Below are 51,424 nucleotides of genomic sequence, written 5' to 3' on the forward strand. Positions count from 1 at the left end.
GTCGGGAGGCTCGCCCGGGTCGTTCTCGCCCGAGGTTCGGGTCTGGCCAGGTCATGGTCCGCGCGCGATATTCTCGGCCGACGACAACGAAAGCGTCGTGCTGACGCTTCAGGAATACAATGCTCTAGGTGACCTCGCCGCGATCGGTGAGCACTTCCGGTTGGGTGGCTTCAAACCGCCTGCGCTCTCCATCGTCCCGGGAAAGCCTGAGACCGATAGCTAACAGCGCCATCGGCACATCCTCCTGACCTAGCCCGATCCGCGTCCCGCACGCACCACCGTCCGCGTGAAGAACGCGGTCGGTGAGGGGCGCTCATCGCGCCCTGCCCGGCCGAAGGGCCGGGGAGGGGAGGAGGATTGAAGATCGGTGTCGAGGACATGGGGTCCAGCACGACATCAGGAGACACGTCATGAACATCGGTCAGATCAAGCAGAACGACGCGGGCATCTTCATGGGCCGCATTTCCACCCTCGCGGTCGCGATGACGATCGCGCTGAAGCCGGTCCAGTCGTCCAATCCGCGCGCCCCGCGCTACGAGATCCATGCGCTCACCCCGGGCCGGACGTGGGTGCAGGTCGGCGCGTTCTTTGAACTCACCTCCAACAACACCGGCGAGGCGTTCCTCAACGGCCGCATCGACGATCCGTCGCTCGCCGCGCCGCTCCAGGTCTCGGCCTTCCGCCAGGACGACGGCTCGTACAACGTCGTGTGGCAGCGCGCCCAGAAGCGCCGCGACGTCGGTGCCGCGCTCGGGGTCAAGGCGGACGATGGCGAACCCGCGCTGCCTTTCACCGCCGATGGCCGTGACGTGGCGACCTCGGGCGCAGGCGATGACACCGGAGACGGGCTGGGTGCCAGCACCGCGCCGGTCGACGAGAGGGTCTGACCGGCATCGGGCGGCGCTGACGCGTCGCCCGTATCGCCACCTCGACGGGGATCGCTTCATCGCCGAAGCGGTCCCTGTTGCCGTTAGTGCCTGTTGCAGCCGCGCGGTCCGTGGTGTACGGATTGTCTTCCGTTTTACGGAAGATACGGATTCCCATGTAACAGAAAGATGGCCGTTACAACATTGGCAGGACCAGATGAGGGTCCCATCCTGGAGGGACGCAGGGCTTAATCGATCCCCGGCCGCGTAACGAAAGATGAGGGAAACCATGACCCCTACAATCGAAAAGGCCAGATCGACCGACGTGTCGAAGCGGTTCGGCTTCTATTACGACGAGGCGATGACGCATCCGATCGCAATCGAGCGCAACGGCGCTGCCCGCGTGGTCATGCTACCCGCCTCCGAGTTCGAACGCTTGTCCCGCCTCGATCACCTCGCGCTCTCGCCGCAGGAGTTGAGCGATGAAGCCATCCACGCCATCAGGACCGCGACGCCCAGCGCCGGGTCCGTCCAGAACGATCAGTACGTCGATTGAACCGCAAGCCGGTGACCTGATCTGGTATTTCTACCTCTGGCGGCATGAACATAACCGGGGCGACGAGGACGGCTCGAAACTCCGCCCCTGCATGGTGGTTGGCAGCTATCGCTCAGCCGGAAGGCTCCGTGTCCTGATGGTGCCACTGACGACGCGCGATTATTCACCGGCTGCATCCATCCCTCTGCCGCCGCGATTCATTGAGGCCTTCGGCCTCGATGACCGATCACGCATCGTGTGGGACGACGTGAACGATTTCGCATGGGTCGGACCCGACGTTCGCGCCGGTAACGACGGTAGCACCATCATCGCCGAGGTGCCGAGCCGCATCGTACAACGTGTCGCGGCGCTGATCGTCGAGCATCGGATCACCCCCACCCGGCGAACCGAGTAGGCGATCGATCCTCGCCAACCCGAAGGGCGGCGCCCGCAGACACAGCCCGGTTCGCTGGCCGAGTGGAAAGATCATCACGATCGGCGATGATCCCGCAGCCGGGCGGCGCGTAAAGCCGTCGCTGTTCTGCCAGCGGGTATCGGCAGGCGTTTGCCCCCTATGGCGATGAGGACGCCCAGGTCCGATGCGGTTGCCGGCGATCGCCCTGGCGAGGGTCGGCCGTCGGGCGACCTTGCGGCATCCGGTCTCCTTGCCGGTGCGTCGTCGCCCGGGCGCGGCCGTCCTTGTCGAGCTTCGGAGCGGCACCACGTCGGTCAGCGAGCGACGCTGGCGGCACGCCTGCCTTCGCGCCGGGTCGTTCGGGGGTACGGGTCAGGCGACCGACATGAGCGGTTCACGAGGTTTGTCCATGGCAATGCCTGCGGGAACCTTGGGCTGATCGACGGCCCATCCGCCGTTTCGTGTCACCTGCGCCGCGCCCCGGGGCCTCGCAACCCCTTTGGCAGGGCCGTGTTGCCGCGCTTCGCGCGGCTGCCCGCACCACCCCTGCAAAAGGGGTTCCCCTCCGGTCGACCAGGCCCGCCGCCTGCGCGCCGGCCCAGCTCGCCCTCCGGTGCGACGCCCCGAACCGCGACGCCCTTCAGGTGACACCGGCGGACGGACCGCCGACCAACCCAAGGAGGCAATGCCATGAACAACGTGAACCTCGTCGGCCGCCTGACCCGCACCCCCGAACTGCGCGAAGTCAATCGCGCCACCAGCGTCGCGACCATCTTCGTGGCGACCGATCGCCCGAAGCTCAACAAGGACGGCCACACCTACAAAGGCGACGACGGCTTCACCGTCAAGGAGACCGAATACCACAAGGTCACCTGCTTCAACGGCCTCGCCAAGGCGATCGCCGGCAACCGCAAGAAGGGCGACCTCATCGCCATCGAGGGACGCCTGCACTACACCCGCTGGCAGGACAGCGACGGCAACGACCGCTACGGCTGCGAGATCATCGCCGATCGCGCCGAGTTCTACTGACCGGCCAGCGAACCGGGCGGCGCCTGCGGGCGTCGCCCTTCGCGCATGCTTCTTCATCGCCAGCTCGGACGCTTCGGCCACGTTGCTTCGCACCGCGGCCTTGCGCCCGCGCGCGCTCACCTGAAAGGTCCGGCACCATGACCGTCCAGCGCGACATGTTCGACGGCGACCCGTTCGCGCCCGAGCCGATACCTACGGCACCGGACCCGGTCGCTCGGGTCGACGAGCCGGCACCCGCCGGCGGCGACCACGACGGCAATGCCGTCGCGCTCGCCCCGCTGGCGGTGCCGTGCGGCTTCCGCAACCGTCGCAATGAACCCTGCCGGCGTCTCGCCGAGCGACCCATCCTGATGAACGGCCAGCCCTTCGTCCATCGTGGTCACCAGCTGCTCCAGTGTCCGCGTTCCTGCTGGCTAGACGATGACAGCGCGGTCGAGCCGGACATTGCTGACCGGATCGGTGAAGATATCCGGTTCGCAACCGAACCGGATATCCAGACCGACCCGCACGGCGAGGACCCCGATGCCAACCGCGATCCAGACGACCCGGGAATCCAGGAGATGCCGGATTACGATGCCGGGGATGACGGTGGCGAGTATGAATGGGACTGATCCTGCTGATCCTGCTGTGCTGGCTGTGGGACGGCCGTAGAGGGGCAGGGCGGGGCGTCCCGCCTTGTGGGCGGGACCGGGCTCTATTCGGCCCTGGCGGGCCTCACGGAGCCCCCTGGCGGGGTCTCCGCCCTGCGGGTGACGATCCCTATGCCGGCGCCGGGCGTCCTGCGCGCGGGCGGCGGCAGCTGGCTCGCCCTCCCGGGCTCACTGGCGCTGCCTTTGCGGCGCTGCGCCGTGCCGGCGCATCACCGCCGCCCGTGCTCGGTCCGACCCGGCGTGCCCACCACAACATAATATTTTCTCTCTCTGTGATGAGGAAGTCTGGCATGCGGGGTTGGCGGGCCGTCAAGGACGCGCGGTCCCCCCAATTTTCACGCACCCTTCCGTCTCCGCTTCGCTCCGCCTCCAGGGCACGAGAAAATCGGCTCCCCCGCGCGCGAGCGTTAACCGGGGTCCGCGACCCTGCGGGCCGCGGCTTCCCGGTTAACGTCCCTGACCGCCCTGACCGCCGCATGCCGGATGAGATTCCTCACCGAGAGAAGGTGAGATTTTCAACTCATGGAGGCTATCATGACCAAGTACAGCAACTTCAACGACATGGGCCGCGCGATCAACGAGCGCCGCGCCGACGAGCACACCACCGAGACCTATCAGGGGGCGTTCATCGAGGCGAGCGAGATGGCGAAGCTTTCCATCGTCAGCGAAGCCGAGAAGCTGGACATGCCCGACCCGGAGCAGGCCGCACACGCCGTCGAGCAGATGCTGGCGACGATGTTCGACGTGTTCCGCGACACTCGCATGGAGGAGTTCGCCGCCGACCTCGCATGGGGCTTCGTCAACAGCTTCCACATGGTGGCCAAGCGCATCGAGGGCCGTGAGGATGACGCCGCCAAGAAACTTGGCGACCTGGTGCGCAGCTACGACCCCTCGGAGATCTACGCGGTGGAGCTCGAAGAGACCCAGCTGCTCTGCCAGACCCTCGAGAATTGCGCCGAGGCGATGCGCTGCATGCGGGACCACGCCGGGAACGTGTATCGCGTCGAGACCGGACGGCCCTTCTCGACCGTCCGCGGCAGCAGGGTGTCGTCCAAGCTGACCGCCTCGATGATCGACGGTGCCGACTATCTGGCGGCACGCGCGGCAAAGCGTCGGGACGAGCACAACCCGAGCGGCCCGATTGTCGCCTTCTCGGGCGGCATGGAATGGCACGACCACGAGCAGCTCTTCGAACGCCTCGACCAGATCAAGCGTCGCATCCCGTCGATGGTCCTGATGACCACCGCCATGAACAAGGGTGCCGACGCCATCGCAGCGTCGTGGGCGGCCTCGCGCGAGGTCAAGCTGGTGCGCATGTTCCTCGACAAGCGCCACGGCAACCGGGGCGGGTTCCTCCGCAACGACCGCATCGCCTCGCTGCGTCCCGTCGAAGCGATCGTCTGCGAAGGATCGGGCGTCCAGATCGACTTCGCTCGCAAGTTGCGTACCGCCGGCGTACCGCTCCACGTCTTCCGCAAGGACGGACAGGCACCGGTGCAGCCGAGCCAGCGCAGCCGCCGCGCCTGACGCACCCACGGAAGGGCTCCGGGCAACCGGAGTCCTTCCCCTTTTTTACGTCGCCCTGGGCGGCGCTCCGGGGCATCGAGCCCCATCGCGCCGCGTGGGACTGACCTATCGGTCGATCACGCCACGTTGCCCGCTCGGCACGGCTCGCTCGCGGCAGGGCAATGCCGTCGCATTGCCACTGCCAGCTACGCCTCGCCGGTGCCGGGGTCGATACCGACACCCGTCGCATCGCCTCGCTCGCTTTGCGGTCATCGCTGAATGCGATGACCAGCGCGCTACGCCTCGGCCGATACGACTGGCGATCGTCGTTGAACACCAATCGGCACGCCTCGCTTGCTTCACGGCGATCCCTTCGGATCGCCGGTTCGCTACGCATCGCCGTGCCGATCGCGTTGGCTTATCGACCGCGCCGTCTCGCTCGCATCGCGGCCACGCCTGCGCGTGTCACGCTCGCTACGCATCGACCGGCGCGGTTCAACCGGCGTCACGCTTGCGGCATCAGCACGGCTCGCTGGCGGGCGCGGCGATGCCGTCGCATCGCCTGCACTGCCGCTGCGCATCGCGCCGTGCCGATCGCACCCATTGATCGGCCACGCCGTCTCGCTCGCATCGCGGCCACGCCTGCGCATGTCGCGCTCGCTACGCATCGACCGGCGCGTCTCACCCGGCATGTCGCTTGCCGCATCGGCACGGCTCGCTGGCGGGCGCGGCGATGCCGTCGCATCGCCTGCGCTGCCGCTGCGCATCGCACCGTGCCGATGCCATCGCGCAGGAGCTGACCGGCACGGCTCGCTCGCTTCACGGCGATCCCTTCGGATCGCCGGTTCGCTACGCCTCGCTCGTGCCGATCGCACCCGCTTATCGACCGCGCCCGTCTCGCTCGCATCGCGGCCACGCCTGCGCGTGTCGCGCTCGCTACGCATCGACCGGCGCAGTCCGACCGAAGCCCGGCTCGCTCGCGGTGCCGCAATGCCTGCGCATTGCGAGCACCAGCTACGCATCGCTCGGGCACCCGGTCCTGCGGACCGACCCATGACCCCGTGATCGGCCATGCCGATCCTGACGGATCGGAAGGGGAGGGGAACCGGAGATGATGGTTCCAATGGGAGACAGACCATGTCGATCACCTTCTTCCTCAGCGTCGATCGCAAAGCCGACGCCGCGCCCGCCGTCATCACCGCCCGCCAGCTTGCCGCGTTCCGCGCCTTCGCCCGCGAACGTGGCCAGCTGCTCGAAGACGAGGATGATGACCCGCTCGTGTCGTGCTCGTTCGAAGCTCGCGTCTGCCCCTGGTCGCTCGCGTCGATCTGCGCGATCTTCGATCACGATGTGGGTGTCATCGCCGTGGTCGAGGAAGCCCAGTTCCGTGGCCTCAACGTGCGCTTCTGGCACGATGACGCGACCCGCACGATCACGATGCGCGTCGCCAGCACCCCGGACGGCGCAGCGGAGATCAATCTCGCGAACGGCAACGCCTTCCACGTCCTCGACGCGCTACGACTTTCGGACGATAATTGCGGCAGCATGCCCATCGGGCAACTACGCGAAACACTCGGCCAGCCCTATGTTCGCCGCGACCTTGGTCGCCTCGATGGTCGTTACCTCGAACGCTTCGACACCCTCGCTGCTCAGGCCGACACCAGTGAAGGGATACGCATGGTCTGGGGATAGCCTCCCTCCAGTCGCCATCGCGTCGGGGAGCATCGGGCTTCGCCTCGATGCTCCCCATTCTTATGCCTGAATGGACCGAAGCTTCGCCAACTCGGCCCAAGCATTGAAAAGGGGAGCGCCTAACGGCAGCTCCCCTTCTATTTGCATGATGGGCTTGAGCCCGCTTTCGCGCTGACCCGCTTACGCGGTCAGGCGCTTCACGGTCTCGGCGATCCCGAGTTTCTTGATCGCTCCAATGATCGCGCTGAACTGGGCAGGATCGGCCTTCATCAACCCCGACCGTTCCACCTCCTTCAGCAGCTCCGAACGCTCACGATCGGCCAGTTGCTTGCGGCGTTCGTTGAGCCGCTGTTCGTCCGCCTCAAGCTGTGCCCGTTCCTGCTCGATACTCCGTGCCATATGACCTGCCTTTTCTGATCGTGGATCGGCCTCCATTTCCCACGATGCCAGCACCGCTCCACCGGCACAATAGCGACACTCATAATCGCTCGCTGGTCCGGCTTTACCGGACCAGCATGAGGCGACGGACACTGACCTTCGGCCAGGTCCGTCGTCGGGCGGGATTGCTCCGCCCAATACCCTTCGGTCCAGTCCGGTGGTCGCCTGCCTGCGGCGCTTACTCTCCCGGAACCCAGTCCAATGATCGGACATCCAGCCATGATGCCACCACCACCGCGACAGTCCCTAAGGATTTGCACACCGTACGCGGCACGCCGCAGGTTAAGTGTCTGTAATTGCCGGTGTTTGCAGGGGCAAACATGTTTGCCCCTGCAAACGCCTTGGTGGTTCTCCCCTAAGCGCTTGAGAACGCGCGAAAATCCCTGTTTGCAGGGTGAATGCGTTTTCACTCTATACCTCGGGACCAGGCTGTAGTATTTTCCACTCTCCGAAAACCCCACCAGCCACTTTCAAGTGGGTGGTGAATGTCTAACTCGACGATAGCTTTCAGACTTTCGTCTGAAGAGATTGCGGCACTTGATCGTGTAGCCGCGAAACGGTCGTGCTCCCGGTCTGAGGCCGCGCGCACTGCGCTTATGTTCGGTATCCGTTTCGCTGAGGCCGAGCATACTTTCAACATCACCCGTGCGGTCCTCGTTCTCGAGTACATGCAGGCGGCGATCGACGTGATTATCACACGCGATCACGGCGACGTCGTACCCCAGCTTCGCGAAGCCGCGAAGGAGCGCCTGGCGACGTTCCATGCGTAGCGGCGACATCCGGTTCAACGGTCAGGCGGCGACCGTAAAGCACCATTCCGCGCGGGGGCGGATCACCCGCAACTCGGGCAATTTCACCCGCGGTTCGCAGCTTCTCGCCAGTCAGTACAAGATGACCTGGGCGGGCCTCCAGGTGCCCATCTGGATATGGCTGGGGACGTTCATCGTCCTGTTCAATATCTTCGTCTGGCTGGGCCTCGCCGAGCATGAATTCCAGCTCGACCTGATGAAGCTCTATTCCGCCATCTGGACGTGGGTCGGCGGGGACAAATTCCACCTCATCAACCTGACCTTGCCAAACGGCATCGTGACCAAGGTTCCGATCGGCTACGTCCCCTACGAACCCCATGTCGTTCATGCCTGGGCGAAGACGGTCAAGATCTTCCTGACGACACTCGTCATGTCGGCCTTCATCGCAGCACCGATCATCATGTGGTTCATCATGTGGGCAAACAAGCGCGGCAGCGACATGCTCCAGGAACGCCACAACCGCGGCGCCCTGTTGGTCGAGCGTGACGTGCTCGTCAAAACTGTCAGCGGCCACAACCGACGCAAGTTCCGCACCGAGTGCGCCGAACACGATCCGCCGTACGTCCCCGAACTCGTCGCCAAGGCTCCGATCCTCGATCGGATCGACCGGGGCATCCACGTTCCATACACGATCGCCGGCATCCCCTATCCGTGGCGGCTCGAACAGAGCCATACCATGCTCATCGGCACCACCGGCACCGGCAAGACGACCCAGCTGCGCAGCCACGTCTCGCAGCTTCGCGCGCGCGGTCATCGCGCGGTCATCTTTGACCTGACCGGCGTGTTCGTGGAGACGTTCTACAACCCAGAAACCGACGTCATTCTCAACCCTATGGACGAGCGTTGCGCGCCGTGGACGCTGTTCGACGAATGCCGCAACTATGCCGACTTCGTTTCGGCCGCATCGGCCCTCATTCCCTCGCATCCCGACGACAAGGAACCGTTCTGGCAGAACGCCGCGCGGATGCTCTTCATCGAGATGTGCCTGAAGCTTCAAGAGATGGGTGAGGCGAACAACGCCGCGATCGCGCACCACCTGATGCAGGCCGATCTGAAGTCGATCAACGCCAAGCTCGATGACACCATCGCCGCCCCGCTGACGACCGAGAAAGCCGCCCGCATGGCGGAATCGATCCGCTCGGTTCTGAACGTCAACGGACAGGCGCTACGCTTCATGCCGGACCCTGTCCCGGGCGGCCCGCCCGCCTTCTCGATCCGCGACTGGATCGCGACCGACAATCGCGACGGCTCGATCATGTTCATCACCGGCTCGTACAACGACCTCGAGATGACCCGCGGTCTGTTCACGCTGTGGATCGATCTGGCCGTCAACAACCTCATGCGCCTGCCCAAGACCCGTGACCTGCGGACCTGGTATCTGTTTGACGAAGTCCATGCGCTTCACGCGCTTCCTGGTATCGAGCATGGCCTCCAGTCGGCCCGCAACTTCGGCGGTGCGTTCGTCCTTGGGATCCACTCGTTCGACAAGCTGGTCGCGACCTATGGCTTGCAGAACGCGACCGCGCTCACCGGACTTGCGCGCACCAAGCTGATCCTCGCCACCGCCGATCGAACCACAGCCGAAAAGTGCTCCGAGTTCATCGGCAGCCGCGAGGTCCGCCAGATGGATGAGGCCTACAGCTACGGCTACAACAACACCCGCGACGCCTCGACCCTCACGCCTCGCACGGCGATCGAGCCGCTGGTCATCCCCGACGACATCAACAACCTGCCGTCGCTCCACGGCTTCGTGAAGTTTCCCGATGGATTTCCCGCTGCGCGGATCGAACTCAAATACCGCTCCTATGCCGAGGTCGCGCCGGGGGCGGTGCCCCGCAAGAACTTCAAGCCTACCGAATACGTCTCGCCGGAAGACCGGCGTCGTCAGAACACCCGGAACAATGGCGCGGATGAGGGGGGTGAGGGTGGCCGCGAGCATACCCCCACACGGCCTGTGGGGGGCGTGGAGGCGAAGGAAAGGCAAGAGCCGGACCTGACCGCCTCGCAGCCCGAGAAGCCGCGTAGCGAGGCTGAAAAGGCGGCTGCGGCGATGGAGGTCACCGGGTCGCTGCCGGTGGTGATCGATCAGATAACCGGCAAGGGCGTCGCCAGCAGCCCGACCGGCGTCGATGCCGTCCGCGCGTCGGATGCCGCAACGAGGGTCGGGGGCGAACCTTCCAAGCCTGTGACGGGAGGTTCATCCAGTCTGGATGCCCAACTCGGCGGCATGGGCATGTCCCTGATCGAGAACCGTGCGGGTCCGCAGAGCGGGGTGGATCCGACGCGCGGCGAGGCGTCACGCCATGCCCCGGAAAGCCGGTCCGATCGCGGTGATGCCGATCGCCACGAGGACCAGGCGACCCGCGAATTGCGCGATGGGTTTGCGACGCAGCGCGACCCCGATCACCACCATCGTCATCACGGCCCGGATCATTCGCCGGAGATCGATGACGACATGGACATGGGGATGTAGCCGATGCTGTCGATCGCTTCCGTCAAGTCCGCCTCCGGCGCGGCGCAGTATTTCGCCAAGGACGATTACTACACCGCCGAGCATTCGTCCGAGGCGACCGCCTGGGGCGGGGTGGGCGCGGCCGACCTTGGCCTCAAGGGCGAGGTGACCAAGGAAGACTTCGAGAAGATCCTCAACGGCGAGATGCCCGATGGCGAAAAGGTCGGGCAGGTCGAGGGTCGCAGGCTCGGTGTCGACCTGACCTTCTCGATGCCGAAGTCCGCCAGCGTAATGGCCTATGTCGCTGGCGACACCCGTGTCCTCACCGCGCATATGAACGCCGTAAAGGCGACGATGGGATGGGTCGAGAAGACCTTCGCCGAAGGCCGCACCTACGATCAGTCCAGGTCAGGGGATGCGGTGCGAACCGGCAACCTCGTCTATGCGCTGTTCCAGCACGACACGAGTCGCGCGCTCGATCCACAGGGCCACATCCATGTCCTGATCGCCAACATGACCAAGATGGCGAACGGGGCATGGCAGGCGCTCCACAACCAGCAGCTGTGGAAGAACAACACGACCATCGGCGCGGCCTACCACGCGCAGTTTCGCGCCGAGCTGGCGAAGATCGGCTACGAGACCAGCGTCACCGGCAAGCACGGCCAGTTCGAGATCGCCGGCGTGCCCAAGCAGGTGATCGACACCTTCAGCCAGCGGCGCGCCGATATCCTGGCGAAAGCCGGCGAACTCGGTGTCACCTCCGCCGAGGCGTTGCGCAAGGTGACCAACAATACCCGCGACGCCAAGCTGAACGTCGAGGATCGCGATGCCCTGCGTCAGGAGTGGCGCGACCGGGCGGCCGCGCTCGGGTTCGACGGCAAGGCGCTGGTCGATGCCGCGCGCGAGCGTGCTGGCGCCAGCGGCCTCGATGCCCAGCCACGACCGATGGAGCGCCTCGGTGACGTCCTGGCCAATCTCCGCGAAAGCCTGGGCGAGTTATTCCGACCCGCCGATCCGCTCGTCGCCAGCGGCCTCGACCGGCTGCGCATCGCGCCGGTGGATCTGCGCGCCCAGCACGCCGTCGCCTCCGCGATCCGCATCCATGCCCAACGCGAAGCCGCGTTCGCGGTGCCGGACATCACCAGGACCGCGCTCGACCTCGGGCTGAAGGGTGTCACCGCCGCGCATGTCGACGCGCGCGTCTCCGAGCTCATCCGCAACGAGAAGCTGATTCCGGGCAAGGATGACCGGATCGACAGCGTCGTCACCCATGTCACGACGCCCGAGGCGCTCGCGACGGAGCGCGGCATCCTTGCAGAGATCGAGCGCGGCAAGGGGGAGGGGCGGGTGATCGTCTCCGCCGACACCGTCATCGAGCGGATCAACGCCGCATCGGGCGACAAGGAACTCAACGCAGGCCAGATGGCGGCCGCGACGATGGCGCTGACCTCCGCCGATCGTATCGTCGCGGTCCAAGGCGTCTCGGGCGCCGGCAAGTCGACCATGCTGGCGAGCGTCGCGCGCAACGTCGAGCAGGAGGGCGGCAAGGTGGTCGGCCTCGCGCTCATGAAGGCGACCGCCGATCGCCTCGGCGCGGAAGCCGGGATCGAGAGCCGCACCGTCTCCTCGTTCGTCCACAGCTATGCCCGCCACGCGCTCGCTGGGAAGGGAGCGGGCTATGACGGCGCGCGCGACGCGCTCGCCGGCACGACGCTGATCCTCGACGAAGCCTCGATGGTGGGTTCCGACCAGATGAAGCACCTGGTCGGCATCGCCAATGCGCTCGGCGTCGATCGCTTCCTGATGATCGGCGATCGCCAGCAGATCACCGCGGTCGACGCCGGCAAGGCGTTCGCGCTCGCGCAGGCCGGCGGGATCACGATGGCGCGGATGGACGAGAATCTGCGCCAGCGCACCGAGCAGCTGCGCACCGTCGCCGCGCTGACCAACCGCGGCGAGGTGCGCGAGGCGATGGCGATGCTCGGCGACAAGGTCACCGCCAACCCCGAGCATGTGAAGGCCGCGGCCGAACACTGGCTGGGCCTAACCCCCGAACAGCGCGAGACCACCGCGATGTTCTCGTCGGGCCGCGTCGCGCGCGCAGAGCTCAACGTGCGCATCCAGGACGGCCTCGCCGCGGAGGGCACGTTGAAAGGGGACGGCGTCGTCACCCCGGTCCTCGACAAGGTCAACGTCACGCGCGAGGAACTCCGCTACGCGCATACCTATAAGCCCGGCCAGGTGATCGACCTGCGCCATGCCATGCGCGAGCTCGGCCTCAGCCCCGGCACCTATGACGTGCTCGGCGTCGACGCGAAGGGCCGCGTTCAGGTCCAGATCGGCAACCGGGTACGGACCTTCGATCCGCAGAAGATATCGCCGGTCGACAAGACCGACGCGATGCAGCTCGCCCAGCGCGAGCAGATCAAGCTGCATGAGGGCGACAAGATCCGCTGGACCCAGAACGACAAGGACCGCGGCCTCAACAACAACGATATCGCCCGCGTCGTCTCGGCCGACCCGTCGGGGATCAAGGTGGAGGCGAGCGACGGCACCCTCCACGAGCTAAAGGCGGGCGATCCGATGATGGAGCGGATCAGCCTCGCCTACGCGCTCAACATGCACGCGGCGCAGGGCATCACCACCGACACCGCGATCGCGGTGATGAGCCACAGGGAATCGAACCTCTCCAACCAGCGGCTGTTCAACGTCACCGTCACGCGCGTCCGCGACGACATCCAGCTGTTCACCGACGACCGCGAGAAGCTGACCGCCGCGATCGAGCGCAACGAGGGCAACAAGACCTCGGCGCTCGAAACCACCGGCGCGCTGACGATCGATCCCGATCGCGGCGCTGCCGGCGCAGCCACGAAAGCCGGCGCGGGCGAGACCTTCAATCCGACCTTGCCGCCCGACCTCGATCGCGGACCGGAGAAAGTCGGAGGCGAGCCGAGCGCAGATACAGCCCGCCCCTCGACCGGCGGCAAGATCGACATCCGTACCGATCCCTCGCTCGACCTCTCCCGGTTCAGCGTCCCGGTCGAGCCCAAAGGGCCTGAACTTCCCTACCCCGAAAAGGACATCGGACTGGAGCTATGAGCATGACCACATCACCACCGACCTGGGACCAGGTGATCGCCACCAAGCACTGGCACGCCTGCGACCTCGACACTCATACGCTCACGCAATGCAGCCAGCTCGCGCGGCGCGACGATGCGCTCGACTGGGGCGGCGAAACGCTTGCGATGGCCGCGATTTTCGGCCTGACCTACGTCTTACTCCTGCCGCTCACCCGCGCGCTGCGTGCCCTCCGGGTCCGGTCCGAGCCAGCACGATGAGCCTCGCCGACCGCGACTATATGCACGGGCCTCCCCGCATCGGTCGGACCTCGCGGCTCGACACGCCGCCCTGCGACGCGATCGAGGGAACGGCCGAGTATGGCCATCAGGCCCGCAGGAAGCCCGTGGAGCCACGGTCAACCGCACCACGCATGATCGTCCCGCTGACGCGCCGGTTGCGTCAGGCGGGACTCCTGGCGGCCGCGGTGGCGGCTTTCACCTTCGCCTGGGCGGTCGGATGCGGAATCGTCAGCGCGTCGCTTCACACCGATGGTGGAATTTTCGTTCCGCCCGCAACCCAAGGTACGCCCGGTGGACGGTAGTTTCCCTTTTCGCTTCCGGCGCCAACCCGAGCCGACGCACGCGACCCTCACGATCGCCGAAACCGCGGATCTGACGGAAGCGGCGCTTGAAGCGGTCCGCGCCGGTGACGGGGGCCGGCTCGCGGTATTCGGCGATGGCGACGCGATCGCCGAACTCGCCGACCAGGTCCGCGACCAGCTGATCGACCCCGCGCGCGGCAACTGGGACTTCTTCGCAGACCATCCGAGCGACTATGCACGCTCGTCCGCGATCGAAGCGTTCCTTCCCGACGATCCTGACGTTTGCTCGGGCTACACCTGCGCTTCGCGCTATGTGCTGCTCCGCGCGATCCAGCATGCCGGCGATGAACCTGGTGCGACCCTTTCGGCCGTCCGCGATCTGATACGGGATCTCCCGCCGGAAGCCGTCGCAGAGGCGGCGGGACACGATTCTGGAAACGGTCACGCCCTGCGTTGGGGAATGACCGTGCTGGCCGGCGTGCGACGAGCGACCCACGCTTTCGCCGACCACGACCGGCTGATGCCCAGGATCTCCATCGCGCGCTGGCTGGCAGGATCGGCGTCGACCATCCTGTTCGTACGACGCGAACCTGGACTGACTTCGAGCGAGGTTGTCGCCGTCGAGGCCTCGCTGCGCGATCACGCGATGCTGTCCAGAATGGACGTGTTTCCCCTGGCTCTCCCCTCGCAGTCGATGGAGGTGGTCGATGGGCATCGATGATCGCGACTATATGCGCGATCGCTACCGCAAGCGGCAGGGGCTCGATCCCGGTGCGACGCAATGGAACGATCGCAAGGCACGGGTCGAGCTGAACCGCTTCGGGTTCAGGAAATCGGTGCCGCTGGGGAGCGCGAGCTGGATATCTGGCGGATCGAAAGGGTCGTGGTTCGAAGCCAGGAACAGGGGCCACGATTATCAGCGCGGTCGATGGCGGCCCCGCCCGCGCTTCACGCCGGCCCCTTACTGGCAGGCGCTGGGCGTCGGTGTTGCCATCGCACTGGTCCTTGCGGCCTGGGCCGGGCAGGGCCAGATCAAGCGCGCAACCTCCAGCCTGTTCGCGTCAATCGTGGGGACGAACACCGGTTTTCCGGAATCGGGAACGGTCGCCGTCTCCTCCAGCGTCGACCTGCGAACCGTCAGAAGCCACCTGACCATTCAGGGTGCGGCAGACAATAGCATCGTCCAGCTGCTCGATCCGGCGACGGCGAAGAACCGGCTGTCGGTCTATGTCCGCGCCTTCGAGCGTGTCACCGTGCCAGCCCCGCTCGGCCAATATCGCGTCCGCTTCATCCACGGCCGCGAATGGGCAGATTCTCGGACCTTCTTCGGCAAGGGCACGCTGCACGACGAGGTTGCCGGCGTGATGCTGTTCACGCGACGGGTCGGGCACACGCTCGATCTTCGTCTGGGGGCCGACAGCAATCTCGTGGTCCGGCGCATCGCCGCCAAACCGGCCTCGATCCAGTGACACTGTCCTTCATCCACGCGCGGGGATTTCGCATCGCACCGCCAGGACCGGCCCCCGCGCGCCGGCACGGCGATCAACCGGGACAGGAGACATGAGCAACTGGGATTTCGAGGAAATGGGCGAGTTCGGCTCGGATGCCGACGCAGACCGCTGGGCGAAGCGCAACAACATCGCCCCGCAGGATGTCCGCATTCGCCGCAAGGGGGACGGGGTTGAGCTGGAGGTCCGGCGCTCGGCGCTGGGCGACAGCAGCGCCCGCCACGATGACCGTCGCGACGGCCGACGCAACGGTTTCTTCTGAAAACGGCCAGGGAAGGAGTACACACGATGAAACTGAAGATGATCGCCGCGCTGGGGCTTGCCGCCCTCTCCGTGGCCTTGCCGTCGGCCGCCAGCGCGCAGTCGTCGGCGCCGGTCCTGCTCGCGATGGCGAGCTTCGCCGGAAGTCATGCCGGCACCGATGCCGCGCGCGAGGTCGAGGCGAAGAAGGCGCGCTATCGCGCGCACGCGCTTCACAACGGCAAATGCAAGGACTGCGCGGACTGTCCCGACTGCAAGGACTGTGACGAAGCCGCGAAGAAAGTTGCGGCGGACGAGGAGCGTGCCGGGATCTGCGATCCCGCAGCGCATGCGAAGAAGGCGGGCGCCGGTGCTTGATCGCACCCGCATGCTCGTCGTGACGGCCGCGCTCGCGGCCGTCACACCTTCAATGGCCCACGCCCAGAAGCTGGGGCAGGGCGGCACCGGCGTCGACGAGACGACCGCCGTGCCGCAATGCCAGGTGCCGCTCGGCGTTGCCGCGCTGGTTGAGGAGAAGGCCGCCAACCCGGCCGATGGCCTGTCGCCGCAACTGCAGGCGCTCATGCGCATGGCGGAGATGCAGAACGGCGGTTCGACCGCGCGCGTCGACGCGCTGCCACTGGTCAAGCTGATGATCGCGCGATCCAATTGCTTCCGCGTCGCCGATCGCGGCGAGGCGTTCAGCGCGCTCGAACGCGAACGCGCGATCAATGGCGGGACTGCCACAACCCGGCCTGTCACCAAGGCGGATTATCTGATCGAGGTGAAGGTGGTCTATTCCGACGCCAAGTCGCGTGAGAGCGGGGGCGGGGTCGGCGGTGTGTTCGGCGGGGCGGTCGGGCTCAAGTCGAAGACACTCGAAAGCCAGGTGCTGATGACGCTGGTCGACGTGAACACCGGCATCCAGGAAGCGGTCGCCAGCGGGTCGGCGCGCAAGAAGGATATCGGCGTCGTGGGCGGTGGGCTGTTGCTCGGCCTTGGCGTGGGTGCGCTCGGTGGAAGCTACGCCTCGACCGACATCGGCAAGATCACCACGCTGGCGACGCTCGATGCGTTCCGCAAGCTGATCGAGGATGCACGGCCACGGCTCGAGGCGAGGCTGGTGCCGGCCAAGCCGCCCGCAATGGTGCCTCCCGCCTCCGCGCCGCTACCGGCGCAGGCGGTTCAACCGCTGCCGCAGCCAAATCCGGGAACGCCGAAACGATGATCCGCAAGAAATCGACCCGCGCGGCCGAGATCGCATTTGCCGACGAAGTGATGGCGTCCGACGAGTTCGCGGCTCTCCCCGAGCGCGTGCGATCGACGGTGCGGAACCATCGCCAGGGGATGCGGGGCGAGCGCGAGACCGCCTATATGCTCGATCACCAATTCGGGCCTGACAACGACCGCAACCTGCTTATCCACGATCTGCGCCTGCCGGACGGGCAGGGCGGGTTCGCGCAGTTCGATCATATCCTGCTGTCGCGGGCGTCGCGCACCGCCTCGATCTTCGAATCCAAGAACTACTCTGGCCGGATCTCGAAGAACGAGCATGGCGAATGGATGGTCTGGTATCGCTCGCAACGTCAGCCGCAGAACATCCCCAATCCGGTCGAACAGGCCAAACGACAACGCAAGGTGCTGCAGGCGTGGCTGAAGCGAAAAGGGCATGACAGGGCGTTCGCGGAGGTCGGCGTATTCGTGTCCGTTCCGCCCACCGCGATGATCGACCGTTCCAAAATCGGCAGCGACGAGCCGATCTACAAATGCGACAACCTTTACAAAGCCTGGGTGCCGTTCGGCGGGTCATCGCCCCTGGGACGAATGTTTTCGACCGGCGTCACCGCCGCGCAGATGGTCGAGATCGCCGACCAGCTCATCGCCGACCATGTCCAGGAGGGCGATATCTATACCCGCCTCGGCATCGTTCCTGACAGCACGGACGCCGCCGATACGTCTCATACCGGCGACCCGTCTGGGCCGATCAACATGCCCATCGTCCAGGCCGCGTCTGTGCCGGAATTGCCGCCGTACGTCGAGGCAGAGCCTGTCACTGTTCATCCGGCGCAAAGTCCCTCCACATCGGTAGCGGTTGAATGCACCGTTTTGGAGGTATCGCCCCCTGCCAAGGCGGTTCCCGTCAAGGCGGGCGCACCTATCGAGGTATGCGCCGGGATCGTCGAGCGGACACTGCCAGATGGCCGCATCGCATTCAGGGCCGCGCGCGACGATGAGATCGGCAGGGAGGTTCTTTCCGCGTTGTGCAAGGGCAAGGCGATCTGGAACCCGAGATTCTCCAACTGGATCTGCGTGCCCGACGTCGCCGACGTGATCCGGGCTGCACTTCCCGATGCGATCAGGGTCGGCCACGTCGCATGAATATGATCAGCCTGCCCCGGCCCGAATGCCCGTATTGCCATGAGGCGATGCGCCGCTGGCCGCTGGGGCAGCACATGCTGGTCTGCGACACCTGCCGCCGTCCGATCGTGCGCTACCTCGCTGCGCCCTCGCGTCGGATCTTTCGGCTGCGCCCGCTCTACAGCGTCATCAACGCCATCGCGCTGTTCATTCTGGTCGCGACCTTTCTCGCCATCGTGATCGCCCGCGCCGACATCCGGCATATCATGCTGGCCGTCGCGATCCCCATCGCGATGTTCGGCGCGAGCGATATCGGCGATGGCTGGCTGTCCTGGCGTACCTCGCTCGATCGAGGGTGGAACCACCTTCGCAAGGGTCGCAAGGCGCGGCTGATCGGGCTGGCACGCGCAGCGTTCGGCATCGCCGGCTGTGCTGTCGCCATCTTCGGGCTACTTGCCTACGGCGACATGACCACTCCACGAAAACCGCTTGCCCATCAGGCTGGTCGGCCATGATTCCCTTCTGCCTGATCCTGGGCGACAGCACCGCGGTCGGCACGGCGCAGGCATTGGCAGCACAGGGCATACGCTGCGAGGTTCATGCGCGCGTGGGTGCCGGTTCGGCCGAGATCGAGCGGCGGGTGAGGGGCGCTTCGGCCGCCACCGTCGCCCTCATCGCACTCGGGTCGAACGATGCCGCCAGTCCGGCGCTCCCAACCAACCTTCTTGCGCTCAGGCGGCGAACCACCGCCGTCAAGGTGGCCTGGCTTGCCCCCTACGACCTGCGCGCGTCATCCATTGTCACGTCGATCGCGGCACGTTTCGGCGACACCGTCATCCCGCTGCGGGCGCAACCGAGCCGGGATGGCATCCATCCGGTCAGCTATCGCCCCGTCGCCAAGTCGCTGCGGTGGGGGGCGGTCGCCCCCTTCAGAGCCGGCGTAGCGCCGGCGCCGATCGCGCGCGCGACCGTGCTGGTGATGAGCAGCCCACTCGGGTCGTGATCGCCATCTTCATGCCGCGAGCATCGGTCGCCGGAACCGAACGGCTCGACTCAATCCCGCTGGAACAAATCCGGCCCATATGACAGGCTGAACGTCATGGACCATCGCATCACCCACACCTGCGGCCATGAGCAAACCCATTTCATTGCCGGGTTCGCGTCGCAGCAGGAGCGCAAGGCCACCTGGCTGCGCACGACGGTCTGCGGCGCGTGCTACCGCAAGCAGCGCCAGGAAGAGAACGAGCGCGACGCCGCGGCCTCGCAACAAGCCGTTGCCCATCTGTCGCTGGCGCCGCTCAACGGCTCGGAACGACAGGTCAGCTGGGCAACGACCATTCGCGCGAAACGGATCGCCTTGCTGCGCAAGGATCAACCTCTCGATAGCGTCGAAACCGGCGCGGCGCTGCTCGGCATCGCGGACGCCAAATGGTGGATCGACAACCGCGACGCGACCGACGCGCAGTTGCTCGCCTCGGCAGGGGTGGCTCAGGCTCCCGGCTGAACCGGCGTCGTCACCGCATTCTTCAGCGGCGCGGGCTTCTTGCCGTCAGGCAGCGTCCTGCGGAGGTGCTCGTGGACGATCGCAGCCGAGAAGGGCTTCGGGATGAACGTCGCCTTCTCGGGCATGTCACCCGGATTGGGACGGATATTGCCGCTGGCGATCACGATCTCGATCCAGGGCCAGTGCTGTGCGACATGACGCGCCAGCGCAAAGCCGTTGATCGATCCCGGCATCTCGACATCGGAGAACAGCAGGATGGTGTTGTCGGCCTGCTCCTCCAGCAGCACGATCGCGGTATCGCCGTCCATCGCCTCATGACAGCGAAAGCCGGCGTCCTCCAGGATCAGCGTCATGTCCATCAGGATGATCGGGACGTCATCGACCGCGAGCGCGAAAGGTACGGTCGAAGTGTTCATCACCTCTACAACCGCCTGTATCTGTAGGCGCTTGCAATCGTAACTGGCGCAGTAGATGTCGATCATCGCGGACATCATCCTGGCCAACTCGCGTGTGGTCGGCGCATTTTCCCACCGGCTCATCGTTGGTTGGCTGGCCAGCCCCGCGCCCGATCCCGGCAGCTTGCCCAGCGCCAGGCGGAAGCCCGGATCGTCACGCAGAGCGTCGAGATCATCGGCGTCCTCGTAGCCGCACGCGATCGCGAACACGCGGGCACGCAGTATGTCATCAAGGCGATGGATCACCCGCGCAGGATCGCGCGGATCGGCAATGCAAGCCGCAAGCCGCCGGCAAAGCCCCATCGCGCGCTCGGCCTGTGCCAGCAGCAGAACACCGCCATCCGAGGTGAGCCGACCTCCGTCGAACGCGGCTGTGATCTTCTTGCGCCCGATCGCTGGAAACGAAAATCCCGGCGCGCTATCATCGCTCCCGGCGGGTGTGGTCCGTGGCATAAATTGCCTCGCTGCAGGAATGGCCTAGACACCCATTTTCCTACATCAAAGCAATCGCTTAAACCACTCCCGCCAACCCTTCTGACCGAACCCGATGAATAAGCCGGGCTAGAGGCGGCCGAGTGATGAAACGGCATCGCTCCACCTTTCGCCGTCAATGGTCGTGGCCGATCGCCCTCGCGGCGCTGACCCTGTTCGGCTTGCTCTCGGCGCTGTTCGGCGAAGGCGGCATCTGGTGGTGCCTGTCGTGGGCGGCGCTGGCGATCCCGCTGCTGGTGATCGCGCGCCACGTCCTGCGACCGACAGGGAGGCCGCAACATGCTCGCCACCATGCGCCCTGACGGCGACGACGCGCGCCAGGCGCGCGACGATGCCGAAACGCTGCCGATCGTGCTGCCGCTCCCGGTCGAGCGGCATCCCTATGCCCCGCCGCCCGAACACAAGATATTCGGCTTTCTCGGCACATGCCTGGTCTTTGCCGTGGCCTTCGCCGGCCTGCTCCTGACGTTCGAGCATCATTTCAACCCGCCGCCGCCCTCGGCGCCGCTGGTGGTGAGCCTGCTTCCGCTCGCCTCGCCGCCCGAGACGCCGCCCAAACCGAAAGAGGCGCCCAAGCCGGTCGAGAAGCACCAGCGCCAGCCCACGCCGCAAAAGGTCGTGCCGGTCGAGCGTCCGATCATCCCGGTCCCGACGATCGCGCCGCCCCCACCCGCGCCAGCGGTGAAGCCCGTCGATCCGACGCCCCCGCAACCGGAAACCGCCGCGCCCAAGACGGCGCCGGCGCCCCCCGCGCCGCAGGTATCGAGCAACGCGCCCGATACGTGGGAGGGCCGCGTTCTCGCCCGCTTGCAGAAATACCAGCGCTATCCCGGCGCGGCGAAGAGCGCCCGCCAGCAAGGCGTCGCCTATATCCGGTTCCGGATGAACCGCGACGGCCATGTGCTATCCTCGTCGCTGGTGCGGAGTTCCGGCTTCCCGGCGCTCGATCAGGCCGCGCTCGACACGCTGCGCCGCGCTGATCCGCTCCCCAAGATTCCGCCCGAACGGCCCGACGAAATCGAGCTGGTAGTGCCTGTGGAGTTCCTATTACGTTGAGCGCGCCCTTCTCCCCGATCGCGCTGCGTCGCCGCCCCGCGCTCGAACGCCGCGCCCTCGCCATGCTGCGCGGCGACGAACAGCATTTCCATGCCGATGAAGATGCCCGCGCCTCGGAGCCGTCGCGCCAGGCCGCGAAGTCGCAAGCGCTGTTCTTCGCCGAGCTGCGCCGCGTGGCGGCCCGCCACGGCATCACCGTGCTGCCGCCCGGTTCCCGCCTCGTCGGCGAGGGCGAAATGCTGCTGCTGACGTGGCTCGCGCAGGAACAGCGTATCACCAGCCACGGCCGCGCCATCCCGGCCGATCCGCTGCTGATCGCGGCCGTCGCCCGCTGCGCAGGCCTGCTCGATGCGCTCGGCATCCATCTCGGCCCGAATACCCTCTATGGGGCGCGGCTGCGCGGAAATCACGCGAGCGGGGCCGGGTCCGCCCTATAGCGGCCGATAGGCGACGCCGATCCGGTTCTCGGCCGAGTTGCGCCGGCGCAAGGTCGCGGCGATATGGCGCTCGGCCGCCTCGCGATCGGCGAAGGCGTGGGAACGGGCCTGACCGCGCGCGCCGATCCGGCCCCAGCGGGTTTCCACCAAGATCATGCCGAACAGGTCGAGGCTCGCGGTGATGCTGTAGCCGCGCCGGACGTTGCGGGCCGGGTCAAGCGCCACCAGCTCGATCGGATCACAAAGCGGGAGAGCTGCGCCATTCATGGCGCAAAGCCTACAAAATCAGGCCCGCGAAGTCCGGCGACATTCCTGAATCAGTGCGGGGGCGGTGATTCACAAAAGCGATCAGCGCGCCCGTGGTGCAGATTTCGATACACCGTGTTCAGCCGTTGAACACCGCCCGATCGGCTTGCCCATGACCGAGATGGCGAAGCCTGCTAGAAGATCGATGAAGCTGCGCGAACGGAGGGCGGCACATGGTTCAGGGCATCGTCATCGTCGCCATCCTGGCCGGCGCCGTTTGGTTCCTGATCCGGCATTTCAAGCGCGGCTGCTGCGACTGAGGTTCGGCCTCGCTATTGGGCGGCCTTCAGCTCCGTCGTACAATACACCGGATTCTTGGCCTTGGCCGCCCTCCATTCGTCATCAGCGCAACTGGCTGTCCTTGCTGCCCCGGCGATTGATGCCGGTGAAGGTGGGGCGCTTATCGCGTTCGCTTTGACAGGCGACACAGGTTCTTACGCCGGGTATGGCCGTGCGGCGTTTCGCGGGGATTTCGTCGCCGCACACCTCGCAGTCGGTGCTACCCTCGCCGGAAGGCAGACGCGATCGGGCGGCGAAAACCGCGTCCATGATCGTTGCATCAATCTGGTCCTGCACCGCACTATCGGGTGCCCATCCATTTGCCATCGCCGCAAGCTCCTCGATTTTGACCTTGGGGGTCAGATAGTCGGGGGCGCATGGGCCAAGCACGCGACTATCCAGCACAGCACCCGAATATAGGGTACTCCCTGCCAGTATCAAGGAGTGCGCAAATTTAGCTCAGGACGGATTTATGGGGTTCCAGTGGAGCGGGTAGATCTTCTTCGCCAAGCAGCGACAACATATCCCGCTCGATTGTCCGCTTCATCGCATAAAGCGGCAGACAGTTGGGCTCGACGCCGAACGGGTCTTCCAGCTCGTGTCCCAGCGCGTCGAGGCCGAAAAAGGTATAGGCGGTAAGGAGCACCGGCAGGAGCGTCCACCAGTCGAGTGATCCTGCGAGCGCGAAGGGAAGCATCACGCAAAAGATAATTGCGGTGCGATGAAGCAGCAGAGAATATGCGAACGGCACGGGCGTCGTGGATATCCGCTCGCAAGCGCCCTGAACCTTGCCGAAGGATCGCATGTCTTCTGCCACGACGGCATAGTGAATCGGCGTAATGACGCCAGTCTGCTTCAGGTGGAGCAGCCTACGCCCCATACGATCGAGCACGAGGTTGGTGACGTTCGGGCTCTTTGTCGCCGGGCCGATTTCGACCCACGGCGCAATAGCGGCGATTTCGTCCTCGCCGCGAAGGCGTGCGGTGAGGCCGCAGGCAAAGCCACATATGCTGTGGAGCAACGCTCGCCGATCCTCGTCAGGGAGAAGCGATGTCTCGCGCGCGAACGAACGGGCCGAGATAATCAGCTCGCCCCATAGCTGCCGCCCCTCCCACCATCGCGCATAGCAGGCATTGTTGCGAAAGCTCATGAAGATCGAGAGCGCGATGCCGATCAGGGTGAAAGGGATCGTCGAGATACGCGCGAAAATGCCGGGATGGGCTTGGGCGGCCAGGATGGCGATCACACTGACGATCGCTATCGCCGCCAGCCTCCGCGCGATGCGCGGCAAGATCGAGCCATGCACGGTGAAAATGATATCTTGGAAGCTCGGTTGCGATCGAACGATCATGGTCCGTGGAATGTCCTTCGCCTGTTTGCCGGCATTTCCCTCGGCAGCTCGTCGAAACGAGCTGCCGTCAGGGTTTGAGGATGAGGCGAATGACCTGCGCGACAGCCCCCAGCGCCAAAACGCTGGCCGCCCAGATTAAGACCATCCAGGCGAGCCGTCGACCGAGCGGTTTTTGCTCATCCATCAGTGATAGCCGTGGGCGCCGACCTTACCGCGGAACACCCAATAGGCCCACGCGGTATAGCCGAGAATGATCGGAATGATGATGGCCGCACCCGCCAGCATGAAGAGCTGGCTTTGCGGGGGAGCGGCTGCATCCCAGATCGTGACGGCGCGGGGAACGACATAGGGATAGATGCTGATCCCCAGCCCAACGAAACCGAGAAAGAACAGGCCAAGCGCCATAATGAAGGGCAGACGCTCCGCGCCGCGCTTCAGACTCCAGAAGAAGGTTGCAGCGCAGATTGCCACCAGCAGAGGAACCTGCGCGGTGAGAAGCACGCCGGGCATCGCAAACCAGCGTCGCCAATAGTCATAGGTCAGGAACGGCGTCGCCGCACTGACGGCGAAAAGCGCGAGTAGCGTCGCACCGCCGAGCCAAAATGCCAGTCGACGGGCGCGTTCCTGGCCCGGCCCTTCGGTTTTCCAGACCAGCCAGGCCGCGCCGAGAAGCGCATATCCGATTACGACTGCCGCGCCGGTCAAGAGGCTGAACGCGCTCAGCCAATCCAGCCATCCCCCGGCATAGGCATCGGCCTCGACCCGCACGCCTTGCAGGATCGCGCCCAGCGTGATCCCCTGCGAGAACGCCGCGAGAACGGACCCAAAGCTGAAGGCGACATCCCAGAAGGGACGATGGCGTGGATCTCGCCAACGAAACTCGAATGCCACCCCGCGGAACACGAGACCGAGCAACATCGCGATGATGAGCGGGTAGGTCGCGGGAAGGATGATGGCGTAGGCAAGGGGAAAGGCCGCGAAGAGACCGCCTCCGCCCAGCACCAGCCATGTTTCGTTGCCATCCCAGACCGGCGCGATCGAGTTCATCGCCTGATCGCGCTCCCCTCCGACCGAAAGGCTCGGGAAGAGGATGCCGATCCCCAGATCGAACCCGTCCATCACGACATAGGCGAAGACAGCAAAACCGATGATACCGGCCCAGATTATGGTGAGATCGAGGTGCTCCATGTTCATGCCTCCCGTCCGGTCGATGCCACGACGCCGCTCGCCGGCGTAATGCCCGCCGCGCGTTGCGGCACCTTGGACGGTTCCGGCTCACCGGCTGCGGGCGGCTTTGCCATCATCCGGAGCAGATAATAGGTGCCGGCCCCGAAGGCGCCGAAATAGACGAGGATGAAAGCGACGAGGGACGCCGCGACGGCGGGTGCGGCCAAGGGGGAATGGGACTCTGCGGTTCGCAGCAGGCCGTAAACGGTGAAGGGCTGTCGCCCAACCTCCGTCGTGACCCATCCTGCTATGACCGCGACGAAACCTGACGGACCAAGCGCGACAGCGGCGCGGTGAAGCCAGTGCCAGTCATAGAGCTTGCCGCGCCAGCGGGCGAGCAGGCTCCAAAGTCCCAGCCCCAGCATGGCGAGGCCCATCGCCACCATGATCCGAAACGACCAGAAGACGATCGGCGTGGGCGGCCAGCGATCGCGCGGGAAGTCGTTGAGGCCGGGGAGGGGCGCTTTGGGATCGTGCTTGAGGATAAGCGATCCCAGATAGGGGATTTCGACCTTGCCGTGGACCACCGCATCCTTGTTGCTCGGGAGGCCGAAAAGGATGAGCGAAGCGCCGTCGGGGCTGGCCTCATAATGACCTTCCATCGCGAGAACCTTCGCCGGCTGATGCTCCAGCGTGTTGAGGCCGTGCTGATCGCCCGCGAGAATCTGGATCGGAGCGACGAGCGCCGCCATCCACATCGCCATCGAGAACATCTTGCGCGCGCCGGGATTCGCGCGGTCGCGCAGAAGGTGCCATCCCCCGACCGCACCGACGACCATCGCCGTCGTCAGATAGGCCCCGATGACCGTGTGAACGAGGCGGTATGGAAAGCTCGCGTTGAAGATGATCGGAAGCCACGAACCTGCGGGCACGAACTGGCCCTTGGCATTGATCGCATAGCCTGCCGGCGTCTGCATCCAGCTATTCACGGAAATGATCCAGGTCGCCGAGATGAGCGTCCCGACGGCGACCATGCAGGTCGCGAAAAAGTGCGGCCCTTTGCCCACCTTGTTGATTCCGAACAGCATGACACCGAGGAAGCCCGCCTCAAGGAAGAACGCGGTGAGAACCTCATAGGCCATCAACGGGCCGATGACGGGGCCGGCTTTGGCCGAGAAGACCGACCAGTTCGTCCCAAACTGATAGGACATGACCACGCCCGAGACCACGCCCATGCCGAAGGCTACGGCGAAGATCTTGAGCCAATAGCGGTAGAGGTTGGCGTAAACGCCGCTCCCCGTTTTCAGCCACAACCCTTCAAGCACCATCAGGTAGCTTGCCGTGCCGATGGAGAAGGCCGGAAAAATGAAGTGGAAGGAGACCGTGAACGCGAATTGCGCGCGCGCCAGGATTACCGGATCGAGATTCGCAAGCACCAGATTTTCTCCCTGACTTTCGGCCTCCTCAACTGCGACCAGCGTTGTGGTGCTGCGGCGCGTGCTCGGCGAAAGGTGGAACAGCCTTGCGCACTTTAATATCATACTCCCCACCAGTATCAAGGGGGCAGGGAACCATAGATCAGCTCCTGATGTTTGGAGGGGGAAAGCGGGCCGTTGCAGCTATGAATCGGCAGAGGCCGTCGACGAGCCGCGACCCTTAATTCACAAGCGGCTTGAAACTCCCCCCCTGTATAGTATGTAGTGGTGATCTTTCAGGAAAGCGCGATGCCACATTCACCAGAGGACAAGAAGCGGGCCATCACACGCCTTCGCCGTATCAAAGGGCAGGCGGAAGCGCTGGAAAGGGCGATCGAGGCAGGTACGGACTGCGCACCCCTGCTCCAACAGATCGTGGCAATGCGGGGAGCGACCAACGGATTGATGGCGGAGGTGATGGAGAGCCATCTTAAAGAGACGTTCGGACCCTCAAGCAAGGCGATTGGGGGGCAGGACGGTGACTCTTACGATAATGACATGGAGGGGGTCATGAAGATATTGAGAACATATCTCAAATGAGCGCGGCCAAGATCATCCCGTATAGGTAATTATCTGGATATCTGATGCGTATGTATCGGTAATGTGGTGGTAATAATGAAGATACGACCAATCTTCGCTTGGTACGATTTGTGGGTTGGCGTTTTCATAGATCGTCCGAAGAGGCGGATATATATTTTTCCGGTTCCGTGTCTTGGATTGATGATTCAGCTTCAACACGCCGCCGCATCCTGACCGATCTATCTTCCAAGGGTCTCAGTGCAGGATTGCCGCCGCCATGCCCGAGCGAGTCGAGCGCAATTGCGAATTGTCGCTGCGCCGGATGCCGCAGGCAGATGGGATAGCATATGATCGTCAAGAATTTCGAATATCTCATAGCGCTCGATCGCGAGGGTCACTTCGGGCGGGCCGCCAAGAGCTGCAACGTGTCGCAGCCGACGCTTTCGGCGGGGATCAAGCAGCTAGAGGAAGATCTGGGCGTCGAGATCGTGCGGCATGGCCGGCGATATGACGGTCTCACATTGGAAGGCGGGACAGTGCTCGCCTGGGCCAAGAAGATCGAACGGGACTGTGACGGGCTGGAGAGTGACCTGTCGGCCCTCAAGCGAGGGCTGGAGGGCCTGTTCCGCTTGGGCATGGTATCAGGCACTTCGGCTGTCGGCGCGATCGTCAGCGCCGCTCTTGCGGATCAAATCCCCTTGCTGGGGCAAACCGTGACGGCGAGTGGCACTGCTTCGCTGTTGAGATCCTTGCTGGATCACGAAATGGACATGGCGCTGACCTATCTCGGCGAGGTTCCGAAGGACGAGTTCGAGACCCATCATCTCTACCGGGAACATACGACCCTGTTCCAGATGAGCAAAGAGCCGCAGCCCAAGCGAGTCGCGTGGGATCATGTCGTGAGCCTGCCGCTTTGCATTCTGGCAGGCGCGCTCCCCAGCGAGGCACAGTTGCAGCTCGCGCACTGCTCGGCCGCGACGATCAACACGGACACGATCGACATTCTGGCGGCGCATCTGGCCACAGGGCGTTACGCGGCAGTCTTGCCCCAATCGCTTGCGACCCGCCTCGCCCACATTCCAAACCTTCAGGCTTCAGCACTGACGGGTGCGGGCGCGCACGCAGATGTTGGATTCGTCAGCGTCAAGGGGGAGGCAAAGTCGCCGCCCTCGGCAGCCCTTCTTGAGCTGGTCCACACTCCCAAAGTCGTGTCTCCTTTGCAGGAAATCCTTGCATTGCATCGCCAATTTCAGCCTCGAAAGGGCTGAACCGGCAATGTTGCGGTGCGAAAAACGCTCATAGGAATTTCCTATCTCAAGATAGAAACTTCGAGTTTGCTGTCACATGCAGCCAAAGCCATTCTGCATGGACGATAATGAAGAGGTCTGGATCGCCAAAGGCGTATTGTGTTGATTTAATTCAGCGCAGCTCCTTTGGCGCGTCCGGTAGAAACTTCAACATTATTGAGGGGTGGCGGACGAGAGCTAGGAGATAATTCGATGGCTACCGGAAACAGGATCGTCACATTCGAGAAGCCGATGGAGATGAAGGTCAACACCTTCAAATTCCCGGAGCTGATTACGCCGCAGGGCAAGAAAGCCCCCCACGGCGCCATTCTCAAGATCGTCACCACCAACATCTGCGGCAGCGACCTTCACATCTACCGCGGTTCGTTCGAAGTCCCCAAGGGGATGACGATGGGCCACGAGATGACCGGCGAGGTGATCGAGGTCGGCTCCGACGTCGAATATATCAAGGTCGGCGATATCGTGTCCGTTCCCTTCAACGTCGGCTGCGGACGCTGCTACAACTGCAAGCACATGCGCTCGGACGTGTGCGAGCACACCAACCCCGAAGTCGATTGCGGCGCCTACGGCTTCAACCTGGGCGGATGGACCGGCGGTCAGGGGGATTACCTGTTCGTGCCCTATGCAGACTTCAATCTGCTGGCCTTCCCCGACAAGGACGCGGCCATGGCGAAGATCCGTGATCTGACGCTGCTTTCGGACGTGCTGCCGACCGCGTTCCACGGGTTCGCCGCGCCCGACTGGCCGGCGCAGCCTGCGTATATCGTCGGCGAGAACGTGCTGATCTTCGGCGCGGGGCCTGTCGGTCGCGCGGGCGCAGCCTGCGCGAAGCTCCTCGGTGCCGGCGCCATCATCGTCGCCGACTTCATTCAGGAGCGGCTCGATCTGCTCAAGCCGCACGGCGTCGAGACCATCAACCTGTCGGACGGCATTCCGATCGAGGATCATCTGGAACGGATCACCGGCAAGCGCGAGGCCGATCGCGTCATCGACTATGTGGGCCTCGACTGTCGCGGGTTCGGGGCGGAGTCCGACCAGATCGTCGAGAACGCCGTCACCAACGCGCTGCTGAAATATGTCCGCTTCGGTGGGATGACCAGCACGGTCGGCGTTTACTGCCCCAATCCGATCTCCAAGAATAGGGACAACAAGAAGGGCAGCATGGAAGTCGATTGGGCCAGTGGCTGGATCAAGTCGCCGCGGATGTCGGCAGGCCAGTCGCCGACGGCGAATTACAACCACGCCCTCATGCGGGCGATCCTGAACGATCGGATGCCCTATCTGACCCCGATGATGAACACGAAGATCATCAAGCTGGAGGATGCGCCGGCGGCCTACAAGGAGTTCGATGACGGATCGGCGTTCAAGTACGTCATCGATCCGCACGGCTCCGTAGCGGCCTGATCTTCTTCTAACCCGGAATATCCCCCGGTCATGACCGGGGGATATTCTGAGTCGTAGGGGGCGGACTGCTTTCCGCACGAACACCCCCTTCCGGCTTGTCGATCTAACTCCCCCCCGGATCGGCAAGCCGCCCCTTTCCGGAAACGCAGCATCAACGATCGCGCTGCGCTTTCCCAAGCCATGACGTCCTGTCAGGCGCCTCCATCCCTCAGTCGATATCCCTCTTGCATACTGGCTAGGAGTATATTAGACATACTCCCGCCAGTATGTGTTTGTCCGAGAGTCGCGCTTCGCCGGGCTTCACAACCGGCGGTCCGATTCAACCAACGAGGGAAATCAAAATGAAATCTCGCGCCGCCGTAGCCTTCGAGGCAGGCAAGCCGCTCGAAATCGTCGAGATCGATGTCGCACCGCCCCAGAAAGGCGAAGTGCTCATCAAGGTCACGCATACCGGGGTATGCCACACCGACGCTTTCACGCTGTCCGGCAACGATCCGGAGGGCATTTTCCCGGTCGTTCTCGGTCACGAGGGCGCGGGCATCGTCGTCGAGGTCGGCGAGGGCGTCACCAGCGTCAAGCCGGGCGATCACGTCATTCCGCTCTACACCGCCGAGTGCGGCAAGTGCGAGTTCTGTCTGTCCGGCAAGACCAACCTGTGCGTCGCGGTCCGCGAAACGCAGGGCAAGGGCCTGATGCCTGATGGCACCACGCGCTTCTCCTACAACGGCCAGCCCCTCTATCACTACATGGGCTGCTCGACGTTCAGCGAATACACCGTCGTCGCCGAAGTCTCGCTCGCCAAGATCAACCCGGAAGCGAACCCCGAGCATGTCTGCCTTCTGGGCTGCGGCGTCACCACCGGCATCGGCGCGGTCCACAACACCGCCAAGGTGCAGCCGGGTGACTCGGTTGCCGTGTTCGGTCTGGGCGGCATCGGTCTCGCCGCGATCCAGGGCGCGCGTCAGGCCAAGGCAGGCCGCATCATCGCGATCGACACCAACCCGACGAAGTTCGAGCTGGCACGTCAGTTCGGCGCGACCGACTGCATCAACCCCAAGGACTATGACAAGCCGATCCAGCAAGTGCTGATCGAGATGACCGGATGGGGCATCGACCACACGTTCGAGTGCATCGGCAACGTCCATGTCATGCGGGCCGCGCTGGAATCCGCGCATCGTGGCTGGGGCCAGTCGATCGTCATCGGCGTTGCCGGCGCGGGCCAGGAAATCTCCACCCGTCCGTTCCAGCTCGTCACGGGCCGCGTCTGGAAGGGGTCGGCCTTTGGCGGCGTCAAGGGGCGCACCCAGCTTCCCGGCATGGTCGAGGACGCCATGAAGGGCGAGATCGATCTGGCGCCCTTCGTCACCCACACCATGGGTCTCGATGAGATCAACGAGGCGTTCGACCTGATGCACGAAGGCAAGTCGATCCGCACCGTGATCCACTACTGATCCGACAGATTACGCCGTTTAGTTTCAAACACTAACCTCAAGGAAGAATATCATGGCTGACCCCGTTATCTCCGGCAACGGCGTGTTCTCGCACGTCTTCATCGGCGCTGCCGACGTCGAGCAGTCGTCGGCGTTCTATGACGCCGCTCTGGGCGCCCTGGGCGTCAAGAACCTCGGCCCCTTCGGCAATGGCTGGGTGCTGTACGGTCGCGACAAGCCCGCCTTCATCATTGCCCGTCCCGGCAATGGCGAAGCGCCCTCCAGCAACGGCGTGACGGTTGGCTTTGCCGCCGCGACGCCCGCCGAAGTGGACGCTTTCCACGCGGCCGGCCTCGCGGCCGGTGGCACCGACGAGGGCCAGCCCGGCCCGCGTGGCCATCTGCCGGGTGCCTATGCGGCCTATCTGCGTGATCCGGCGGGCAACAAGGTCTGCTCGTACACCTTCATCTGAAGCCGGAAGGTGAGGGCGATACCCGCAACCCTATGACTGGCTGTCGCCGGCGCTGAAACAGGCGCCGGCGCTTCCCCCCGCACAACAGCCAGCAAAAGGGCTCCTATCGCCACACCGTCCACCAACCGTCGAAGCAAGGAAACAAAAATGGAACGTGTCGAACATCACGCCAGCTTCGGCGGTTGGCAGGACGTCTATCAGCATGACTCGATCAGCCTCGGTTGTCCGATGAAGGTCGGCGTCTATCTGCCTCCCCAGGTGAAGGACGGTCGCGTGCCGGTGCTGTATTGGCTGTCCGGCCTGACCTGCACCGAGCAGAATTTCATCACCAAGGCTGTCGCGCAGCGTTTCGCGGCCGAGCACGGGATCATCCTCGTCGTGCCGGACACCAGCCCGCGAGGCGAAGGCGTGGCCGACGATCCCGGCTATGATCTGGGGCAGGGCGCCGGCTTCTACGTCAACGCGACGCAGGAACCTTGGGCCGCACACTACCGCATGTACGATTATGTCGTCGAGGAATTGCCGGCGCTGATCGAAGCCACATTCCCGGCCGATGATCGCCGGGCTATCGCGGGCCATTCCATGGGCGGGCATGGCGCCCTTGTTGCCGCCCTGCGCAACCCCGGACGCTATCGCAGCGTATCGGCCTTCTCGCCGATCGTAGCGCCGAGCCAGGTGCCTTGGGGCGAGCGTGCCTTCACGGCCTATCTGGGTGACGATCGCGAGGCGTGGAAGCAATATGACGCCATCGAACTTATCAAGGCCGCCCGCGAGCGTCTGCCGTTGCTCGTCCATCAGGGTCTGGATGACGAGTTTGTCGAGCGCGAGCTGCGCCCCGACTTGCTGGAGGCGGCGTGCAAGGCTGCCGAGCACCCGCTGACGCTCCATCGGCTGCCTGGATACGACCACAGCTATTATTTCATCGCGAGTTTCATCGGCGAACATATCGCCCACCATGCCGCGGCGTTGTCCCAATGACCGGGCCGTCACCTTCAACCATGCGCGAAATCGCGCCCAGCCATGAGCCGGCTCACGGCCGCCATCGCGTGGTGGTCGTGGGGGCGGGCTTCGGCGGCCTTGAAACCGTGCAGCGGCTCGCCGGGAGCGGCGTGGACATCACGCTCGTCGATCGCCGCAACCACCATCTCTTTCAGCCGCTGCTCTATCAGGTGGCGGGCGCCTCGCTGTCGCCATCGGAGATCGCATGGCCGATCCGTTCGCTCTTCGCCAAGCGGAAGGACGTGCGGACCCTGCTCGGCGAGGTTGAAGGTGTCGATACAGGCGGTCGGCGCGTCATTCTGGAGGACGGCTCGACGGTTGCCTATGACACGCTCGTCATCGCGACGGGCGCGCGGCACTCCTATTTCGGCCACGATCAATGGGAACCGTTTGCTCCCGGCCTGAAATCGCTGGAGGATGCAACCACCATTCGCCGGCGCCTTCTGGTCGCCTTCGAGGAAGCCGAGCGTGAGACGGACCCCGCGCGCCGTGCCGCTTTGCAGACCTTCGTCATCATCGGTGGTGGCCCGACCGGCGTGGAGCTGGCCGGCACGATCGCGGAGCTTGCCCGCCTGACGCTGGTGCGGGATTTCCGGTCGATCGACCCGCGTGCGACCCGCGTCGTGCTGATCGAAGCCGGGCAACGGCTCTTGCAGGCTTTCCCGGAAGACCTCTCCGCCTATACCCGGCAGGCGCTCGAAAAGCTCGGCGTCGAAATCAAGCTCGGCACGCCGGTCACGGAATGCTCCGCCGATGGCGTCGTCGTGGATGGGAAGCAGATTCCCGCCGAAACGATCCTGTGGGCAGCAGGCGTCCAGGCATCGCCCGCCGCGCATTGGCTGAACGCTGAAGCCGATCGCGCTGGCCGCGTGATTGTCGGACCGGACCTGACGGTGCCGGGTCATCGCGACATTTTCGTGATCGGCGACACCGCGGCCTCGAACGGGTTCGATGGCAAGCCTGTCCCCGGTCTTGCGCCGGCTGCGAAGCAGGCGGGTCAATATGTCGCCCGGCTTATCCGCCAGCGCCTGAAGGGGCAGAACGAGGTCGCGCCCTTCCATTACCGGCATCAGGGCAATTTGGCGACTATAGGCCGCAGCCTTGCCGTCGTCGACATGGGTCGGTTTAAGTTGCGCGGGGCCCTGGCGTGGTGGATGTGGAAGCTCATCCACATTTATTTCCTGATCGGGGCGCAGAACCGGCTTAGTGTGGCACTAAGCTGGCTGTGGACCCATGGCATAGGATATCGTGGCTCTCGGCTGATTACTTATGGCGATCTAGATCATCGCGACGTGGGGGAGAAGGATGACAAGGGGGGAAAGCCGATTGAGTGAAGCGGGCAGCGCTCCGAATGGCGGTTCGACTGTCTATGGTATGCCGACCTATGAAAATAGGCGGGTTGCCATCGACGAGGTACATGCGCGCCCATATCTCCTGATCGAGTCACCGCGCGCCCTGGTGCAGCTCGCCTTCATGAATGAAGGCAATCTGGCCAAGGATAAGGCGACGCTCGCGGAAATATCGAGCCGAATGGGCGCGTCGCTGCCCGATCAGAACTCCCCCCTTCATGGCCTGACCTGGGATCAGGGCAAATTGCATTGTGAGAAGCATACGGAGTTTTCGACCTACCTGTGGAGCGCGCCTGTTGATCCCGACACCGGGGATCTGGCGGGCGAAGACCCGTTCAAGCACGGCTTCACCCCGCCTGGGCCGGTCATTTGCGGCATCCGGTTGGACGTGGTGGCGTGGACGGAAGAGACCGCGACCTACATTGACCGCTTCGATCCGATCAGCCGCTGCCATTCGCTCGTCGAGGACGGCATGGCGGATATCGTTACCGATTTCCGTCAGGATGCAGATGGGCTGACCCGCATCCTCATCCTCGATCGCGGCCTGACGCCGATCCGGCTTGGCGCGCTGGCGCAGCGGCTCCTTGAAATCGAGACCTATCGGACGTTGGCCCTGCTCGGTATTCCCCTGACCCAATCGCTGGGTCCGCATCTACGCAATATAGAAAAGCGCCTCGCCGCGATCACGGATGAGATGCGCAAGTCGGCTCGGCGCAACAGCGAGGCGCTGCTTTCCAGATTGACGGATCTCTCGGCCGAGCTGGAGGCGGACACGGCGTCCAGCCTCTACCGCTTCGGCGCGAGCCGCGCTTATTACGAGATCGTCGAGGAACGGCTTGCCGCACTCGGCGAAACCTTCGTCCCCGGCTGCTATCGCTGGCGCAGCTTCCTGCATCGCAGGATCGCCCCCGCCATGCGGACCTGTCGCGTGATCGAGGAGCGGCAGGCCAATCTCTCGGACAAGCTGGCGCGCGCGACCACCTTGCTGCGATCCTGGATCGATGTGCAGCTCGAACGCCAGAATAGCGACCTGCTCGCCTCGATGAACAACCGGGCGAAGCTGCAATTGCAGCTTCAGCAGACGGTGGAGGGCCTGTCTGTCGCCGCAATCTCCTATTATGTGATCGGCCTGCTCTCCTATTTCATCAAGGGCATACCGGGCATTCACGACGCAGTGGCGCCTGAGCTGGTGATCGCAGCTTTGGTTCCCCTTGTCCTCCTTGGTGTCTGGTGGACCGTTCGGCGGATCAGGCACGCACACAAGGACCATGGACAGCCGCCCGCGAAGGGGCAGATGTGACCCGACAATCGTTTTTGGGCACGCTTGAGGCGTTCATGGCCTGGCCCTGGCAGGAGGATATCTGATGTCGACTGGCATATTCATTTTGCACTCCGACTATACCCCGGCGGGCGATCAGCCCGAAGCGATCGCGCGGCTCATATCCGGCATCGAGGAGGGGGCGCACCATCAGACCCTCAAGGGCATCACGGGGTCGGGCAAGACGTTCACGATGGCCAACGTGATCCATCGCCTGAAGCGTCCCACGCTGATCCTGGCCCCCAACAAGACGCTAACGTCGCAGCTCTATGACGAAATGCGGCGATTTTTCCCTGAAAACGCCGTGGAGTATTTCGTCTCCTACTACGACTATTTCCAGCCAGAGGTGTATTTGCCGGGCCGCGATGAGTTCATTCCGAAAGATTCCTCGATCAACGAGCATCTGGAACGGTTGCGCCTTTCGACGACAAAATCCCTGATTGAGCGCCGCGATACGATCGTCGTTGCCTCGGTATCGTCGATCTATGGCATGGGCGATCCCGACAATTATCGCGCGCTCCAGGTTCCGCTGACCGAGGGCGCGCGGTTGGGACAGGAAGAGCTTCTTCGCGGCCTGGCGCGTCTGCAATATGATCGGGCCGAGCACAAGCTGAAGCGCGGCACCTATCGCGCTGATGGCGACGCTGTTGAGGTTTACCCGGCGGATTCGGAATATAAGGCCCTGCGGGTCGGATTGGCGAACGGCCTGATCGCGTCCCTCCAGTGGTTCGATGCGGCGACCGGAAGGCAGCTAGAGAGCACCGATCACTATCTCGTATCGCCCAAGACCGTTCTGGCGGCGACCGCCGATCAGGCCCGCAAGGCCGCAACGGCGATCCTCGCAGAGATGGAGACGCAGGTCGAGCGGCTGACCAGCGAAAATCGCCTGACGGAAGCGGCGCGCCTCTATGATCGCATCACCAACGATGCCGAGATGTTGCGCGAGGTCGGATATTGCTCGGGCATGGAAAATTACGCCTGCTATCTGAGCGGCCGTGACCCAGCGCTCCCGCCCATAACCCTGCTCGACTATCTGCCCAAGGATGGGCTGCTGTTCGTCGACGAATCGCATGTGATGATCCCGCAGATCTCGGCGATGTTCCGGGGCGACCAGGCCCGCAAGGATACGCTGATCGATTATGGCTTCCGCCTGCCATCCTCGAAGGACAGCCACCCCTTGAGCTTCCACGAGTTCGAACAGGTCAAGCCGCAGACGATCTTCGTGTCCGCCACCCCCGGCGCCTATGAGGTAAGGGCCTCGCAAGGCAGGGTGGTCGAACAGATCGTTCGGCCGACCGGCCTGCTCGATCCGAAAGTGGAAATCCGCCCGTCCCAAGGCGCGCGGGATGATTTGCTACGCGAGATCGCGCAGCGCACGAAGCGCGATGAGCGCGTGCTGGTCACGACGCTGACCAAGGTCGCGACCGAGGAGCTGCACGCATTCCTCGAAAGCCAGGGCGTGCGCGCGCGCTACATGCACTCTGACGTCAAGGTCGAGGATCGGGTCGCGATCATCGAGGGCCTGCGCGCGGGCGAGTTCGACGTGCTGATCGGTATCAGCCTGCTACGCGAAGGGCTCGATATCCCCGAAGCGTCGCTGATCGCGATCTTCGATGCGGACCGCGCGGGCTTCCTGCGCTCGGCCCAGGCGCTGATCCAGATGATCGGCCGCGTCGCGCGCAACGTGAACGGCACCGCAGTTCTCTACGCCGATACCGTGACGCCGGCGATGAGGGCCGCGATCGACGAGACCGAGAGTCGGCGACAGCGCCAGATCGCCTTCAACGAAGAGAACGATGTCACCCCGCTCTCGTCGGTTCGCGGCCTGGCGTCGGCGCAGCCCGACCGGGAAGAGCCGTCGGTCCATTCGGAGGCTTTCTGCGAAAATCTGTACGAGCTGTGCGACCGGATCACCGCGAAGGAACAGGCGCTGCTGACGGCAGTAGATAACGATGACGAGGATCGGGCGGAGACGATCCGGGGCGAGTTGGACGGCCTGTACCGTCAGTTCATCTATCTGTGATGCGCCGAGTGAAAGTGACCGTATGAGCAAGGATCAGGAGCCTCAAACCACCCCCGGCAAGGAACGCGCGCCGCGCTCCGGCTTCGTTCAGGTACGCGGCGCGCGGCAGAACAATCTCAAGAATGTCGACGTGGACGTGCCGCGCGACGCCTTCGTGGTGTTCACCGGCATATCCGGATCGGGCAAATCGAGCCTCGCTTTCGGCACCCTCTATGCCGAGGCACAGCGCCGCTATCTGGAATCGGTCGCGCCCTACGCCCGCCGCCTGATCGATCAGGCCGGTGTGCCGGAGGTTGACGCTATCGACGGGTTGCCTCCCGCAGTCGCGTTGCAGCAGCAGCGCGGCTCGGCCAATGCGCGGTCCTCGGTTGGGAGCGTGACGACGCTCTCCAGCCTGGTACGGATGCTCTACTCGCGCGTCGGCGAATATCCGCGCAATCAGCCCATGCTCTATGCGGAGGACTTCTCGCCAAACACAGTCGCGGGCGCCTGCCCGACCTGCCACGGCATCGGGCGCGTCTATGACGCGACCGAAGAGACGATGGTGCCCGACGACACGCTGACGATCCGGGAACGCGCCATCGCCGCATGGCCGCCCGCGTGGCACGGCCAGAACCTGCGCGATATCCTCGTCTCGCTCGGCTATGATGTCGACACCCCATGGCGGGATCTTCCGAAGAAGGATCGCGACTGGATACTCTTCACCGACGAGACGCCGACGGTGCCGGTCTATGCGGGTCTGACGCCCGAGCAGACGCGCGTCGCCCTCAAGCGCCGCATGGAGCCGAGCTATCAGGGCACCTTCACCGGCGCCCGTCGCTATGTGCTGGAGACGTTCGCCAACACCAAAAGCGCGCTGATGAAGAAGCGCGTCTCGCAATATATCATAGGCCGCGATTGCCCGACCTGCGACGGCAAGCGGCTGAAGCGCGAGGCTCTGTCGGTGAAGTTCGCGGGCCTCGACATCGCCGAGTTTGGCGACCTGACGGTGCTGAAGCTCCGGGACTTGCTCACGCCTGTCGCGCATGGCGAGTATGGGGGCGCCGCGGCGGCCCCGAAGGGCCATGTTCTTGGCAAGGCGGCCCGCGATGCGGCAGTTGAACGCAGGGTCGCGGCGGGAGGCTCGGCGCACAAGGCAGCGCCCGACGTGCGCCGCACGCCCAACCTCTCCGATGAGAAGCGGGTCGCCGCGCAGCGTCTCGCATCCGAGCTGCTCGAACGGCTCGGCCCGCTGATCGATCTTGGCCTTGGCTACATCTCGCTCGACCGAAGCACGCCGACGCTTTCCTCCGGCGAGCTGCAACGCCTGCGCCTTGCCACTCAATTGTCCTCGCAGCTTTTCGGCGTGGTCTATGTGCTGGACGAGCCCTCGGCGGGGCTGCACCCGGCAGACGGCGAAGCTTTGCTCACCATCCTTGAGCGGCTGAAAGCGGCGGGCAACTCGCTGTTCGTCGTCGAGCATGATCTTGACGTGATCCGCCATGCCGAATGGCTGGTCGATGTAGGGCCAGGAGCAGGCGAAAAGGGCGGTGAAGTGCTCTACAGCGGGCCGATCGCGGGACTGGCCGACGTCGAGGCGTCGATCACGCGCCGCTATCTGTTCGCAGAGCCCGTCGCCCATGACCGGACCCCGCGCGAAGCAAAGGCTTGGCTCCGTCTAGAGGGGGTGACGCGCAACAACCTGCGCGGCCTCGACGTCGAGCTTCCGATCGGTTGCTTCACCGCTGTCACCGGGGTTTCGGGATCGGGCAAGTCCAGTCTGGTCAGCCAGGCGCTGCCGGAGCTTGTCGCGGAACAGCTCGGCGGCTCGCCGGCTGCCGAGGAAGAGGATGCCGATCCGCTGCTTGATGTTGCGCAGGAAGAGACCGAAGGCCGCATCGTTGCGGGCATGGAGCATGTGCGCAGACTGGTGCGGGTCGATCAGAAGCCGATCGGCCGCACCCCACGCTCGAACCTCTCCACCTACAGCGGCCTGTTCGATCATGTGCGCAAGATCTTTGCCGGCACTCCGTTGGCCAAGAAGCGCCGTTACAGCCCCGGCCGCTTCTCGTTCAACGTCGCCGAAGGCCGCTGCCCGGTATGTGAGGGCGAGGGGTTCGTGATGGTGGAGCTGCTGTTCCTGCCAAGCGTCTATGCGCCGTGCTCGACCTGCCACGGCAGCCGCTACAACCCGCAAACGCTCGAAGTCGAATGGAACGGCCGCAACATCGCCCAGGTGCTGGAGCTGACGGTGGACGAGGCGTGCGACTTCTTCGCGGGTGAGGCGTCCGTCATGCGCTCGCTGGATGTGCTGCGGGAGATCGGCCTTGGATATCTGAGGCTCGGGCAGCCGGCGACGGAACTGTCGGGCGGCGAGGCGCAGCGCATCAAGCTTGCGACCGAGCTGCAACGCGCCCAGCGCGGCAACACCATCTACATCCTCGACGAGCCTACTTCGGGGCTTCACCCGTCCGACGCGGACCGGCTGATGCGGCACCTGCAGGGCCTTGTCGACGTGGGCAATACGGTTGTTGTCGTCGAGCATGACATGCGCGCCATCGCACAGGTGGATTGGGTCATCGATCTCGGACCGGGAGCCGGGGAGGAAGGTGGCCTAATCATCGCCAGCGGCGTCCCTAGCGACGTTGCAGAGGCGGAAGGCAGTCTGACCGCGCCCTATCTCAAGGCGGCGCTTTAGCCGCCTCTTGGGTGTGTGCCATAACGATGGGCCGGGTCCGGCCATAGGAGACGAGCTTGCCTTCCACTGTCGCTCAGGATGTTACCGCACGTTCCCAGGCCGTCGATGCCCGGCTCACTCGTGCAGCCATCTTCCTCGTGGTGTCGATGGGCGCGGGTGCAAAGCCCGAGATGGCGGTGCGAAATCTCTGCGCAATCCTTTCCTCGCTGGTGCGTGGCGTCGGCTTTAGGGCAGCGGATGGAGGGCTTTCCTGCATCATGGGGATCGGCTCCGATGCCTGGGACCGACTGTTCGGGGCACCGCGGCCGAAGGAGCTGCATCCGTTCCGGGAAATTCATGGCGTCCATCATGCGCCTTCGACACCCGGCGACCTGCTGTTCCACATTCGCGCCGCACGGCAGGACCTGTGCTTCGAGATGGCCGCGCAGATCGTGAAGCGCCTCGCCGGCGTCGCCTCGGTCACGGACGAGGTGCATGGCTTCCGCTACTTCGATGATCGCGACTTACTGGGCTTCGTCGATGGGACGGAAAACCCCGTCGAGCAGGGGGCGAGAGATGCCACGGTGATCGGGGCGGCGGACGATCCGGTCTTCGCTGGCGGCAGCTATGTGATCGTCCAGAAATACCTCCATGACCTCGACAAGTGGAACGCGATTCCCGTCGAGCAACAGGAGAAGATCGTCGGGCGCGAGAAACTGTCGGACATCGAGCTGGACGAGGCAGCGAAGCCGAGCTTCGCGCACAACGTCCTCACCAACATCGAGGAGGACGGCGAGCAACTCCAGATCCTGCGCGACAACATGCCGTTCGGCGATGTCGGCAAGGGGGAGTTCGGCACCTATTTCATCGGTTACGCCCGCTCACCCACGCGGATCGAGCGGATGCTCGACAATATGTTCATCGGCCTGCCGCCCGGCAACTACGATCGCCTGCTCGATGTCAGCCGGGCCGTGACCGGCTCGCTCTATTTCGTGCCGTCGGCCGACTTTCTGGACGCCGTGACGCCGGGGCCGCCTGCGGCCGATGGCGACGATAGCAATGGCGATGAAGCGGTGGCTGCGCCGGCACCCACGGCTCCGACCCCGGAGGCTCCAACGGCATTGGACGGATCGCTCCGCATTGGATCACTCAAAGACGAGGCCGGACATGAATAACCTCCATCGCGAACTCGCCCCGATCTCAGACGCCGCCTGGGCACAGATCGAACAAGAGGCGACCCGAACCCTCAAGCGCTATCTGGCCGCGCGCCGCGTCGTGGACGTGCCGGACCCGAAGGGGGCTACGCTCGCGGCCGTGGGCACGGGCCACACCAAGCCGATCGATGCGCCGAGCGATGGCGTCCAGGCCGTGCGGCGTGCGGCGTGCGGCCAATGCCGTAGTCGAACTGCGCGTGCCCTTCACGCTGACCCGCGCTGCGATCGACGATGTGGAGCGTGGCTCCGAAGATTCCGACTGGCAGCCGCTCAAGGAAGCTGCCCGCACGATCGCCTTTGCCGAAAATCGTGCGATCTTTGATGGCTATGCCGCTGCCGATATCGGCGGCATCCGTCCCGGCGCGAGCAACGAGCCGGTGCCGCTGCCCACGGCCGTCGCCGGATATCCCGCCATCGTCGCCCAAGCCGTCGACCGGTTGCGCCTTGCCGGGGTCGAGGGGCCTTATCGACTGGTGCTGGGCGATGATCCGTTCACCGCGATCAGCGGCGGCAGCGAGGAGGGCTATCCGGTGCTCCAGCACATCAATCGTCTGGTGGATGGCGATATCATCTGGGCGCCGGGCATCACGGGCGGCGTCGTCCTGACAACACGGGGCGGCGATTTCGAACTCGATCTCGGACAGGACTTGTCGATTGGCTATCTCAGCCACACCGCCGAGGTGGTTGAGCTGTACCTGCAAGAGAGCTTCACCTTCCGGCTGCTGACGAGCGAGGCGGCTGTTTCGCTCCCGACAGCGGAAGCGTCGGCGCAGCCGGCGTGAAGGCGTTGCCGGTTGCGCCGCCCCCACGCGGGCCGCAGCGAGGGGTGGGACGATGATAAGTCTCGTCGGTTGGCTCGCCACGATCGCGACGATGATCGCGGCGATGATGACGGCTTCCAACCTGGGCGCGCGCGTGACGGGCTGGGGCTTCGTGGTGTTCAGCATCAGCTCGGTTTGCTGGACCACATTGGGCTACGCCACAGGACAGACAGCCTTGGTTGCCACCAATGGATTCCTGATGCTGACGAACCTCGTCGGTATCTGGCGATGGTTGGGGCAGCAGACCAAATATGAGGATGGCGGCCGATCGGCCGAAACAGCCAGCCAAAGATCCGATACGCCGAACCTGTTCACCGCGACCGGCCTGATCGGCATGGCGGTTGATGACAAGAGCGGGATGAATCTGGGCCGGGTTGTCGAGGCCCTGATCGAATGTTCGACCGGCAGGATAAACTATGTGGTGATCTCGGACGAGCGATATGCCGGTCTTGAAGAGACATTGCGAGCGGTGCCGCTCGAATCCCTCAGGATCGGCTACACGCGCATGACGCTGTTGCTGGACGGCCCGAGCTTCCTGTCACAGCCCGGCCTCAAAAGTCGTGACTGGCCCGCCTTCGCTCCGATCAATCCCTAGCAAGCGATCGCTCAAACCAATTGGAGCGCGCGATCATGATCTTGACCGGGGCCAAGAAAGCGCAGGATCAGGATACGGTGGGCTTCTGGCCGGTAGAGGATGCCATAGCGGCGATAGGAACGGCGACGGATACCGTAGCGCTCATAGCGAGGCACCAGAGGATAGCCCTGGGGCAGATCGGCAAGGCGACGGGCCGCCTCACGCAATTCCTCGACAAAGCTGATGGCTCTCGCGGGATTGTCCTTTTCGATATGTTCGGCGATGTGATCGAGGTCGGCCAGCGCATCCGGCGTCAGGATGACTTTCATTGCGGCTGAGCGCTTGCCCGTGTCCGAATCCTGTCGATGATAGCATCGCAGGCGTCGTCGAGGTCGTGGGTGCGCCCCGCCTCCGCATCGGCAAGGCCGCGTTCGATCGAGGCGTCAAGATCATGCAGCCACCGTTCGACATCCTGCGTCTCACCCTGATCGCGCCGAATGAGATCGCGAACATAATCACTCACGCTGGCATAATGCCCGCTGTCGATGCGGCGCTGGACGTAATCCCGCATGGGGTCTGGAAGGGAGACGTTCATCGAAGCCATAAATCACCTCACTACCATTATGGCAAAAACTGCCATTGGTTTCAAGGCGCCTGCCTCTCTTGTGCAGCCGTTCCCCCTTCGGGTCATCCCACCGGCGAGGGCAAGATCACATAACGCTAAGCGACCTTTGCCTCGCCCACCATAACAATATGTTGGAAAAGCTTGCTGGTGCGTTCCCCGGCAGGGGCGGCCATGGCGGCGGCGATCGCGGCTTGGTTCAAGCGGTGGTGGGTCGGGGCCGTGCCGCCGCCTCCGGATTGCGGCCCAGGACCATGAGCAGGCGGGGCCGAGCCAGGGGCGCCATTATCATCCGCCTCGGCCGCGGCGATCACCCGCAGGCTGTTTATCGGTGCGGTGGGCTCGGGTCGAATGTTCGGCATTTGCGGTGCGGGGATCTTGGTCAGTGCGACCATGGCCTTCTCCGTATAATAGCGGATTTTCTTGCCATAGACGGGCGGGATGCCGAGGCGCAGGACGATCATGTCCTTGAGCTGCCCCCTTCTGAGTGGTCCATCGACTATGACAGTCTGGACCAAGGAAGGGACGACGAATGCCTGCGAAGAAGCACAAGCCCGAAGAGATCATCGGGAAGCTGCGTGAGGTTGAGATCATGCTGGGTCAGGGCGGCACGACCGCTGAGGCTTGCCGGCGGATCGCAGTCAGCGAGCAGACCTACTATCGCTGGCGCAAGGAATATGGGGGCCTGAAGACGGATCAGGCTCGGCGAATGAAGGATCTTGAGAAGGAGAATGCCCGGTTGCGGCGCGCGATCTCGGACCTGACGCTGGACAAGCTCATCTTGCAGGAGGCGGCAAAGGGAAACTTCTGAGCCCCGCACGGCGCCGACGCTGCGTCGATCAGGTGCGGGCTGTGCTGGATGTGTCCGAGCGGCGTGTGTGCCGCGTGCTCGGCCAGCACCGGTCTACGCAGCGCAAGGAACCGTGCGGGGCAGATGACGAGCAATTGCTGACCGAGGATATCATTGCCTTGGCCAGACAGTACGGGCGCTACGGCTATCGGCGGGTGACCGCGCTGCTGCATGCGGCGGGTTGGTCAGTGAACCACAAGCGGGTGGAACGTATCTGGCGACGCGAAGGGCTGAAAGTCCCGCAGAAACAACCCAAGCGCGGGCGGCTGTGGCTGAACGACGGTTCGTGCATCCGGCTGCGACCACAATATCCAGGGCATGTCTGGGCCTATGATTTCGTCGAAGGGCGCACCCATGATGGGCGCAAGTTCCGCATTCTGACCATCATCGACGAGGCCAGCAGGGAATGTCTGGCGCTGGTGGTCGCGCGTCGGCTCAACCATGAGGATGTGCTGGCGGCACTCGCCGAGCTGTTCATCGAGCGCGGTCCACCAGCCCATATCAGGTCCGATAACGGCAGCGAGTTCATCGCGACTGCGGTCCAGAAATGGCTCGGGAAGATCGGCGTGACGACGCTCTACATCGCACCGGGTTCGCCTTGGGAGAACGGCTATAACGAGAGCTTCAACGGCTCGCTGCGCGACGAACTGCTCAATGGCGAAATCTTCTACAGCCTTGCCGAGGCCAAGGTGCTGATCGAGGCATGGCGGCGCCACTACAACACCGTCCGGCCACACAGCAGCCTGGGCTACCGCCCGCCAGCCCCGGAAGCGGCCGCACCGCCATTGCCGATCTCCGGTTCCGCTTCGCTCCACCTCCGACCGGCAATGGCGGTAGAGACGACGATGCACTAACTATCAACCCGGACCACCCGGTGGGGGCTGCTCAGAGCACCGCCCGTTCGGCTGCCCATGCCTGGGCGACCGTCAGTTCCTTCCGCTCGGGATGCCGGTGCATGTCGGCCCAGCGCCGACACTCGGCCTCCAGCCAACCGTTCAGCTCCTCGAGGCTGGTAAATCGCAGGCGTGGCTGGAAGAAGCGGCCGCGCGCGGTCTGTACCTGGTTCTCGACCTGACCCTTCTCCCAGCCCGACGCCGGTGAGCAGGCGGTCGGCTCGACCATGTAATGGTTGGCCATGACCAGGAAGCGCCGGTTGAAGACCCGCTCCTTGCCCGTGAACACGCTCGTCACCGCCGTCTTCATGTTGTCGTAGATGCCGCGCGTCGGCACGCCTCCGAAGAAGGCGGCGTGAACACGCTCTACATCACGCCAGGCTCGCCATGGGAGAACGGCTACAACGAGAGCTTCAATGGCTCGCTGCGTGACGAGCTGCTTAACGGAGAGATCTTCTACAGCCTCGCCGAGGCCAGAGTGCTGATCGAGGCGTGGCGGCGCCACTACAACACCATCCGGCCACATAGCAGCCTGGGCTATCGCCCACCCGCACCAGAAGCGGCGACGCCGCCATTGCCGGCCTCCGGTTCCGCTTCGCTCCACCTGCGCCCGGCAATGGCGGCGGAGACGACAATGCACTAACTATCTACCCGGACCACCCGGTGGGGGCTGCTCACGAAGGCTATTGCGACGCACTCTCAAATCACCTATTGCGTTGGTGAGAGAGATTCGCAAAAGGGTCAACGGTGAGAAATCTTGGTATTGGAACTGCACTCGGCTTCGGGCTGCTCACCGTCCCGGCAATGGCTCAAGACCAGTTCCTGCCGGGCCCCGGCAGCACCTCGCAAACGATCATCGTGACCGGCGTCCGCGACGGCTATCAGATCGATGCGACCAGCACCGCCACGCGCACACCGACCGAGCTCAACGATGTCCCCCAAGCGGTATCGATCATCACGGAAACGCAGATCGACGACCAGGCGATGCGCTCTATTGCCGATGTACTACGCTATGTCCCCGGCGCCGTAATCTCTCAAGGTGAGGGACACCGCGATCAGATCATCCTGCGCGGGAACAGCAGCACCGCGGACTTCTTCGTCGATGGCTTGCGTGACGACGTGCAATATTATCGCGGCCTCTACAATGCAGAGAGGATCGAGGTTTTGAAAGGTCCCAACGCGATGATCTTCGGGCGCGGCGGCGGCGGGGGCGTGATCAACCGCGTCACCAAGCGCCCTGTCGCCAACGCCTTCATCAGCGGCAGCGGTTCGGCGGACACATATGGCGCATGGTATGTCGACGCCGACATCAGTCAGCCACTCAGCGAGTCCGTCTCCACCCGGATGAACGCCGTTTACGAGGAGTTCCGAAACAATCGCGACTTCTATGACGGGCGCCGGGTTGCGATCAACCCGACCGTCGCGCTCTCGCTCGGCGGTGCGACTCGGATCGATCTGGGCTTCGAATATAACAGCGACAAGCGAACGATCGACCGAGGCGTCCCCTCGGCCGTCCAGGGCTCGCTCACGAGCCCATCACGTCCGCTTACCGGCGTCCGCGACACCTTCTTCGGTGTGCCGGGGTTCAACGTCAGCGATTTCGAGGCCAAGGTCCTAAATGGCCGCGTTGAGCACCGCTTCAGCGACAATCTGACCCTGACCAGCCGGATCCTGTACGGTGATTATGACAAGCTCTATCGGAACGCCTTTGCGGTAACCCCGGTCACGCCGCGCGGCGGCGTCCGCAGCGTCGGCCTCGAAGCGTATAGCGATCCCACGACGCGCACGAACCTGCTCAACCAGAACGACCTTGTGTGGACCGTCACCACCGGCCCCGTTCGCCACGTGCTGCTCGCCGGCTTCGAAGTTAGCGACCAGCGCACGCGCAACCAGCGGATCAACGGCTTTTTCGGGGGTGGCGATATCGTCAATGGGGGGCGGCGCGTCTTTGTCGGGTTGGCCGACCCGATCACGGTGCCGCCGGTTACGCTGCGCACCGCCGCCAACACCGGCTACCGGTCGGTCCGCACGAACGCCGACGTCACTGCCTTCTACGTGCAGGACCAGATCTCGATCGGCGACCATGTCGATGTCATCGGCGGCGTTCGCCGCGACCGCTTCACGCTCAACGTCGACGACCTGGTTGCCGCACAGAGCTATAGCCGCACGGACACCCTGTGGTCTCCCCGAGTGGGCGTGGTGCTCAAGCCGGTGCAACCTGTCTCGATATACGCCAGCTATAGCCGGTCCTTCCTGCCGCAGTCGGGGGATCAATTCTCATCACTCGATATCACTAGCGCCGCGCTGGAACCGGAAAGGTTCGACAACTACGAGCTTGGCCTCAAGTGGGATATCCTGCCCACGCTGAACCTGACGGCCGCCATCTACCAGCTCGACCGCACCAACACCCGCGCGGCCGACCCCAACGACGCCGCGCGGACGGTGCTGACGGGTGCTCAGCGCAGTAAGGGGTTCGAACTCGGCCTTAGCGGTGCGATCACAGCACAGTGGCAGATCAGCGCGGGCTATGCGCTGCAGGACGCGACAATTCGCAAAACGACGAGTGTCGCCCCGGCCGGGCGCGAGGTTCCGCTGGTTCCCAAACAGCAGGCTTCGCTGTGGACCCGCTACGACCTCACCCCTCGCCTTGGGGCCGGGGTCGGGGTCTATCACCAGTCGAAGAGCTTCACCTCCATCAGCAATACCGCCATCCTACCCGCCTTCACGCGCGTCGATGCCGCAGCATTCTTCAAGCTCACCCCCCAGATCGAGGCGCAAATCAACGTCGAGAATCTGCTTAACAGCGATTATTTCTCGTCCGCCTACAACGACAACAACATCATGCCCGGCGCGCCGACGACGGTGCGCGCGACGGTTAGAATGAGGTTATAACGGCCAACTTGGTCGGTTGCGAGCATATGAACCTTGCAAAAGTCGGTGAGACGCCGCTGGCCGGTTTAGAAACCAGTCTTCGCCGATGGATCACAGGACTGGCGCATGAACTCCAGGGCATCACCGACGCGGCGCACCGCGTCGTTGTCCCCGACGAATATATCGAGACCCTCGTAGGGCTGCGCGCCCCCTTTGATCTCCACCGACGCCTGGGGCGCGTTGGCCGAGTAAAGCGGTCGGATCGCAACCACCTGATCGAGTTTCACGCTGAGGGCGCTTTTGTCGGCGAGCGTGAGCGTAACGAGGCAACCACCTTTCACTCCTACGCTCGTGATCCTGCTGCTCCGCACGAAACCCGGCCAAGGCTTTGCGACGGCTGTGCCGCGGGTCAGCATGTCCTGGATGAATTTCGAAGCACCCGCCACGGTTCGTGGCGCGGCAGGCACCGCTTGCTGAGCCGCCACGGGCGCGGCGCTGCCGAGCGAAAGTGCGCAGATCAATAGGTGAGGACGAAGGAGCATCAGTGAACTGTAGCCGACCCTAGTCTTGCGTGGCGATAGGGAAAGGCGGTGCGGGCGCCCGATGCCGGGCAGGAAACAACGGCACGCCACCCCTGTGATGGCCGTAGCCGTAATCACCTACGTCGAGCTGAAGAAGGCAATTCGCATAGCTCTCCGTTCCAGGCTGGAAGCCATAACTCGCACACGCCGCCCGATGGCGAGCGGCCATTTCTCGCGGACTGACACAGCCAGAAAGCACGAGCGACGTCGAGATGGCGAGAAGCTTGAAAGCGTCACGCACCATTGTCCTGGTCCAAACACGGGCGGAACCCAAAGGGAAGAGCGCCGCCCTAGGCGCAGAATGAACCAGTCCGCAACAAAAGCCAAATGCCATTGTGGCCGGGACTCGCGATGGGAAAGCGGTCGACAACAACGTCACATTAACCTTCTTCCTTCACGGTGGAAGCCGGACCAACCCCGACGCGAGCATAGATGTCGCTTTTCCTCGATCAGACGTTTGCGAGCACCGGGTTAGCTGCGATCCTATTCGGCATCGTCGGCCTCGGCTGCGTGGTGAGCTGGCCGCTCCTACCCTCGCGCCGGGGAGCGCTCATGGTGCAAGGCACCGGCGCGTGCGCCTTCGCGCTGCACTTCGCGCTGATCGGCGCGCCTACCGCTTCGGCCGCATGCGTTCTTTCCCTGATGCAGCTCACCGTCGCGCTGGTGGTTCGTGACCGGGTTGCCAAGCTCGCGCTCGACGGCGCGACGTTGCTCGCGCTGCTATTGCTTACCGTGGCGACCTGGCATGGGCTCCTATCCGGCCTTGCCGCTTGCGGCGGGGCTGCTTCCTTCATGGCACGGACCCAGCGATCAACGACGCGGATGAAGATGGTCTTTCTCGTGGCCGCCCCCTTCTGGCTGGCCCACAATCTTCTCATTGGCGCACCGTTCGCCTTGGCCGTTGATCTTGTATCTGTCGCAGGCAATCTGCTTGGGCTTTTTGCCTTTTGGAAGCGGAAACAGCGTGGAGCGGACGGGCCACGCAGCCTAAGCTGTCCGACGCAGCTTTCCCCACGTCACGCTTTCCGCTCTGGTCACCTATCCCTCGGCAAACTCGCGATTCCAAAGCGCGCGCGCGCGTTACAGGGAGCCCAAGTCTTCACATGACACAGGCGATATACGCGCCCCCACTCCCGCCGGCGCGTTCGATAGCTCAAGTAGGCGGAAAGCGGAGTTGGAGCGAGCCACGCCCGGCGAACCTTGCCGACGCTAAAGCTTTGGTACGCTTGAAGATCGCCCTCGCTCGCGAAGCGGAACATATGATCTTCGATGTCCGAGATCGAGGGGAACTCCTGCGCCGCACAACTGTGGAGCTGAGCGCCGCCGTAGCCGGCGAACGAGGCATCTTCGTCCTGCAACGCATAGGCGACCTCGTCGGCTACATAGATGTGCGGAGCGTGTGCATCGAAGGCGCTGCCGAATTTGCCTCGTTTAATCTGGCTATCCGGACACGGTGGCAGGGACGTGGGCTCGGAACAAGTCTGGTGAAATCCGCCGAGGAATGGGTACGTCGCCGCAGGATACCTTTCCTGATCTTCCACGTTGCTGTTCGCAACGACCGGGCGTTCGCACTCTACCAACGGCTTGGCTATACCGTGTGCGGAGATGTGGTGGCGGCCAACAAAGAATCGGGCGCTACACGTAGCGGCGTGTGCTCGCAAACAGCCTGATTTCCTGCTCACGCTTTCTGCCACTGGCGGGGAGCGTCCTGCTCGAATTATCTGCCAGTGTGCTCGCCATCACCGGCGCTGCTTGCAAACGGGGCGTTGTGCTCACGCTCCGTGCCAATGGGCTCTCCAAACCCGTAGCCGGCAAGCGCTTTTGCGAAGCAGGTTTCCAGAACAGTTCTGACAAGCGGCGGGCCGCAGAAATGCGTTGTCGTCATGGCCCGCCCGCGAGGTCGTCAGAAAGGAAGGTTTTCGCGAACAGGGCCAGCGCATAATAGGCGATGACACCACGCAAGCGGAAAGGGTGCGATGACCAAAACCGAAATGCTGGAGACGATGAAACGCCTCGACGCCCATGCGAATGCCCTGCTGCTGATCGGTGCTTCCGATATCGATCTGCTCGGCGGCATGTTCGACGTGATGCCGGACTTCAAGGCGCTGCTCGATGCCGGATACGGCGAAGAGATCGAGAGAAACGCCGGTCGCTTCCCCGGCCTGCACCGCTACGCCGTCATGCTCTCAAATATCGCCGAAGGGATCGCGGACGGCTCCATCCGGGTGCCACGCTGACGCCACTCCCGCTGGCAGATAATGTGAGCAGGCGACCATGACTGCGAGCAGCGCCGGATGATGGCGAGCACATTGGCAATTAGCGTGAGCAGACTGCTCCGCCCATTGTCAGATAATCCGAGCAGAAAATCGCTCCGTTTGCGAGCACACGCCGCTACGATTGCAAGCGCCTACATGCATCCATAATCGCTCCCGCGACCGGCACGATGCTGCCGCCAAATCGTTGATGGCCTGACGGAAATTCGAGGGAGAACATCGAATGCGTAGCCTGGTTGCTGTGTTCACGGTCGGGATATTCGCGATCGCGACCCCTGCCGGCGCGCAGGACATGCCCGGCGCAGTCGATCTGGGCGCGCAAGCGCGCACCCAGGTTCAGTCAGCGACTGCTCGTGGCTATGCCGAACGGGGCGGGGCGGCGACCGCGCGAGGTCCGAACGGGGTGCCACTGTCCGCTCGCGCGAAAAGCTATTGCGACAGCTATTCCGTAAGCGTGGCCTGAGGGCCGCCTTGCTCGTTTGGCCGTAGCCGGGATGCTTATCGTCTTTGACGAGGGCGCGGGCGGTGCGGGAAGTTTTCGGTTCTGAGACTGGTCGTACGAGCGCT

General features: G+C 64.1%; 56 protein-coding genes and 5 pseudogenes. 46 read left to right on the plus strand and 15 right to left on the minus strand.

All coding sequences use genetic code 11. The features are described from left to right. The 7 genes and pseudogenes from ACP7A3_RS19285 to ACP7A3_RS19315 all read left to right on the plus strand — a co-directional run. A pseudogene (locus ACP7A3_RS19285) lies at positions 1-223 on the plus strand (hypothetical protein); the annotation flags it as partial. A gap of 187 nt (positions 224-410) precedes the next feature. After that, a complete protein-coding gene (locus tag ACP7A3_RS19290; protein WP_024310589.1) occupies positions 411-887 on the plus strand; it encodes a DUF736 domain-containing protein in 477 nt (158 codons plus the stop codon). A gap of 268 nt (positions 888-1,155) precedes the next feature. Continuing rightward, the gene (locus ACP7A3_RS19295) at positions 1,156-1,422 is read left to right on the plus strand and encodes a type II toxin-antitoxin system Phd/YefM family antitoxin (protein WP_010409116.1); all 267 of its coding nucleotides are present in this window, start codon (positions 1,156-1,158) and stop codon (positions 1,420-1,422) included. A gap of 136 nt (positions 1,423-1,558) precedes the next feature. Continuing rightward, complete coding sequence (locus ACP7A3_RS19300) at positions 1,559-1,816, plus strand: hypothetical protein (protein ID WP_062126514.1); 258 nt, start codon at positions 1,559-1,561, stop codon at positions 1,814-1,816. 690 nt (positions 1,817-2,506) lie between these two features. Then, the gene (locus ACP7A3_RS19305; RefSeq protein ID WP_010409121.1) at positions 2,507-2,845 is read left to right on the plus strand and encodes a single-stranded DNA-binding protein; all 339 of its coding nucleotides are present in this window, start codon (positions 2,507-2,509) and stop codon (positions 2,843-2,845) included. A 137-nt stretch (positions 2,846-2,982) separates the two neighbouring features. Beyond that, the gene (locus tag ACP7A3_RS19310; RefSeq protein WP_231472237.1) at positions 2,983-3,456 is read left to right on the plus strand and encodes a hypothetical protein; all 474 of its coding nucleotides are present in this window, start codon (positions 2,983-2,985) and stop codon (positions 3,454-3,456) included. Positions 3,457-4,029: 573 nt separating this feature from the next. Next, positions 4,030-5,022, plus strand: coding sequence for an SLOG family protein (locus ACP7A3_RS19315; RefSeq protein ID WP_037494485.1), 993 nt, complete (start codon positions 4,030-4,032; stop codon positions 5,020-5,022). A gap of 368 nt (positions 5,023-5,390) precedes the next feature. Here ACP7A3_RS19315 and ACP7A3_RS19320 read toward each other — a convergent pair whose 3' ends face one another. Beyond that, positions 5,391-5,768 carry a hypothetical protein gene (locus ACP7A3_RS19320; protein WP_010409127.1) on the minus strand — a complete coding sequence of 126 codons (378 nt, stop codon included), beginning with the start codon at positions 5,766-5,768 and terminating at the stop codon, positions 5,391-5,393. A 304-nt stretch (positions 5,769-6,072) separates the two neighbouring features. On the opposite strand from ACP7A3_RS19320, the gene ACP7A3_RS19325 reads away from it, so the two are divergent. Beyond that, the gene (locus ACP7A3_RS19325; protein WP_156487318.1) at positions 6,073-6,693 is read left to right on the plus strand and encodes a hypothetical protein; all 621 of its coding nucleotides are present in this window, start codon (positions 6,073-6,075) and stop codon (positions 6,691-6,693) included. 180 nt (positions 6,694-6,873) lie between these two features. Here the strand turns inward: ACP7A3_RS19325 and ACP7A3_RS19330 are convergent, their stop codons facing one another. Next, positions 6,874-7,092: a hypothetical protein gene (locus ACP7A3_RS19330; RefSeq protein ID WP_010409132.1), complete on the minus strand. Its 219-nt coding sequence runs from the start codon at positions 7,090-7,092 to the stop codon at positions 6,874-6,876. A 635-nt stretch (positions 7,093-7,727) separates the two neighbouring features. On the opposite strand from ACP7A3_RS19330, the gene ACP7A3_RS19335 reads away from it, so the two are divergent. The 14 genes from ACP7A3_RS19335 to ACP7A3_RS19400 all read left to right on the plus strand — a co-directional run bounded on the left by ACP7A3_RS19335 (position 7,728) and on the right by ACP7A3_RS19400 (position 19,663). After that, positions 7,728-7,901, plus strand: a complete 174-nt coding sequence (locus tag ACP7A3_RS19335; protein WP_154651477.1) for a hypothetical protein — start codon at positions 7,728-7,730, stop codon at positions 7,899-7,901. Continuing rightward, positions 7,894-10,413 (plus strand): type IV secretion system DNA-binding domain-containing protein, encoded by a 2,520-nt coding sequence (locus ACP7A3_RS19340; RefSeq protein WP_033967470.1) that lies wholly within the window; start codon positions 7,894-7,896, stop codon positions 10,411-10,413. The genes ACP7A3_RS19335 and ACP7A3_RS19340 overlap by 8 nt, the downstream gene beginning before the upstream one ends. Positions 10,414-10,416: 3 nt before the next feature. Next, positions 10,417-13,491, plus strand: coding sequence for a MobF family relaxase (gene mobF, locus ACP7A3_RS19345; RefSeq protein WP_426256939.1), 3,075 nt, complete (start codon positions 10,417-10,419; stop codon positions 13,489-13,491). 2 nt (positions 13,492-13,493) lie between these two features. Then, entirely contained in the window at positions 13,494-13,730 is a 237-nt protein-coding gene (locus ACP7A3_RS19350) for a hypothetical protein (protein WP_033967468.1), read from the plus strand. Next, positions 13,727-14,053 (plus strand): hypothetical protein, encoded by a 327-nt coding sequence (locus ACP7A3_RS19355; protein ID WP_010409142.1) that lies wholly within the window; start codon positions 13,727-13,729, stop codon positions 14,051-14,053. Before ACP7A3_RS19350 ends, ACP7A3_RS19355 begins: the two co-directional genes overlap by 4 nt. Further along, positions 14,043-14,774 (plus strand): hypothetical protein, encoded by a 732-nt coding sequence (locus tag ACP7A3_RS19360; protein WP_010409143.1) that lies wholly within the window; start codon positions 14,043-14,045, stop codon positions 14,772-14,774. Before ACP7A3_RS19355 ends, ACP7A3_RS19360 begins: the two co-directional genes overlap by 11 nt. Next, positions 14,761-15,522, plus strand: a complete 762-nt coding sequence (locus ACP7A3_RS19365; protein WP_010409145.1) for a hypothetical protein — start codon at positions 14,761-14,763, stop codon at positions 15,520-15,522. Before ACP7A3_RS19360 ends, ACP7A3_RS19365 begins: the two co-directional genes overlap by 14 nt. A gap of 91 nt (positions 15,523-15,613) precedes the next feature. Continuing rightward, complete coding sequence (locus tag ACP7A3_RS19370) at positions 15,614-15,823, plus strand: hypothetical protein (protein ID WP_010409146.1); 210 nt, start codon at positions 15,614-15,616, stop codon at positions 15,821-15,823. A 26-nt stretch (positions 15,824-15,849) separates the two neighbouring features. Further along, on the plus strand, positions 15,850-16,179 hold the full coding sequence (locus ACP7A3_RS19375; RefSeq protein WP_010409148.1) for a hypothetical protein: 330 nt from the start codon (positions 15,850-15,852) through the stop codon (positions 16,177-16,179). Next, positions 16,172-17,029 (plus strand): CsgG/HfaB family protein, encoded by an 858-nt coding sequence (locus ACP7A3_RS19380; RefSeq protein ID WP_010409149.1) that lies wholly within the window; start codon positions 16,172-16,174, stop codon positions 17,027-17,029. Before ACP7A3_RS19375 ends, ACP7A3_RS19380 begins: the two co-directional genes overlap by 8 nt. Next, positions 17,026-18,180 (plus strand): nuclease-related domain-containing protein, encoded by a 1,155-nt coding sequence (locus ACP7A3_RS19385; protein ID WP_010409151.1) that lies wholly within the window; start codon positions 17,026-17,028, stop codon positions 18,178-18,180. The genes ACP7A3_RS19380 and ACP7A3_RS19385 overlap by 4 nt, the downstream gene beginning before the upstream one ends. Continuing rightward, positions 18,177-18,674: a hypothetical protein gene (locus ACP7A3_RS19390; protein WP_010409153.1), complete on the plus strand. Its 498-nt coding sequence runs from the start codon at positions 18,177-18,179 to the stop codon at positions 18,672-18,674. Before ACP7A3_RS19385 ends, ACP7A3_RS19390 begins: the two co-directional genes overlap by 4 nt. Next, entirely contained in the window at positions 18,671-19,162 is a 492-nt protein-coding gene (locus tag ACP7A3_RS19395) for a hypothetical protein (protein ID WP_010409155.1), read from the plus strand. The genes ACP7A3_RS19390 and ACP7A3_RS19395 overlap by 4 nt, the downstream gene beginning before the upstream one ends. A gap of 96 nt (positions 19,163-19,258) precedes the next feature. Beyond that, on the plus strand, positions 19,259-19,663 hold the full coding sequence (locus ACP7A3_RS19400) for a hypothetical protein (protein ID WP_010409157.1): 405 nt from the start codon (positions 19,259-19,261) through the stop codon (positions 19,661-19,663). On the opposite strand, the gene ACP7A3_RS19405 is transcribed toward ACP7A3_RS19400, so the two are convergent. Together ACP7A3_RS19405 and ACP7A3_RS19410 are read right to left on the minus strand one after the other, a co-directional pair. After that, positions 19,648-20,145 carry a response regulator gene (locus ACP7A3_RS19405; RefSeq protein WP_307718164.1) on the minus strand — a complete coding sequence of 166 codons (498 nt, stop codon included), beginning with the start codon at positions 20,143-20,145 and terminating at the stop codon, positions 19,648-19,650. The two genes, ACP7A3_RS19400 and ACP7A3_RS19405, sit on opposite strands and share 16 nt — an antisense overlap. Next, positions 20,119-20,571 (minus strand): annotated as a pseudogene (locus ACP7A3_RS19410) (transposase); the annotation flags it as partial. The gene ACP7A3_RS19405 and the pseudogene ACP7A3_RS19410, both read right to left, overlap by 27 nt. Before the next feature lie 125 nt (positions 20,572-20,696). Here ACP7A3_RS19410 and ACP7A3_RS19415 point away from each other — a divergent pair. The 3 genes from ACP7A3_RS19415 to ACP7A3_RS19425 are packed head-to-tail and all read left to right on the plus strand — an operon-like array spanning position 20,697 to position 22,103. Next, positions 20,697-20,912 (plus strand): hypothetical protein, encoded by a 216-nt coding sequence (locus tag ACP7A3_RS19415; protein ID WP_062126525.1) that lies wholly within the window; start codon positions 20,697-20,699, stop codon positions 20,910-20,912. Beyond that, positions 20,890-21,666: an energy transducer TonB family protein gene (locus ACP7A3_RS19420; protein WP_063113157.1), complete on the plus strand. Its 777-nt coding sequence runs from the start codon at positions 20,890-20,892 to the stop codon at positions 21,664-21,666. Before ACP7A3_RS19415 ends, ACP7A3_RS19420 begins: the two co-directional genes overlap by 23 nt. Further along, positions 21,663-22,103, plus strand: coding sequence for a hypothetical protein (locus ACP7A3_RS19425; RefSeq protein ID WP_062126531.1), 441 nt, complete (start codon positions 21,663-21,665; stop codon positions 22,101-22,103). Before ACP7A3_RS19420 ends, ACP7A3_RS19425 begins: the two co-directional genes overlap by 4 nt. Here ACP7A3_RS19425 and ACP7A3_RS19430 read toward each other — a convergent pair. The 6 genes from ACP7A3_RS19430 to ACP7A3_RS19455 form a co-directional block, all read right to left on the minus strand. Continuing rightward, complete coding sequence (locus tag ACP7A3_RS19430) at positions 22,098-22,370, minus strand: WGR domain-containing protein (protein ID WP_062126535.1); 273 nt, start codon at positions 22,368-22,370, stop codon at positions 22,098-22,100. The genes ACP7A3_RS19425 and ACP7A3_RS19430 overlap by 6 nt on opposite strands. Before the next feature lie 381 nt (positions 22,371-22,751). Beyond that, positions 22,752-23,015, minus strand: a complete 264-nt coding sequence (locus tag ACP7A3_RS19435) for a DksA/TraR family C4-type zinc finger protein (protein WP_024310576.1) — start codon at positions 23,013-23,015, stop codon at positions 22,752-22,754. Positions 23,016-23,142: 127 nt separating this feature from the next. Further along, positions 23,143-24,039 (minus strand): bestrophin family protein, encoded by an 897-nt coding sequence (locus ACP7A3_RS19440; protein ID WP_062126538.1) that lies wholly within the window; start codon positions 24,037-24,039, stop codon positions 23,143-23,145. 67 nt (positions 24,040-24,106) lie between these two features. Beyond that, positions 24,107-24,223: a DUF2474 domain-containing protein gene (locus tag ACP7A3_RS19445; protein ID WP_082824896.1), complete on the minus strand. Its 117-nt coding sequence runs from the start codon at positions 24,221-24,223 to the stop codon at positions 24,107-24,109. Next, a complete protein-coding gene (gene cydB / locus ACP7A3_RS19450; protein WP_062126541.1) occupies positions 24,223-25,227 on the minus strand; it encodes a cytochrome d ubiquinol oxidase subunit II in 1,005 nt (334 codons plus the stop codon). The genes ACP7A3_RS19445 and cydB overlap by 1 nt, the downstream gene beginning before the upstream one ends. Before the next feature lie 2 nt (positions 25,228-25,229). Continuing rightward, positions 25,230-26,642, minus strand: coding sequence for a cytochrome ubiquinol oxidase subunit I (locus ACP7A3_RS19455; RefSeq protein ID WP_062126544.1), 1,413 nt, complete (start codon positions 26,640-26,642; stop codon positions 25,230-25,232). Positions 26,643-26,909: 267 nt separating this feature from the next. Here ACP7A3_RS19455 and ACP7A3_RS19460 point away from each other — a divergent pair, with 267 nt between their 5' ends. From ACP7A3_RS19460 to ACP7A3_RS19525, 14 genes and pseudogenes are all read left to right on the plus strand, one after another. Then, a complete protein-coding gene (locus ACP7A3_RS19460; RefSeq protein WP_425331928.1) occupies positions 26,910-27,221 on the plus strand; it encodes a metal/formaldehyde-sensitive transcriptional repressor in 312 nt (103 codons plus the stop codon). A 326-nt stretch (positions 27,222-27,547) separates the two neighbouring features. Beyond that, complete coding sequence (locus tag ACP7A3_RS19465; RefSeq protein WP_062126550.1) at positions 27,548-28,468, plus strand: LysR family transcriptional regulator; 921 nt, start codon at positions 27,548-27,550, stop codon at positions 28,466-28,468. A 231-nt stretch (positions 28,469-28,699) separates the two neighbouring features. Further along, positions 28,700-29,911: a glutathione-independent formaldehyde dehydrogenase gene (locus ACP7A3_RS19470; protein ID WP_020486678.1), complete on the plus strand. Its 1,212-nt coding sequence runs from the start codon at positions 28,700-28,702 to the stop codon at positions 29,909-29,911. Between the two features lie 341 nt (positions 29,912-30,252). Beyond that, the gene (locus tag ACP7A3_RS19475) at positions 30,253-31,362 is read left to right on the plus strand and encodes an S-(hydroxymethyl)glutathione dehydrogenase/class III alcohol dehydrogenase (RefSeq protein ID WP_017980840.1); all 1,110 of its coding nucleotides are present in this window, start codon (positions 30,253-30,255) and stop codon (positions 31,360-31,362) included. A gap of 52 nt (positions 31,363-31,414) precedes the next feature. After that, positions 31,415-31,813 carry a VOC family protein gene (locus ACP7A3_RS19480; protein ID WP_062126553.1) on the plus strand — a complete coding sequence of 133 codons (399 nt, stop codon included), beginning with the start codon at positions 31,415-31,417 and terminating at the stop codon, positions 31,811-31,813. Positions 31,814-31,960: 147 nt separating this feature from the next. Further along, entirely contained in the window at positions 31,961-32,791 is an 831-nt protein-coding gene (gene fghA / locus ACP7A3_RS19485; protein ID WP_062126555.1) for an S-formylglutathione hydrolase, read from the plus strand. A gap of 20 nt (positions 32,792-32,811) precedes the next feature. Then, positions 32,812-34,146, plus strand: a complete 1,335-nt coding sequence (locus ACP7A3_RS19490; protein WP_062126557.1) for an NAD(P)/FAD-dependent oxidoreductase — start codon at positions 32,812-32,814, stop codon at positions 34,144-34,146. Beyond that, positions 34,139-35,461, plus strand: a complete 1,323-nt coding sequence (locus ACP7A3_RS19495) for a DUF3422 family protein (RefSeq protein ID WP_241215472.1) — start codon at positions 34,139-34,141, stop codon at positions 35,459-35,461. Before ACP7A3_RS19490 ends, ACP7A3_RS19495 begins: the two co-directional genes overlap by 8 nt. Before the next feature lie 64 nt (positions 35,462-35,525). Next, on the plus strand, positions 35,526-37,502 hold the full coding sequence (gene uvrB / locus ACP7A3_RS19500) for an excinuclease ABC subunit UvrB (RefSeq protein WP_062126562.1): 1,977 nt from the start codon (positions 35,526-35,528) through the stop codon (positions 37,500-37,502). Between the two features lie 22 nt (positions 37,503-37,524). Continuing rightward, entirely contained in the window at positions 37,525-40,179 is a 2,655-nt protein-coding gene (locus ACP7A3_RS19505) for an excinuclease ABC subunit UvrA (RefSeq protein WP_126014096.1), read from the plus strand. 56 nt (positions 40,180-40,235) lie between these two features. Continuing rightward, entirely contained in the window at positions 40,236-41,333 is a 1,098-nt protein-coding gene (locus tag ACP7A3_RS19510; protein WP_082824898.1) for a Dyp-type peroxidase, read from the plus strand. Continuing rightward, positions 41,326-41,469, plus strand: a pseudogene (locus ACP7A3_RS19515) (encapsulin); the annotation flags it as partial. The gene ACP7A3_RS19510 and the pseudogene ACP7A3_RS19515, both read left to right, overlap by 8 nt. 43 nt (positions 41,470-41,512) lie before the next feature. Then, positions 41,513-42,154: a family 1 encapsulin nanocompartment shell protein gene (locus tag ACP7A3_RS19520; protein WP_241215470.1), complete on the plus strand. Its 642-nt coding sequence runs from the start codon at positions 41,513-41,515 to the stop codon at positions 42,152-42,154. A gap of 52 nt (positions 42,155-42,206) precedes the next feature. Next, complete coding sequence (locus ACP7A3_RS19525) at positions 42,207-42,788, plus strand: PRC-barrel domain-containing protein (RefSeq protein ID WP_062127261.1); 582 nt, start codon at positions 42,207-42,209, stop codon at positions 42,786-42,788. 11 nt (positions 42,789-42,799) lie between these two features. On the opposite strand, the gene ACP7A3_RS19530 is transcribed toward ACP7A3_RS19525, so the two are convergent. The 3 genes from ACP7A3_RS19530 to ACP7A3_RS19540 all read right to left on the minus strand — a co-directional run bounded on the left by ACP7A3_RS19530 (position 42,800) and on the right by ACP7A3_RS19540 (position 43,853). Next, complete coding sequence (locus tag ACP7A3_RS19530; RefSeq protein ID WP_021233331.1) at positions 42,800-43,096, minus strand: type II toxin-antitoxin system RelE/ParE family toxin; 297 nt, start codon at positions 43,094-43,096, stop codon at positions 42,800-42,802. After that, entirely contained in the window at positions 43,093-43,371 is a 279-nt protein-coding gene (locus tag ACP7A3_RS19535; protein ID WP_021233332.1) for a type II toxin-antitoxin system ParD family antitoxin, read from the minus strand. The genes ACP7A3_RS19530 and ACP7A3_RS19535 overlap by 4 nt, the downstream gene beginning before the upstream one ends. Before the next feature lie 116 nt (positions 43,372-43,487). Continuing rightward, positions 43,488-43,853 (minus strand): hypothetical protein, encoded by a 366-nt coding sequence (locus tag ACP7A3_RS19540; protein ID WP_419714715.1) that lies wholly within the window; start codon positions 43,851-43,853, stop codon positions 43,488-43,490. Between the two features lie 68 nt (positions 43,854-43,921). Here ACP7A3_RS19540 and ACP7A3_RS19545 point away from each other — a divergent pair. Beyond that, positions 43,922-45,093 (plus strand): IS3 family transposase gene (locus tag ACP7A3_RS19545; RefSeq protein ID WP_126014090.1). Its coding sequence is split into 2 segments (ribosomal slippage): positions 43,922-44,186 and positions 44,186-45,093, totalling 1,173 coding nucleotides; the frame shifts between segments, so codons are not numbered across the junction. A gap of 34 nt (positions 45,094-45,127) precedes the next feature. On the opposite strand, the pseudogene ACP7A3_RS19550 reads toward ACP7A3_RS19545, so the two are convergent. Further along, positions 45,128-45,484, minus strand: a pseudogene (locus tag ACP7A3_RS19550) (IS21 family transposase); the annotation flags it as partial. On the opposite strand from ACP7A3_RS19550, the pseudogene ACP7A3_RS19555 reads away from it, so the two are divergent. Next, positions 45,485-45,775 (plus strand): annotated as a pseudogene (locus ACP7A3_RS19555) (integrase core domain-containing protein); the annotation flags it as partial. Between the two features lie 215 nt (positions 45,776-45,990). Continuing rightward, positions 45,991-48,024, plus strand: coding sequence for a TonB-dependent receptor (locus ACP7A3_RS19560; RefSeq protein WP_426256938.1), 2,034 nt, complete (start codon positions 45,991-45,993; stop codon positions 48,022-48,024). A gap of 65 nt (positions 48,025-48,089) precedes the next feature. On the opposite strand, the gene ACP7A3_RS19565 is transcribed toward ACP7A3_RS19560, so the two are convergent. Continuing rightward, on the minus strand, positions 48,090-48,545 hold the full coding sequence (locus ACP7A3_RS19565; protein WP_037569531.1) for a hypothetical protein: 456 nt from the start codon (positions 48,543-48,545) through the stop codon (positions 48,090-48,092). 471 nt (positions 48,546-49,016) lie between these two features. On the opposite strand from ACP7A3_RS19565, the gene ACP7A3_RS19570 reads away from it, so the two are divergent. The 4 genes from ACP7A3_RS19570 to ACP7A3_RS19585 all read left to right on the plus strand — a co-directional run bounded on the left by ACP7A3_RS19570 (position 49,017) and on the right by ACP7A3_RS19585 (position 51,320). Continuing rightward, the gene (locus ACP7A3_RS19570; protein WP_082731248.1) at positions 49,017-49,691 is read left to right on the plus strand and encodes a YgjV family protein; all 675 of its coding nucleotides are present in this window, start codon (positions 49,017-49,019) and stop codon (positions 49,689-49,691) included. After that, positions 49,688-50,254, plus strand: coding sequence for a GNAT family N-acetyltransferase (locus tag ACP7A3_RS19575; RefSeq protein ID WP_082731249.1), 567 nt, complete (start codon positions 49,688-49,690; stop codon positions 50,252-50,254). The genes ACP7A3_RS19570 and ACP7A3_RS19575 overlap by 4 nt, the downstream gene beginning before the upstream one ends. Positions 50,255-50,560: 306 nt before the next feature. Then, positions 50,561-50,821, plus strand: coding sequence for a hypothetical protein (locus tag ACP7A3_RS19580; protein WP_021320008.1), 261 nt, complete (start codon positions 50,561-50,563; stop codon positions 50,819-50,821). Between the two features lie 259 nt (positions 50,822-51,080). After that, on the plus strand, positions 51,081-51,320 hold the full coding sequence (locus tag ACP7A3_RS19585; RefSeq protein WP_426256937.1) for a hypothetical protein: 240 nt from the start codon (positions 51,081-51,083) through the stop codon (positions 51,318-51,320). The last annotated feature ends 104 nt before the right edge of the window (positions 51,321-51,424 follow it).

The organism is Sphingomonas sp. DC5200-1, from assembly GCF_049897245.1.
Classification (GTDB): domain Bacteria; phylum Pseudomonadota; class Alphaproteobacteria; order Sphingomonadales; family Sphingomonadaceae; genus Sphingomonas; species Sphingomonas aquatilis.

Coding starts and splice junctions, on each gene's coding strand:
- ACP7A3_RS19350 (WP_033967468.1), top strand. CDS start 13,494: ATGACCACATCACCACCGACCTGGGACCAGGTGATCGCCACCAAGCAC.
- ACP7A3_RS19490 (WP_062126557.1), top strand. CDS start 32,812: ATGCGCGAAATCGCGCCCAGCCATGAGCCGGCTCACGGCCGCCATCGC.
- ACP7A3_RS19330 (WP_010409132.1), bottom strand. CDS start 7,092: ATGGCACGGAGTATCGAGCAGGAACGGGCACAGCTTGAGGCGGACGAA.
- ACP7A3_RS19435 (WP_024310576.1), bottom strand. CDS start 23,015: ATGGCAAATGGATGGGCACCCGATAGTGCGGTGCAGGACCAGATTGAT.
- mobF (WP_426256939.1), top strand. CDS start 10,417: ATGCTGTCGATCGCTTCCGTCAAGTCCGCCTCCGGCGCGGCGCAGTAT.
- ACP7A3_RS19325 (WP_156487318.1), top strand. CDS start 6,073: ATGCCGATCCTGACGGATCGGAAGGGGAGGGGAACCGGAGATGATGGT.
- ACP7A3_RS19305 (WP_010409121.1), top strand. CDS start 2,507: ATGAACAACGTGAACCTCGTCGGCCGCCTGACCCGCACCCCCGAACTG.
- ACP7A3_RS19470 (WP_020486678.1), top strand. CDS start 28,700: ATGGCTACCGGAAACAGGATCGTCACATTCGAGAAGCCGATGGAGATG.
- uvrB (WP_062126562.1), top strand. CDS start 35,526: ATGTCGACTGGCATATTCATTTTGCACTCCGACTATACCCCGGCGGGC.
- ACP7A3_RS19480 (WP_062126553.1), top strand. CDS start 31,415: ATGGCTGACCCCGTTATCTCCGGCAACGGCGTGTTCTCGCACGTCTTC.
- ACP7A3_RS19565 (WP_037569531.1), bottom strand. CDS start 48,545: ATGCTCCTTCGTCCTCACCTATTGATCTGCGCACTTTCGCTCGGCAGC.
- ACP7A3_RS19420 (WP_063113157.1), top strand. CDS start 20,890: ATGCTCGCCACCATGCGCCCTGACGGCGACGACGCGCGCCAGGCGCGC.
- ACP7A3_RS19295 (WP_010409116.1), top strand. CDS start 1,156: ATGACCCCTACAATCGAAAAGGCCAGATCGACCGACGTGTCGAAGCGG.
- ACP7A3_RS19580 (WP_021320008.1), top strand. CDS start 50,561: ATGACCAAAACCGAAATGCTGGAGACGATGAAACGCCTCGACGCCCAT.
- ACP7A3_RS19430 (WP_062126535.1), bottom strand. CDS start 22,370: ATGAATGGCGCAGCTCTCCCGCTTTGTGATCCGATCGAGCTGGTGGCG.
- ACP7A3_RS19465 (WP_062126550.1), top strand. CDS start 27,548: ATGATCGTCAAGAATTTCGAATATCTCATAGCGCTCGATCGCGAGGGT.
- ACP7A3_RS19505 (WP_126014096.1), top strand. CDS start 37,525: ATGAGCAAGGATCAGGAGCCTCAAACCACCCCCGGCAAGGAACGCGCG.
- ACP7A3_RS19355 (WP_010409142.1), top strand. CDS start 13,727: ATGAGCCTCGCCGACCGCGACTATATGCACGGGCCTCCCCGCATCGGT.
- ACP7A3_RS19405 (WP_307718164.1), bottom strand. CDS start 20,145: ATGATCGACATCTACTGCGCCAGTTACGATTGCAAGCGCCTACAGATA.
- ACP7A3_RS19475 (WP_017980840.1), top strand. CDS start 30,253: ATGAAATCTCGCGCCGCCGTAGCCTTCGAGGCAGGCAAGCCGCTCGAA.
- ACP7A3_RS19570 (WP_082731248.1), top strand. CDS start 49,017: ATGTCGCTTTTCCTCGATCAGACGTTTGCGAGCACCGGGTTAGCTGCG.
- ACP7A3_RS19390 (WP_010409153.1), top strand. CDS start 18,177: ATGAATATGATCAGCCTGCCCCGGCCCGAATGCCCGTATTGCCATGAG.
- ACP7A3_RS19340 (WP_033967470.1), top strand. CDS start 7,894: ATGCGTAGCGGCGACATCCGGTTCAACGGTCAGGCGGCGACCGTAAAG.
- ACP7A3_RS19375 (WP_010409148.1), top strand. CDS start 15,850: ATGAAACTGAAGATGATCGCCGCGCTGGGGCTTGCCGCCCTCTCCGTG.
- ACP7A3_RS19535 (WP_021233332.1), bottom strand. CDS start 43,371: ATGGCTTCGATGAACGTCTCCCTTCCAGACCCCATGCGGGATTACGTC.
- fghA (WP_062126555.1), top strand. CDS start 31,961: ATGGAACGTGTCGAACATCACGCCAGCTTCGGCGGTTGGCAGGACGTC.
- ACP7A3_RS19315 (WP_037494485.1), top strand. CDS start 4,030: ATGACCAAGTACAGCAACTTCAACGACATGGGCCGCGCGATCAACGAG.
- ACP7A3_RS19395 (WP_010409155.1), top strand. CDS start 18,671: ATGATTCCCTTCTGCCTGATCCTGGGCGACAGCACCGCGGTCGGCACG.
- ACP7A3_RS19585 (WP_426256937.1), top strand. CDS start 51,081: ATGCGTAGCCTGGTTGCTGTGTTCACGGTCGGGATATTCGCGATCGCG.
- cydB (WP_062126541.1), bottom strand. CDS start 25,227: ATGGAGCACCTCGATCTCACCATAATCTGGGCCGGTATCATCGGTTTT.
- ACP7A3_RS19520 (WP_241215470.1), top strand. CDS start 41,513: ATGGCGTCCAGGCCGTGCGGCGTGCGGCGTGCGGCCAATGCCGTAGTC.
- ACP7A3_RS19385 (WP_010409151.1), top strand. CDS start 17,026: ATGATCCGCAAGAAATCGACCCGCGCGGCCGAGATCGCATTTGCCGAC.
- ACP7A3_RS19370 (WP_010409146.1), top strand. CDS start 15,614: ATGAGCAACTGGGATTTCGAGGAAATGGGCGAGTTCGGCTCGGATGCC.
- ACP7A3_RS19335 (WP_154651477.1), top strand. CDS start 7,728: ATGTTCGGTATCCGTTTCGCTGAGGCCGAGCATACTTTCAACATCACC.
- ACP7A3_RS19310 (WP_231472237.1), top strand. CDS start 2,983: ATGACCGTCCAGCGCGACATGTTCGACGGCGACCCGTTCGCGCCCGAG.
- ACP7A3_RS19540 (WP_419714715.1), bottom strand. CDS start 43,853: ATGATCGTCCTGCGCCTCGGCATCCCGCCCGTCTATGGCAAGAAAATC.
- ACP7A3_RS19415 (WP_062126525.1), top strand. CDS start 20,697: ATGAAACGGCATCGCTCCACCTTTCGCCGTCAATGGTCGTGGCCGATC.
- ACP7A3_RS19320 (WP_010409127.1), bottom strand. CDS start 5,768: ATGCGCAGCGGCAGCGCAGGCGATGCGACGGCATCGCCGCGCCCGCCA.
- ACP7A3_RS19445 (WP_082824896.1), bottom strand. CDS start 24,223: ATGGATGAGCAAAAACCGCTCGGTCGACGGCTCGCCTGGATGGTCTTA.
- ACP7A3_RS19400 (WP_010409157.1), top strand. CDS start 19,259: ATGGACCATCGCATCACCCACACCTGCGGCCATGAGCAAACCCATTTC.
- ACP7A3_RS19575 (WP_082731249.1), top strand. CDS start 49,688: ATGACACAGGCGATATACGCGCCCCCACTCCCGCCGGCGCGTTCGATA.
- ACP7A3_RS19525 (WP_062127261.1), top strand. CDS start 42,207: ATGATAAGTCTCGTCGGTTGGCTCGCCACGATCGCGACGATGATCGCG.
- ACP7A3_RS19440 (WP_062126538.1), bottom strand. CDS start 24,039: ATGATCGTTCGATCGCAACCGAGCTTCCAAGATATCATTTTCACCGTG.
- ACP7A3_RS19530 (WP_021233331.1), bottom strand. CDS start 43,096: ATGAAAGTCATCCTGACGCCGGATGCGCTGGCCGACCTCGATCACATC.
- ACP7A3_RS19290 (WP_024310589.1), top strand. CDS start 411: ATGAACATCGGTCAGATCAAGCAGAACGACGCGGGCATCTTCATGGGC.
- ACP7A3_RS19365 (WP_010409145.1), top strand. CDS start 14,761: ATGGGCATCGATGATCGCGACTATATGCGCGATCGCTACCGCAAGCGG.
- ACP7A3_RS19300 (WP_062126514.1), top strand. CDS start 1,559: ATGGTGCCACTGACGACGCGCGATTATTCACCGGCTGCATCCATCCCT.